This is a genomic window from Pseudoalteromonas sp. S3431 (assembly GCF_000690035.1).
GTDB classification, from domain to species: domain Bacteria; phylum Pseudomonadota; class Gammaproteobacteria; order Enterobacterales; family Alteromonadaceae; genus Pseudoalteromonas; species Pseudoalteromonas fuliginea.
In genome coordinates this window covers 57,672-115,342 of the sequence record NZ_JJNY01000001.1, presented here as the reverse complement: position 1 = coordinate 115,342, position 57,671 = coordinate 57,672, and the positions used below count along the sequence as shown (strand labels likewise).

General features: G+C 38.7%; 51 protein-coding genes (2 of these 51 cut by a window edge). 32 read left to right on the top strand and 19 right to left on the bottom strand.

Annotation, left to right across the window (positions count from 1 at the left end):
• The 5 genes from DO88_RS17655 to DO88_RS17675 all read left to right on the top strand — a co-directional run.
• On the top strand, positions 1–1,443 hold the 3' portion of the coding sequence (locus tag DO88_RS17655) for a fumarate hydratase (RefSeq protein ID WP_033028598.1). It extends 84 nt beyond the left edge of the window; only the last 1,443 of its 1,527 coding nucleotides appear in the window; its start codon lies beyond the left edge, outside the window; it ends in the stop codon at positions 1,441–1,443.
• A 430-nt stretch (positions 1,444–1,873) separates the two neighbouring features.
• The gene (locus DO88_RS17660; protein WP_033037768.1) at positions 1,874–2,914 is read left to right on the top strand and encodes a Leu/Phe/Val dehydrogenase; all 1,041 of its coding nucleotides are present in this window, start codon (positions 1,874–1,876) and stop codon (positions 2,912–2,914) included.
• A gap of 185 nt (positions 2,915–3,099) precedes the next feature.
• Entirely contained in the window at positions 3,100–3,738 is a 639-nt protein-coding gene (locus tag DO88_RS17665; protein WP_084165998.1) for a chloramphenicol acetyltransferase, read from the top strand.
• Between the two features lie 166 nt (positions 3,739–3,904).
• Positions 3,905–4,729 carry a M90 family metallopeptidase gene (locus tag DO88_RS17670; RefSeq protein ID WP_033037766.1) on the top strand — a complete coding sequence of 275 codons (825 nt, stop codon included), beginning with the start codon at positions 3,905–3,907 and terminating at the stop codon, positions 4,727–4,729.
• 104 nt (positions 4,730–4,833) lie between these two features.
• A complete protein-coding gene (locus DO88_RS17675) occupies positions 4,834–8,013 on the top strand; it encodes an amidohydrolase family protein (protein ID WP_033037765.1) in 3,180 nt (1,059 codons plus the stop codon).
• Positions 8,014–8,053: 40 nt separating this feature from the next.
• Here the strand turns inward: DO88_RS17675 and DO88_RS17680 are convergent, their stop codons facing one another.
• Positions 8,054–8,626 carry a TetR/AcrR family transcriptional regulator gene (locus DO88_RS17680; RefSeq protein WP_007375882.1) on the bottom strand — a complete coding sequence of 191 codons (573 nt, stop codon included), beginning with the start codon at positions 8,624–8,626 and terminating at the stop codon, positions 8,054–8,056.
• A gap of 96 nt (positions 8,627–8,722) precedes the next feature.
• On the opposite strand from DO88_RS17680, the gene DO88_RS17685 reads away from it, so the two are divergent.
• Complete coding sequence (locus DO88_RS17685) at positions 8,723–9,199, top strand: HPP family protein (protein ID WP_007375881.1); 477 nt, start codon at positions 8,723–8,725, stop codon at positions 9,197–9,199.
• A 31-nt stretch (positions 9,200–9,230) separates the two neighbouring features.
• Here the strand turns inward: DO88_RS17685 and DO88_RS17690 are convergent, their stop codons facing one another.
• Positions 9,231–9,587 (bottom strand): hypothetical protein, encoded by a 357-nt coding sequence (locus tag DO88_RS17690; RefSeq protein WP_007375880.1) that lies wholly within the window; start codon positions 9,585–9,587, stop codon positions 9,231–9,233.
• A 150-nt stretch (positions 9,588–9,737) separates the two neighbouring features.
• Here DO88_RS17690 and DO88_RS17695 point away from each other — a divergent pair, with 150 nt between their 5' ends.
• On the top strand, positions 9,738–10,490 hold the full coding sequence (locus DO88_RS17695) for a Nif3-like dinuclear metal center hexameric protein (protein WP_007375879.1): 753 nt from the start codon (positions 9,738–9,740) through the stop codon (positions 10,488–10,490).
• A gap of 78 nt (positions 10,491–10,568) precedes the next feature.
• On the opposite strand, the gene DO88_RS17700 is transcribed toward DO88_RS17695, so the two are convergent.
• The 3 genes from DO88_RS17700 to DO88_RS17710 all read right to left on the bottom strand — a co-directional run bounded on the left by DO88_RS17700 (position 10,569) and on the right by DO88_RS17710 (position 15,067).
• On the bottom strand, positions 10,569–11,333 hold the full coding sequence (locus DO88_RS17700) for a YdcF family protein (protein ID WP_198022389.1): 765 nt from the start codon (positions 11,331–11,333) through the stop codon (positions 10,569–10,571).
• Between the two features lie 54 nt (positions 11,334–11,387).
• Positions 11,388–12,275: a LysR family transcriptional regulator gene (locus tag DO88_RS17705; RefSeq protein WP_007375877.1), complete on the bottom strand. Its 888-nt coding sequence runs from the start codon at positions 12,273–12,275 to the stop codon at positions 11,388–11,390.
• Positions 12,276–12,697: 422 nt separating this feature from the next.
• Positions 12,698–15,067, bottom strand: coding sequence for an EAL domain-containing protein (locus DO88_RS17710; protein ID WP_007375876.1), 2,370 nt, complete (start codon positions 15,065–15,067; stop codon positions 12,698–12,700).
• A gap of 207 nt (positions 15,068–15,274) precedes the next feature.
• Between DO88_RS17710 and pyrC the strand changes: the two genes are divergently transcribed.
• The 9 genes from pyrC (at position 15,275) to DO88_RS17755 (ending at position 24,675) form a co-directional block, all read left to right on the top strand.
• Complete coding sequence (gene pyrC / locus DO88_RS17715) at positions 15,275–16,327, top strand: dihydroorotase (RefSeq protein ID WP_033037764.1); 1,053 nt, start codon at positions 15,275–15,277, stop codon at positions 16,325–16,327.
• Positions 16,328–16,750: 423 nt separating this feature from the next.
• Positions 16,751–16,954: a cold-shock protein gene (locus tag DO88_RS17720; RefSeq protein WP_002961702.1), complete on the top strand. Its 204-nt coding sequence runs from the start codon at positions 16,751–16,753 to the stop codon at positions 16,952–16,954.
• A gap of 1,643 nt (positions 16,955–18,597) precedes the next feature.
• On the top strand, positions 18,598–19,368 hold the full coding sequence (locus tag DO88_RS17725; protein WP_033016274.1) for a DUF3450 domain-containing protein: 771 nt from the start codon (positions 18,598–18,600) through the stop codon (positions 19,366–19,368).
• Between the two features lie 6 nt (positions 19,369–19,374).
• Positions 19,375–20,739: a MotA/TolQ/ExbB proton channel family protein gene (locus DO88_RS17730; RefSeq protein ID WP_033037762.1), complete on the top strand. Its 1,365-nt coding sequence runs from the start codon at positions 19,375–19,377 to the stop codon at positions 20,737–20,739.
• On the top strand, positions 20,739–21,263 hold the full coding sequence (locus DO88_RS17735) for a MotA/TolQ/ExbB proton channel family protein (RefSeq protein WP_002961709.1): 525 nt from the start codon (positions 20,739–20,741) through the stop codon (positions 21,261–21,263). Before DO88_RS17730 ends, DO88_RS17735 begins: the two co-directional genes overlap by 1 nt.
• 14 nt (positions 21,264–21,277) lie before the next feature.
• Positions 21,278–21,682 carry an ExbD/TolR family protein gene (locus DO88_RS17740; RefSeq protein WP_002961710.1) on the top strand — a complete coding sequence of 135 codons (405 nt, stop codon included), beginning with the start codon at positions 21,278–21,280 and terminating at the stop codon, positions 21,680–21,682.
• The gene (locus DO88_RS17745; RefSeq protein WP_033016273.1) at positions 21,682–22,299 is read left to right on the top strand and encodes an energy transducer TonB; all 618 of its coding nucleotides are present in this window, start codon (positions 21,682–21,684) and stop codon (positions 22,297–22,299) included. The genes DO88_RS17740 and DO88_RS17745 overlap by 1 nt, the downstream gene beginning before the upstream one ends.
• Before the next feature lie 11 nt (positions 22,300–22,310).
• On the top strand, positions 22,311–23,570 hold the full coding sequence (locus tag DO88_RS17750; protein ID WP_033037760.1) for a tetratricopeptide repeat protein: 1,260 nt from the start codon (positions 22,311–22,313) through the stop codon (positions 23,568–23,570).
• A 61-nt stretch (positions 23,571–23,631) separates the two neighbouring features.
• Positions 23,632–24,675 carry a hypothetical protein gene (locus DO88_RS17755; RefSeq protein WP_033037758.1) on the top strand — a complete coding sequence of 348 codons (1,044 nt, stop codon included), beginning with the start codon at positions 23,632–23,634 and terminating at the stop codon, positions 24,673–24,675.
• Between the two features lie 16 nt (positions 24,676–24,691).
• Here DO88_RS17755 and DO88_RS17760 read toward each other — a convergent pair whose 3' ends face one another.
• Together DO88_RS17760 and DO88_RS17765 are read right to left on the bottom strand one after the other, a co-directional pair.
• Complete coding sequence (locus tag DO88_RS17760; RefSeq protein ID WP_033037756.1) at positions 24,692–25,018, bottom strand: TraR/DksA family transcriptional regulator; 327 nt, start codon at positions 25,016–25,018, stop codon at positions 24,692–24,694.
• 61 nt (positions 25,019–25,079) lie between these two features.
• The gene (locus tag DO88_RS17765) at positions 25,080–26,060 is read right to left on the bottom strand and encodes a tRNA-dihydrouridine synthase (RefSeq protein ID WP_008138430.1); all 981 of its coding nucleotides are present in this window, start codon (positions 26,058–26,060) and stop codon (positions 25,080–25,082) included.
• Between the two features lie 225 nt (positions 26,061–26,285).
• On the opposite strand from DO88_RS17765, the gene DO88_RS17770 reads away from it, so the two are divergent.
• The 12 genes from DO88_RS17770 to adk all read left to right on the top strand — a co-directional run bounded on the left by DO88_RS17770 (position 26,286) and on the right by adk (position 38,735).
• Positions 26,286–26,720, top strand: a complete 435-nt coding sequence (locus tag DO88_RS17770; RefSeq protein WP_007375865.1) for an HvfA family oxazolone/thioamide-modified RiPP metallophore — start codon at positions 26,286–26,288, stop codon at positions 26,718–26,720.
• Between the two features lie 67 nt (positions 26,721–26,787).
• Entirely contained in the window at positions 26,788–27,645 is an 858-nt protein-coding gene (locus DO88_RS17775) for an HvfB family MNIO-type RiPP peptide maturase (RefSeq protein WP_033016272.1), read from the top strand.
• 36 nt (positions 27,646–27,681) lie between these two features.
• Positions 27,682–28,434: an HvfC family RiPP maturation protein gene (locus tag DO88_RS17780; protein ID WP_033037755.1), complete on the top strand. Its 753-nt coding sequence runs from the start codon at positions 27,682–27,684 to the stop codon at positions 28,432–28,434.
• Between the two features lie 72 nt (positions 28,435–28,506).
• Complete coding sequence (locus DO88_RS19185) at positions 28,507–28,629, top strand: hypothetical protein (RefSeq protein ID WP_007375862.1); 123 nt, start codon at positions 28,507–28,509, stop codon at positions 28,627–28,629.
• A gap of 159 nt (positions 28,630–28,788) precedes the next feature.
• Positions 28,789–29,334: an adenine phosphoribosyltransferase gene (gene apt, locus DO88_RS17785; protein ID WP_033037753.1), complete on the top strand. Its 546-nt coding sequence runs from the start codon at positions 28,789–28,791 to the stop codon at positions 29,332–29,334.
• Positions 29,335–29,337: 3 nt separating this feature from the next.
• Positions 29,338–31,926, top strand: coding sequence for a DNA polymerase III subunit gamma/tau (dnaX, locus tag DO88_RS17790; protein ID WP_033037750.1), 2,589 nt, complete (start codon positions 29,338–29,340; stop codon positions 31,924–31,926).
• Between the two features lie 60 nt (positions 31,927–31,986).
• A complete protein-coding gene (locus DO88_RS17795; RefSeq protein WP_002962306.1) occupies positions 31,987–32,313 on the top strand; it encodes a YbaB/EbfC family nucleoid-associated protein in 327 nt (108 codons plus the stop codon).
• Between the two features lie 7 nt (positions 32,314–32,320).
• On the top strand, positions 32,321–32,929 hold the full coding sequence (recR, locus tag DO88_RS17800) for a recombination mediator RecR (RefSeq protein WP_007375859.1): 609 nt from the start codon (positions 32,321–32,323) through the stop codon (positions 32,927–32,929).
• Positions 32,930–33,223: 294 nt separating this feature from the next.
• Complete coding sequence (locus tag DO88_RS17805; protein ID WP_033037748.1) at positions 33,224–35,125, top strand: MFS transporter; 1,902 nt, start codon at positions 33,224–33,226, stop codon at positions 35,123–35,125.
• A 4-nt stretch (positions 35,126–35,129) separates the two neighbouring features.
• Positions 35,130–35,867: an RluA family pseudouridine synthase gene (locus DO88_RS17810; protein WP_007375857.1), complete on the top strand. Its 738-nt coding sequence runs from the start codon at positions 35,130–35,132 to the stop codon at positions 35,865–35,867.
• 118 nt (positions 35,868–35,985) lie between these two features.
• A complete protein-coding gene (htpG, locus tag DO88_RS17815; RefSeq protein WP_007375856.1) occupies positions 35,986–37,899 on the top strand; it encodes a molecular chaperone HtpG in 1,914 nt (637 codons plus the stop codon).
• Between the two features lie 191 nt (positions 37,900–38,090).
• The gene (gene adk / locus DO88_RS17820; protein WP_007375855.1) at positions 38,091–38,735 is read left to right on the top strand and encodes an adenylate kinase; all 645 of its coding nucleotides are present in this window, start codon (positions 38,091–38,093) and stop codon (positions 38,733–38,735) included.
• A gap of 254 nt (positions 38,736–38,989) precedes the next feature.
• Here the strand turns inward: adk and tpx are convergent, their stop codons facing one another.
• On the bottom strand, positions 38,990–39,571 hold the full coding sequence (tpx, locus tag DO88_RS17825) for a thiol peroxidase (protein WP_008138412.1): 582 nt from the start codon (positions 39,569–39,571) through the stop codon (positions 38,990–38,992).
• Positions 39,572–39,797: 226 nt separating this feature from the next.
• On the opposite strand from tpx, the gene DO88_RS17830 reads away from it, so the two are divergent.
• Both DO88_RS17830 and DO88_RS17835 read left to right on the top strand, forming a co-directional pair.
• Positions 39,798–40,802 carry a response regulator gene (locus tag DO88_RS17830; protein ID WP_033037746.1) on the top strand — a complete coding sequence of 335 codons (1,005 nt, stop codon included), beginning with the start codon at positions 39,798–39,800 and terminating at the stop codon, positions 40,800–40,802.
• A gap of 3 nt (positions 40,803–40,805) precedes the next feature.
• Positions 40,806–41,777: a sensor domain-containing diguanylate cyclase gene (locus DO88_RS17835; protein WP_033028617.1), complete on the top strand. Its 972-nt coding sequence runs from the start codon at positions 40,806–40,808 to the stop codon at positions 41,775–41,777.
• Positions 41,778–42,009: 232 nt separating this feature from the next.
• On the opposite strand, the gene DO88_RS17840 is transcribed toward DO88_RS17835, so the two are convergent.
• From DO88_RS17840 to DO88_RS17860, 5 genes are all read right to left on the bottom strand, one after another.
• Positions 42,010–42,897: a universal stress protein gene (locus DO88_RS17840; RefSeq protein WP_033037744.1), complete on the bottom strand. Its 888-nt coding sequence runs from the start codon at positions 42,895–42,897 to the stop codon at positions 42,010–42,012.
• Between the two features lie 5 nt (positions 42,898–42,902).
• Complete coding sequence (locus DO88_RS17845; protein WP_033037742.1) at positions 42,903–44,417, bottom strand: SpoVR family protein; 1,515 nt, start codon at positions 44,415–44,417, stop codon at positions 42,903–42,905.
• Positions 44,418–44,436: 19 nt separating this feature from the next.
• Positions 44,437–45,720 carry a YeaH/YhbH family protein gene (locus DO88_RS17850; RefSeq protein WP_033037740.1) on the bottom strand — a complete coding sequence of 428 codons (1,284 nt, stop codon included), beginning with the start codon at positions 45,718–45,720 and terminating at the stop codon, positions 44,437–44,439.
• Positions 45,721–45,751: 31 nt separating this feature from the next.
• The gene (locus DO88_RS17855; RefSeq protein WP_008138405.1) at positions 45,752–47,674 is read right to left on the bottom strand and encodes a PrkA family serine protein kinase; all 1,923 of its coding nucleotides are present in this window, start codon (positions 47,672–47,674) and stop codon (positions 45,752–45,754) included.
• A 210-nt stretch (positions 47,675–47,884) separates the two neighbouring features.
• A complete protein-coding gene (locus DO88_RS17860) occupies positions 47,885–48,466 on the bottom strand; it encodes a superoxide dismutase (RefSeq protein WP_007375847.1) in 582 nt (193 codons plus the stop codon).
• Between the two features lie 266 nt (positions 48,467–48,732).
• Between DO88_RS17860 and DO88_RS17865 the strand changes: the two genes are divergently transcribed.
• Complete coding sequence (locus DO88_RS17865; RefSeq protein WP_004335359.1) at positions 48,733–49,071, top strand: Grx4 family monothiol glutaredoxin; 339 nt, start codon at positions 48,733–48,735, stop codon at positions 49,069–49,071.
• An 89-nt stretch (positions 49,072–49,160) separates the two neighbouring features.
• On the opposite strand, the gene DO88_RS17870 is transcribed toward DO88_RS17865, so the two are convergent.
• The 6 genes from DO88_RS17870 to DO88_RS17895 all read right to left on the bottom strand — a co-directional run bounded on the left by DO88_RS17870 (position 49,161) and on the right by DO88_RS17895 (position 56,414).
• A complete protein-coding gene (locus DO88_RS17870; protein ID WP_033037739.1) occupies positions 49,161–50,474 on the bottom strand; it encodes a sensor histidine kinase in 1,314 nt (437 codons plus the stop codon).
• Entirely contained in the window at positions 50,474–51,799 is a 1,326-nt protein-coding gene (locus DO88_RS17875) for a sigma-54-dependent transcriptional regulator (protein WP_033037738.1), read from the bottom strand. Before DO88_RS17875 ends, DO88_RS17870 begins: the two co-directional genes overlap by 1 nt.
• Before the next feature lie 71 nt (positions 51,800–51,870).
• Positions 51,871–53,079, bottom strand: coding sequence for an ABC transporter permease (locus DO88_RS17880; protein WP_033037737.1), 1,209 nt, complete (start codon positions 53,077–53,079; stop codon positions 51,871–51,873).
• An 11-nt stretch (positions 53,080–53,090) separates the two neighbouring features.
• On the bottom strand, positions 53,091–54,404 hold the full coding sequence (locus DO88_RS17885; protein WP_033037736.1) for an ABC transporter permease: 1,314 nt from the start codon (positions 54,402–54,404) through the stop codon (positions 53,091–53,093).
• A 3-nt stretch (positions 54,405–54,407) separates the two neighbouring features.
• On the bottom strand, positions 54,408–55,118 hold the full coding sequence (locus DO88_RS17890) for an ABC transporter ATP-binding protein (protein WP_033037735.1): 711 nt from the start codon (positions 55,116–55,118) through the stop codon (positions 54,408–54,410).
• Positions 55,119–55,160: 42 nt separating this feature from the next.
• The gene (locus tag DO88_RS17895) at positions 55,161–56,414 is read right to left on the bottom strand and encodes an efflux RND transporter periplasmic adaptor subunit (RefSeq protein WP_033037734.1); all 1,254 of its coding nucleotides are present in this window, start codon (positions 56,412–56,414) and stop codon (positions 55,161–55,163) included.
• Positions 56,415–57,110: 696 nt separating this feature from the next.
• On the opposite strand from DO88_RS17895, the gene gltB reads away from it, so the two are divergent.
• Positions 57,111–57,671, top strand: partial view of a glutamate synthase large subunit gene (gene gltB / locus DO88_RS17900; RefSeq protein WP_033037733.1) — the 5' end (the start) only. The gene runs 3,897 nt beyond the window's last position; the window shows 561 of its 4,458 coding nt (coding positions 1–561); the start codon lies at positions 57,111–57,113; its stop codon lies off the right edge, out of view.

Sequence of the window (57,671 nt, the reverse complement as noted above, 5' to 3'; positions counted from 1 at the left end):
GTTCAAGCACTCGAAAAAGCGTACAACAAAGAACAAAGTAAAGCGGCTAAAGACGCCATTGCACAAATTTTAATTAACTCACGCATGTCGGCTGAAGGCAAGCGTCCACTTTGCCAAGACACCGGTATTATTACCTGTTTTGTTAAAGTAGGTATGGATGTTAAGTGGGATAAAACAGATTTAACCGTTCAACAAATGGTTGATGAAGGTACTCGTCGTGCATATTTAAATCCAGATAACCCTTTACGTGCATCTATTGTTGCAGACCCTGCTGGTACGCGTAAAAATACTAAAGATAATACGCCTTCGGTTGTGCATATTGATTTAGTAGCGGGTGGAAAAGTAGAAGTAATGGTTGCGGCAAAAGGCGGCGGCTCTGAAAACAAAAGTAAAATGGTTATGTTAAACCCGTCAGATGATGTTGCTGCATGGGTAGAAAAAACACTACCAACAATGGGTGCTGGTTGGTGTCCGCCAGGCATGCTAGGTATAGGTATTGGTGGTACGGCTGAAAAAGCAGCAGTAATGGCTAAAGAGTCGTTAATGGATCCGGTTGATATCCATGAACTAATGGAACGCGGCGCAGAGACAACTGAAGAAAAACTGCGTTTAGAAATTTTTGATCGTGCTAATAAATTAGGTATTGGCGCACAAGGGTTAGGCGGTTTAACAACGGTTGTTGATGTTAAAATTAAAACAGCACCAACGCATGCAGCTTCAAAACCTGTAGTAATGATCCCAAATTGTGCGGCAACTCGCCATGTACATTTTACGCTTGACGGTTCTGGCCCTGCTAATTTAAAAGCACCTAAACTAGAAGATTGGCCACAAGTAACATTTGAAGTAGGCGAAGGCACACGTCGTGTTGATTTAAATACACTGACTAAAAAAGATGTTCAAGAATGGAAAATGGGTGAAACCGTTTTACTTTCGGGCACTATTTTAACAGGTCGTGATGCAGCGCATAAACGTTTGCAAGATATGATCAACTCAGGTGAAGGTTTACCTGAGGGCGTAGACTTTGATAATAAATTTATTTATTACGTAGGCCCTGTGGATGCGGTACGCGATGAAGCAGTAGGTCCTGCTGGCCCTACAACAGCCACGCGCATGGATAAATTTACCGATATGATGCTAGAAAAAACAGGCATTGTAGGCATGATTGGTAAAGCTGAACGTGGGCATGCAACGGTTGAGTCTATTAAAGAGCATAAATCTGTTTATTTGATGGCTGTAGGCGGCGCAGCTTACTTAGTATCTAAAGCGATTAAAAAAGCGCGTGTAGTTGCTTTTGAAGATTTAGGTATGGAAGCTATTTACGAATTTGAAGTAGAAGATATGCCAGTGACTGTTGCAGTAGACAGTGAAGGCGCCAATGCGCATACACAAGGCCCTGCTATCTGGAAAGCTAAAATTGAAGAGCTTGATAGCAAGCTAAAATAACGTACGTTTTGTATTTTTAAAAAGCGAGCCTAGTGCTCGCTTTTTTGTTTTTTTAAATAGAGTTATTAGTAAGTTTACAGCTCTGACCAGTTTGCGAAAAAGCTCACTTTTTACTGAAAACCTATAGGCAGCAGTACGTGTCGGGCAAGTAGCACTTGTATATTAAACTTTACATGCAATAACTGTGTTATGTTCACGTAAACGTAAGTAGGTGTGGTTGTTCTATTTATAGTTTTTAAAACTTACAAACGACGCTTTTGTGAATTTTTTATCTATATAAAAGTTTTAATTTGGTTATTTAATTTAAGCTTGATGTTTTCATTGGTTTTATCATCTGTGAGTATAGCGAACACGTATATGAAGTGATAAAGTCTCGGCAATTTCCAGCGCGCATACCCTTTCACGGGTTAACTATTTCGGAGTATTTTAAGTGGCTGTGTTTAATCGAGTTGAATTTGATAACCATGAACAAGTGGTTTTTTGTTCTGATGAAGAGTCGGGTTTAAAAGCAATTATTGCTGTACATAATACTAACCTAGGTCCTGCTGTTGGCGGATGTAGAATGTGGGATTATGCGAACGACGAAGATGCTGTTTATGACGTGCTACGTTTATCAAAGGGCATGACTTATAAAAATGCAGTTGCGCGCTTACCGTTTGGTGGCGGTAAATCTGTAATTATAGGTAATGCGAAAGAAATTAAATCTGAGCAATTATTTCGTGCATTTGGCCGTCAGTTAGAGCGATTAAATGGCAGCTATTACTCAGCAGAAGATGTAAACATCACATGTGCTGATGTAGCTATCATGAATAAAGAAACTAATTACGTACTGGGTCTTGAAGGTAAAAGCGGTAACCCATCGCCATTTACAGCATACGGTACGTTTTTAGGAATTAAAGCAGCGCTACAGCATCAACGCGGTCATCAAGATTTTGCAGGCGTAAAAGTGGCTGTTCAAGGTTTAGGTGCTGTTGCTTATGGTTTATGTAAACATTTACATGATGCGGGCGCTGAGTTGTTTGTAACTGATATTAACCAAGCTGCCATTGACCGTGTAGTAAGTGATTTTGGCGCAACTGCGGTTGGTATTGATGACATTTACGACTTAGATGTTGATGTTTATGCACCTTGTGCATTAGGTGCAACCGTTAACGATTTAACGATACCGCGTTTAAAAGCGACTATTATTGCAGGCTGTGCTAACAATCAGCTGGCAGAATCTCGCCACGGTGAAGTTATTCGTGAAAAAGGCATTTTATATGCACCAGATTACGTAATTAACGCCGGTGGTATTATTAATGTTTATTATGAAACAGCGCCAGATGGTTACAGTGCAGCAGCGTCTAATAAACATGTTGAAGGTATTTTTAATACGTTAACTGAAATTTTTGCTCGCAGCGAAAAAGAGCAAAAATCAACGCATTTAATTGCTGACGAATTAGCCCAAGAAATCATTAAAAACGGTCTATAAATTTACGCTAAAATGCAATAAAGGTGTGCAATTGCACACCTTTTGTTTATCTGTAAGTTAAGGGGTGTTGATCTTTGCGGATTTAACCTTGAAAGATCAACAGACCCTAATGCAATTATTACTGAACAGCGGTACACTTTATTTTTAATTTTGTGCGGCAAATTATGACTCCCTCAACTTCTCTCATGCAGCCCATCGATTTAGATAATTGGCCTAGAAAGCAACACTTTGAATTATTTAAACACTTTTCTCAGCCTTATTTTAATGTGTGTGTGCGTTTAGATGCTCAAGCGCTGTATGACTATTGCAAAACCAATCAATTTTCTTTTTTTCAAGCATATGTATATTGCACCTTAAAAGCGTGCCATGAGTACGATTCAATAATGCTACGTATAATAGATAATCAACCATGGTTACTTAATAGTGTTCGCGCAAGTGTGGTTGAGTTGTCTGAAAACGATACGTTTGTTTTTAGTTATTTTAATAGCGCAAGCGATTTTAAAGAGTTTGCAAATCATGCAAGTGACGTAAGCAAAAAAGCGAAATTACAGCCGTTATTTTCTGATGCATTTGCTCAAACAGAAGGGCAGGCAGATTTAATTCATATATCTGTTTTGCCGTGGCTGAATTTTAGTGCGTTTTCGCATGCATTTAGTGAAGGGCAGAGTTTAGGCATTCCTAAATTTGTATTTGGTCAGTTTGATAAACACACCGGCACAATGCCTTTAGCTATCGATGTACACCACTCATTAATGGATGGTTTGCACGTAGCGAAATTTATAAACACATTGCAGGGTACATTTGACTCCTTTTGCAAAGGTTAACTTTAAACACGTCATTTAACGGCAGTGCAAAGCAGTAAACAATTTATAAGTAATCTATAAGCAATGCGATGTGAATTACTTTATATTCAAATACATAACCTTATATGCTTGAAAAGCACGTGCGCTGGACATATTTATATACCATACCTTAGCTCAGGAAATCCCCATGATAAATGGACTGTTAATTGTTGTTTTAATTCTTTTTGTGGTGATTTTCTGGCGTTGGCCATCAATTCAAAACCGATTATGGCGCAGTAAATATAAAGACTTTGCTTTAAATTCGCAGCAAAAAGATATTTTACTGCGTTGCATGCCCATCTATAAAAAAATGACCGATGCCGACAGAGAAAAGTTAGAGCGACACATAACGTGGTTTTTAAATGAAAAACGCTTCGTCGGTTGTGATGGCTTAAAGTTAACGTCTGCAATGAAGTTAATTGTTGCCGCCGATGCGTGTGTATTAGTACTTAATAAACCGTGGCCGTTATATAAAAATGTAAAAGAAATTTTATTATACCCAAGTGCTTATTATGCTCCGCAATCAACTCGCGATAGTGCAGGACTTGTGAGTTACCACAATACGGTAAGATTAGGTGAGTCTTGGCCTGGCGGCACACTCGTTTTAAGTTGGCATGATGTGCTTGAAGGTAATCGCTTGCCAAGTGATGGACATAATTTAGTTTTTCATGAATTTGCGCATCAACTCGATCAAGAAACAGGAAAAACAACAGGCACGCCACTTTTAAAAAGCTCAGCAGATTACAAAGAGTGGGGCCAAGTATTTAGCCGCGCGTTTACGCAGTTGAAAAGTCATGTTGCTTATAGCATGCCACACGTTATTCACAGCTATGGTGCAACTAATGAAGCCGAATTTTTTGCTGTTATCACCGAAACCTTCCTCGAAAAACCCGCAGAGCTGCGCCGATACGATCCTGAAATTTATAGTATGCTCGTTAATTACTATCAATTTGACCCTATAGTTTGGCATTAAACTTATATAAACCGCGCTTTATCATATAACACTGGCAAGTTGTGCTTGTTTTTGTTGCAATTGTGTAAAATAGTTTTACAGCAACAAAAACAAGCGAGAAACGCATGAAAAAAATGCTTCATACAGTATTGGCATTGTCGGTGTCATTAGCGATAGGGCAAGTGAATGCCGCCGAAAAAGACGAACAAAAATGGCAAGTAGATTCACCTAAGGGGCAATTTGTTGACGCTGCAATTAGCGTTGAGCAAGGCACATGGATGAATATAGATATTAGCCCTGATGGTAAAACCGTGGTGTTTGACTTACTTGGCGATATTTACACTATGCCAATGAGTGGTGGTACAGCTACAAAGCTCACCTCTGATATTGCATGGCAAATGCAACCACGCTTTAGTCCTAACGGCAAAAGTATTGCGTTTACCTCCGACCAAGGTGGTGGCGATAACATTTGGATAATGGACTTAAATGGCGAAAATCAACACGCTGTTACCGATGAAACCTTTAGATTACTAAATAGCCCTGCATGGAGTCCTGATGGCGACTACTTAGTTGCGCGTAAACACTTTACAGCTAGCCGCTCATTAGGTGCCGGTGAAGTGTGGTTGTATCATAAAGCGGGTGGCAAGGGTGTGCAGCTTACAAAACGCGAGAACGATCAAAAAGATTTAGGTGAGCCAATGTTTTCACCTGATGGTCGTTATGTATACTTCTCGCATGATGCAACACCCGGTAAAACCTTTCATTATTCAAAGGATTCTGTAGCGGGCATTTATAAAATTAAGCGCTACGACCGTGAAACGGGTGAAATTGATACCATAATCGATACGATGGGCGGTGCTATTAGGCCTACACCGTCACCTGATGGTAAAAAACTGGCGTATATAAAGCGTGATGATTTTCAAACTAGTCTTTATTTATATGACTTAACCAGCGGTGAGCACACTAAGCTTTACGATAAGCTTGAGCGAGATATGCAAGAAACCTGGGCTATTCATGGTGTATACCCAACCATTGCATGGACACCCGATAATGAAGAACTGGTATTTTGGGCTGGTGGCACAATTCACAAGCTAGATGTTGCAGACAAATCTGTTAAAACCATACCTTTTAAAGTGCAAACAAGTAAAAAAATTCAAAAAGCAGTGCGATTTACACAAAACTTAGATACCGACGAGTTTGATGTAAAAATGCTGCGTAATGTGCAAGTAAGCCCAGATGGCGAAACAGCAATTTTTGAAGCGCTTGGACATATTTATAAACGTGATTTAGAGTCAGGTAAAATTAAGCGTTTAACAAAGCAAACTGATCATTACGAATTATTTCCACAGTACTCTCGCGATGGTAAAAAAATAGTTTACACCACATGGGATGATAACAAACAAGGGTCTGTAAGAGTGGTTTCTGCGCGTAGTGGTCGTGGCGATACAATTACTAAAGAGCCCGGGAAATATGTAGAGCCTACGTTTAGCCCAGATGGTAAAACGGTTCTTTATCGTAAAGCCACTGGCGGCAGTATTTTAAACCCTAAGTGGTCACTTAATCCGGGGGTTTATAGCGTAAGCGCTAAAGGCGGTAAAAGTGAGCTTATTTCAAAAAGTGGTTATCAACCACAATTTGGAGATGCAAACGATCGTGTTTTCATTATGAGTCCTTGGCCAAAACCAACGTTAAGTGTAGTAGAGCTTGAAAGTAAAAAAGTTAGCAAACTATACGAGTCAGAGCATGCGACAGAATTTAGAGTATCACCAGATGGCAAATATTTAGCGTTTGCAGAGCGATTTAAAGTATTTGTAACCCCGTTTGTACAAAGTGGTAAAACAATTAATATTGGGCCTAAAGACAGTCAATTTCCAATAGAGCAGTTATCGGTACGTGCTGGTGAAAACATTAGCTGGAGTGCTAAGAGCAACAAACTTTATTGGACATTAGGGCCTGAGCTTTATCATGCAAGCCTTGAGGGGATGTTTGCCATTAACAAAGCCGAAGATGCCGACTTTAAAGTGAAAAGTGGCGATAATATCGGTTTCAGTAAAAAAATGGCAGAGCCTAAAGGCATGATTGCGCTCACTGGTGCAAAAATTATAACGATGGACGGCGAAAAGGTTATTGAAAATGGTGTAATTATCACTGATGGCAAGCATATTAAAGCAATTGGTACAGCCAGCGAGATAAGCATCCCTAAAGGTGCTGAGGTTATTGATGTAACAGGTAAAACTATTATGCCTGGTATTGTTGATGCTCATGCACATGGCTCGCAAGCAAGTGACGAAATTATACCTGAGCAAAACTGGAAAAACTTTGCTGGTTTAGCGCTGGGTGTAACTACAATTCACGATCCATCAAACGATACCTCAGAAATATTTACCGCAAGCGAAATGCAAAAGGCAGGCATGATTGTTGGCCCGCGTATTTTCTCAACCGGTACTATTTTATATGGCGCAAATATGCCAGGTTATACGTCGCATATTGACTCGTTAGACGATGCAAAGTTTCATTTAGAGCGCCTTAAAAAAGTAGGGGCGTTTAGTGTTAAATCGTATAACCAGCCTCGCCGTGAGCAGCGCCAACAAGTTATTGAAGCAGGCCGGATGCTTGAAATGATGGTTGTCCCTGAAGGCGGCTCATTATTACAACATAACTTAAGTATGATTGTAGATGGACACACAGGTATTGAGCATTCAATCCCTGTAGAGCACATATACGACGATATAAAGCAGTTATGGTCGCAAAGTGATGTTGGTTATACACCAACACTTGTAGTGGCTTATGGTGGCATTTGGGGTGAAAATTACTGGTATGATAAAACTGATGTGTGGAATCATCCGCGTTTAAGTAAATTTGTGCCAAAAAATCAATTATTACCACGCTCTATGCGCCGCATTAAAGCGCCCGATCATCACTATAATCACTTTAATAACGCACGCGTTGCTGCTGAGCTGCAAGACCTAGGTGTATTAGTTAACTTAGGTGCTCACGGTCAGCGTGAAGGCTTAGGTGCACACTGGGAGATGTGGATGTTTGCACAAGGCGGAATGACACCGCTTGAGGCAATACGTGCATCGACACTCGATCCGGCTAAGTATTTAGGGCTTGATAAAAACGTAGGCTCGCTTGAAGTGGGTAAACTGGCTGATTTAATGGTTATAGATGGCGATCCGCTTAAAAATATTCGAGATTCGGATAAAGTAGATTACACCATGATCAATGGTCGATTATTCAATGCAGAGACAATGAATGAAGTGGGTAAAAAAGAGCGCGAACCACTTTATTTTGAAAAACTGTAATTTATTTTGATCTTTTGGAAGCGGCTATTAGCCGCTTTTTTTAGCTTTGTGTTATGTGTTTTAGCAAAGTAATACTTGGCATAACGAGAGATTGGTTATGCATTACACGTGCTTGGCATATTAATCCCTCTTTGAGAGTAAGTAAGGTATGTGCAATTTCTAGCGCTTTAACTTTATTATTTTTGAGTTCGGGTGTAGCAAGTAATGCAGTTAAAATGATGTCTAATATGGTTTGTTTATGTTGCATACATTGCTTTGCTATAGGGTGTTGAGCATTAGGATACTCTGCTGCAGCATTTATAAAAAAACAGCCATTGAAATGCCCAAGCTTTGGTACTTGGTTGGCAAACCATAGTTTTAACCCAGCAAATAACGAAATAGCGACTTCAATAGCTAGTGGTTTATTGCAGATCTCTTCAAACCAGCTATTAAACTGTGTATCTCTTTTGGTTAAGCACGCGCAAATTAACTCATCTTTACTGGCAAAATGATTATAAAGTGTTTTTTTTGCCACGTTAGATTCTGCTAAAATTTCATTAATGCCAACAGCATGTAAGCCTTTGGTGTAAAACAAAGTAAGTGCCGTATTTACAATATGTTCTTGTTTAGTCATTTAGTCTCCTCAAAAACAAAGGTTGACACAAGTAGACTGACTTGTCTACTCTGTGCATGTAGACAAGTCGGTCTACTTTTGATGTAAGAGATTAAAATGAATTTAAGTGATATCAAATTAGCCTGTGTTGCCGGTGTTTTTTCAGCGCTTGTGCTTGGATTTCTAGCGTGGTTGAACAACATGGGTGATTATGGGATATGGTTAATGGCACCCTTTGGTGCAACAGCAGTACTTGTATTTGGTATTCCAAATAGCCCATTAGCACAGCCAAAAAATGTGATTTTTGGTCATCTTTTAACTGCATTTGTGGGTATCGTTTTTGTAACTTATGTTGGCGATGGCAGTGCATCAATTGCATTGGCTGTTGGTATTGCAATTACACTAATGATGCTCACTAAAACAGTACATCCGGCGGCAGGTGCTAATCCTATTCTGATTATTGCATCAGGGCAGAGTTGGGACTTTTTGATTATGCCTGTATTAGCCGGGACTATGTTTATTGTTATTTGTGGCTTTGCTGCAAAATGGTTACTGGCTTTCTCGGTAAATAGTAGGCATAAAAAAACCGCTTAACGCGGTTTCTTTTAAAAATCATAAATGTTGATTAAACAACACCGCGCGGTAAGCGACAATCATGATCTTTACGAGCTAAAATTACAATCCAAAGCTCTTCCGCTGTGTAGCCTTCTTCATTTTCGGTAACAACAGTGAATGGGGCTTTTTTCTGTGCTTTTACAGGCGCAGCCGCTTTGGTTTTAGTTTTTTTAGCAGGCGCTTTGGGTGTCGTTTTACCAGAGCTTAATTCTTCAGTTAGCTCTACTAAATCAGCTAGGCGTAAGTTTTTACCGCCATCGATGCTGTACCAGCCAGGTTTAGTTGTGATTTCAGGTTTTTTACCATTGGCAGCTTCGTACGCTGATTCAAAGGCAGATAACACTTCTGTTTTGTCTAGTTTGCTCATCAGAGACCCTATACGTTGTGAACACAGATAAAGAAGACGTATTTATACCTATTTTAAAACAGTTTTTCAATTTTTTGCGATTTTCCTTCCATTTTAAACCTATAAACGCCAAAATTTGCACAAAATTCAGTGCAAAGTAAGGTAAGTTATATGCAACGTAGAGAATTTAACCAACTCCTAAATGACATTTTAAAGCCTCATTTAATTAAAGACTTTTGCCCAAATGGCTTACAAGTTGAAGGTAAAAATGAAATTAAAAAAATTGTGACGGGTGTAACCGCGAGTCAAGCATTAATAGATGCTGCTATAGAGCAACAAGCAGATGCTATTTTGGTTCACCATGGTTTTTTTTGGAAGGGGGAATCCCAACCTATAACGGGAATGAAAAAGCGTCGTATAGGCGCGCTACTAGCTAATGATATTAATTTATTTGGCTATCACTTACCACTCGATATTCACCCGGCAATAGGCAATAACGCGCAACTGGCAAAGTTATTAGATATTGAAATAGAGGCTGGGCTTGAGCCAGTTACAAATAGCGTAGCAATGAAAGGACGTTTAAAAACTCCTCTAAATGGTGAAGATTTTGCAAATAAAATAGCAAAAGTACTTAATCGGGCCCCACTCACAAGCTTAGTACGCTCAGCTAAAATTGAAACTATTGCACTGTGCACCGGTGGAGGGCAAGGGTATATTGATTTAGCTGCAGAGCAAGGTATTGACGCGTATTTAACCGGTGAGGCATCAGAGCAAACAATTCATAGCTCTCGTGAGCAAAATATTGATTTTTTTGCAGCAGGGCATCATGCAACAGAGCGCTATGGTGTAAAAGCTTTGGGTGAGTTATTAGTGCAAGAGCATGGTTTTGAGGTGATATTTATAGATATAGATAACCCAGTTTAACTAGGCTATCTATTAGCTAACCTGAACTTTGGTTGAAATAGATTTTATTGTCCAGAGTTCAGGTTAGGATTATATAAGTTACAGCGCCTCTGGATCTATCCAGCGGCGCAAACTTATCCATGTATTTCCTACTACTTCGTGACTATATTGCGTAACCACAAGTAAGGCTTGAGCATTTGGAATAAACTGCTTGCTCCACGGCAGCGCTGCAAAATTATGGTAATCAGTGGCTGCGGTTATGACTTTAATGCCTTGAGCATTAAATAAGTCTTTGGCACGGGGCATGTGCAGTACAGATGTTACTAGTGCAACTTTAAAGTCGACTAATTTTGATGCGAGTAACTTAGCTTCTTCACCGGTATCCATTGCTTTTGGGTTTTGGAATATACGGCTTTTATTAATTCCTAAACTCACCGCTGTTTGATACATAAGCCCGCTATTAGTGGTATTTTGATAGCCCCCGCCTGAAACTATAAGCTCTGCATTAGGGTAGTACTTGGCAAGTTTTACACCTTCGACTAAGCGCGTTAGCGCACAATTACCTAATTGATTATTTGAACTTAAAGCCGAATTTGGGTTTATGTCGCAACCTAGCACGACTATTTTGTCTATTTTAGGGTGCTTTAGGGCATTAAATGCAAGCGACGCAGGTTCATTATTTTGGATAATTAAATTGGCGATAAAGGGTGTACTCAATACAAGTAATACAATTAAGCTTAAAGTAGATAAGAAGAGAGCTGATTTACGGCCTTTAAATGCGAGTAGGAGCATTAGACACGCAAATAAACCAAATAGAGGTAGTGGCATAAGTAAACCACCAATCATTTTTTTAATAACAAACATAATAAGCAACATAAAAACAAGAGTATTGCTTTATGTTACTCATTAGATTGAGATTTATCGACCGTTATTTAGCTTACAGGTATTTAAAAAATGGCGATAAACAGGGTTATCTTTCATATCTTTTTTCATTGCTAAGTACATCGGCCGAGTAAGCCCAAGCGCACCTAGCGGGATGGACTTTATTAAACCTTGGCTTTCATAAGGGGTAACTAGCCAATCAGGTAATGCAGCAACACCCATACCAGCACTCACTAATTGAAAAATAAGGAGTCCTTGATCAACTGTTTTTAAGGTGCCATCGAAACGTGCATTTTGAATAAAGTATTTAAAAATATCTTGGCGTTCGCGCGGGATAGGGTATGAAATAATGGTTTCGTTTTTCAAATCAAGCGCTGTTACATATGCTTTTTTAGCAAGTTCATGATCAGGCGCCACAATAAGCTTCAGTTTAAAATCAAACAAGTGCGCGTATTCTAATGTGTCGGGTTCACGTATATCAGACGTCAAAACTAAGTCGAGTTCATCGTTCAGTAGGTCAGGAATAGCGTCATAACTAAAACCACGCTCGTAATCAATTTTTATATCAGGCCAAAAGTTATTAAATTCTTTGATCGTAGGCAATAACCAATGAAAACATGCATGGCATTCCACACTTAAACGCAGTTGAGAAATAGGCTGGTTTAAGCTTTCTTTTAAACGGCATTTAGTCGCTTCCATTTTTGGTAATATTTCGTGAGCTAACTCAAGTAATAACATTCCTTGGGGCGTGAAGCGGACTGGCTGAGTTTTACGTTCGAATAATTGGCAATCTAATTTATTCTCTAAATCTTTGATTTGATGAGATAAAGCAGACTGTGTTAAAAATAATTCTCGTGCTGTATTAACCAAAGATCCTGTTTCTTTTAGGGTTGCTATGGTTTTTAAATGTTTAATACCAATCATCTTTAAAAATTCTCATGGAAAAAGTGAGTTTAGCTCAGATTAATTACATACTACGCCTATATAAAAAACGTTTCAACGTCTAGATGGCTAAAGTTTTGCTGTTTATTGTCATAAATTTATTAAAAATTTAAATTTCTAATGATAGAAGTCATTTAATACTGACTTTACAAGTTTTATATGAGTTTGCTTCATGTTGAATCAAAGGAAGGAAAAATATTATATATTTTAACTGGACGTAATTTTTAGCGTCGAAAATAACTGCTCGAGATAGATTTATTATCCATAGTTCAGGTTATCTAAGGATGATTTAATCGTGGTGTGAAGTGTATAGTGAGCTCGATAACTACTTCTGCGTTACTTTAGAGGCTTACATCCATGTAAGAATAAGTAAAACCGATTAACAAAGAGTAAAATCGGCTATATTATAGGGGGTTATTTATTAATAATATGGCTTCGTTTGCGCTGACAGGTTTTGATTTCAAAAATCCTTGCCCAAAATCGCATTGCGTCGATTGTAATATAGTTAGTTGTTCTACAGTCTCTATCCCTTCAGCTACGACAGCAAATTTTAATGATTGCGCCAGAGATAAAATAGCCTCAACCAACGGGTTAGTTGAATCTTGAAGGTGGTCAATAAAACTCTTATCAATTTTTAAAACATGAATCGGAAGTTGATGTAAATAGCCTAATGCAGAGTATCCAGTGCCAAAATCATCTAAACAGAGCTTAACTTTTAGAGGGGATAGGCCTTCTATAATTTGCGTTGCTAGATCTAAATTCTCTATTAAACCTGATTCTGTAATTTCTAGGCATAAAGAACCCAAAGGCAATTGATATTTGTTGTAAATAGCATGAATTTGCGCAACAAAATCAAGACTAGCAAAATGCCGAGATGATACATTAACTGTAATTTTTAAGAATCGATGACCTTGCTGGTGCCAGTCTGAAATTTGTTGGGCAGCTAAATCGAGCAAGTGCAAATCAAGGTTTATAATCTGCCCAGTGGTTTCAGCAATAGGAATAAAGTCATTCGGTGAAACAAAGCCTTTTTTAGGGTGATGCCAACGAACTAAGGCTTCAAAACCAATGACTTCACTTTCAGCGATGGTAAAAATTGGTTGAAAATAGAGTTCAAATTCGTTGTGCTCAATACCGTGTTGCAAATCGTTTTCGATATCAGCATGAGTCTTGAGCTTTTTACGCATGGTATTATTAAAAAACTTAACTTGCCCACGACCTGTCGATTTAGCCTCGTACATAGCAGCGTCAGCTTGTTGAAGTAATATATAAGCTTTATCATTTATATTATCACTATATGCAATACCGATACTGGTTGAAGCTTGTAATAAATGACCATCAACATCGATTGGTTTTGAAAGTACAGTTTGAATCCGTTTAAGCGCTTCGTTGACTTGGTTCCGATGCGTAATATTTTCCATGAAAATAGCAAACTCATCGCCACCTAAACGGGCAAAGGTATCGGTATTACGAACGGTGGCTTTAATTAATTCACATATTCGAATTAAGAAGTGGTCACCAACTTCATGGCCTAGAGAATCATTAATACTCTTAAATCGGTCAAAATCTAAATATAACAACGCATGGCTGGTGCCTTTTTTGGCACGTGTTAGTCTTAATATAGCGTGCTTCGCACGTTCTATTAATAGTGAACGATTAGCTAGTCCAGTTAATTCATCGTGTAAAGCACGGTGCTCAAGCTCCTGGCGAGCAAGTTGCCTATCTATTGCCATGCTAATTTGACGGCTCACGTACGTTAATAATGAGCTGTCATGCTCACTGTAATGTAAAGACTTATCATAACTTTGAACAACAATAACACCACTGATACGTTCATTTGCTTTAAATGGTACGCCCAACCAAGACTCGGATTGTCGGCCTATCATTTTGAAGTGGCCATCTGCTATTTGTTGTTTGTAATCTTTTTTTGTAAAAAGTAATGGCTGATCTTTTTGTAGTAAATAATATGAGGCAGTGTCTTTAAGTTGCTCTTTTGAAAATTTTTGATGGGTGCTTGTTTGAATACCCTCTTCAACAATGTAGACAATGTCGAGTATATCTACTTGTTTATCGTAAAGTGCAATAAAAAAATTATCTGCACGTAACAAGCTATTAATTATAGCGTGAAGAGATTCAAAAAAAGTATCTAGGTCACTGGCTTTATAAGTTAAGTTAGCTATTTGCAAAAGACTATTTTCAAGCTTTTGCGCATTATTTAATTGCTCAACAGTTTGTTGTAAATTATTGACTGTATTAACTTGGTTTATTTTGGCACTAAGTAAATGTGCGACAGTGGTGAGTATTTCAAGATGCGCATTAGTAAAATAGTTCTTAATGGGATGTTCACAATCAATTACCCCTAAAATTTGCTCTTTATATATAAGAGGAACACATAATTCTGACTGAGCAGGGCGTTCATCTGCTATATAGCGGCTATCAGTACTTACATCACCAAGCATCACTGCTTCACCGGTGCGTGCAACAAAGCCCGAAATTCCCTCACTAAACTGTATTACCTTTCGTTGCGCTCTATATTTGTAGCGTTGATGGGGGATCCCCATAGATGCAACTTGGTTTAATATAGAAGCTGAGTCATCGGCAAGGTAAATAACACAATCAACAAAGCCAAGTCTATTAACGACTTGAGTTGTTACGTATTCTAGTAACTCTTCTAGAGTATCAAGCTGTAATAAACTAGATGAAAACTGATTAATGATACTAAGCTGTTCAGTTTTTATTTCCAGAGCTTCATTGGTATCGACTTTGTTCGACATAGGCAGCTAATTTTATTCTTTATATTTATAAACACAGCAACTAAGTTAACGTAAACTTTATCTTTCTACAAAATAAAACGATGAATGCTTTTTATGAGCTGTAAAGTTTTATTTAATAGTAGAGCTGACTCCATTATTTTTAATAAGGTCTTTACTCGAAAACCTCCTATGCCTATGATCGGATAAATTCAGCCGTGGAATAAAAAAATGATTAGTAAAACTAAAGATGCAATCACAACACTCACTATAACTCGACCAGATGACTGGCATGTACACTTACGTGATGGCGATCAGCTAAAAGATACCGTTCGCGATATTAGTCGTTATATGGGTCGTGCGATTATTATGCCTAACTTGGTTCCTCCGGCAACATGTACTGATACAGCACTTGAATACCGTGCACGTATTATGGCGGCAGGTCCTCAAGGTGATTTTGAGCCATTAATGGTTTTGTATCTTACTGATAAAACAACACCTGAAGAAATTAAAAAAGCTAAAGAAACAGGTAAAATAGTTGCGGCTAAACTTTACCCAGCAGGCGCTACAACAAATTCTGACTCTGGTGTGACTTCCGTTAAAAATATTTACTCAGTACTAAAAGCAATGCAAGAAGTGGGGATGCTTTTATTGGTTCACGGTGAAGTTACTGATTCGTCGATAGATATTTTTGATCGAGAAAAGGTATTTTTAGATACAATTTTAGGTGATGTTGTTAGCGATTTCCCTGAACTTAAAATTGTACTAGAGCATATTACAACGAAAGATGCGGTAGAGTTCGTAGTAAATGCACCGGATAATGTAGCGGCTACTATTACAGCTCATCATTTACTTTATAATCGTAATCATATGTTAGCAGGGGGGATACGTCCCCATTATTACTGTTTACCAATATTAAAACGTAATACACACCAACAAGCATTAATGGCTGCAGCAATAAGTGGCAATAAAAAATTCTTTTTAGGAACTGATTCGGCTCCGCATTATAAAGACAAAAAAGAAGCTGCTTGCGGTTGTGCTGGGGCATACACAGCTCACGCTGCGATTGAATTATACGCCGAGGCATTTGAAGAAGCTGGTGCACTGGATAAATTAGAAGGTTTTGCTAGTCACTTTGGTCCTGATTTTTATGGTGTTATGCGTAATCAAGATACAATATCACTACAAAGAAATCCTTGGAGAGTTCCCGCTAGCTATTCGCTAGGTGATTCGCAAGTTGTTCCCATTAAAGCCGAAGACATGATTGAATGGGAAGTGAGTTAATCATTCAGTAAATCAGCTTAAACTTTATAAATTATTATGTGATTTTTACTTGCGCTGATCATTGTACAATTTTTGTTTTGATCAAATATTTCGCATTTAAAATACGCGACTGATTCTAAAAAGAGTAACCGAATAGTATTTTTTTGTATTAAAATTAGCCGTTTAGACATTATTTAATAAAAAAATATATTTTTAATAAATAATGTCTAATTAATAGAGCGAAATAAAAAATAATGTGTTAATCTTAACTTGCTTTGAGTTTTTGCGTATTGAATTTACGGATATTGTGCTGCGTTTAAGGTTACCGGTTAGGTTATTACTTCTTCCTGTACTATACCTCCATTTTGTGGGCATTGACTCGGGGAGGATATTGCCATAATAATATGGCTGAATTTTAATTATTGACTTACAGGAAAATTTAGTATGTCGGTTACTGGTAAAGTAAAGTTTTTCAACGAAGCTAAAGGCTTTGGTTTCATTGAACAAGAAAATGGTCCTGACGTGTTTGTACATTTCAGCGCAATCACTGGTTCTGGTTTTCGCACTCTTAGCGAAGGTCAAGCAGTGACATTCAGCATCAAGCAAGGTCAAAAAGGCCCTGAAGCTGAGAACGTAGAAGCAGCATAATTTATTATGTGAACCTTCGTTCAACGTGGTGAAACAGTTATCTGTTTCACCATAATTCCTTTGTTAATACTATTAAATCTTCCTCACTATCTCCTATAAAGCTATCAATTATTACACTGCATACTTAAATTAATTAATTTTAAAGCGCTGACATTTGCTAAATGCATCTTTATTGTTCAATTAGCAATATTCTTTGAGCATTTGGTTGATCAAGTCGTCAAGCGAAATACCACGTGTATTAAATACCACGTGTATTAAATGACAGGATTATCTTTTTGCTATTAAAGTTTATTATTTTTCTGAGTTAAATTTTATTCTTAGAGATTTTTTTGCGACACGATTTTTTATCTAATGCTCTCGTTAGTGGCTAAAGCCTTACATTCCTTATAGTCATATCGATCTACATAAGCACTTTATCAATTCAACGAATAAAATAACCATTTAACCTATTTGAAGTTTATTCTTTTTGTCGACACGATTTTCTTATATCAAAATAGAACACTTAATTAAGCGAATTGCTATTATGCAATTTTCTTGGCGTTAAATTGACCCCATTTCTAAGCAGACTTTTATCATAAATCGAACAAGTAAAGCTTCATGTCCTACTTTCAGCCCTTATCTATTTATACAACAAAGAGTCAATTACCTCTAGCAAGACCCTTTGAATAGAATGTATTTGGCATTTATGCATTGTTATCGCCTTTATGAGCATAACGGCACTACAGTAAGCATTGCTGTGTGTGATTGGGCTACGATATTAAAATTAAAAAATTAAACTTCAACAGCTTTTAGTTATTATAAGACTACCTTAAAGCATAGTAGCGAGCTATGTAACGAGGTGAAATGATATAGTTTTCACAGAGCCTACCATAAAAATTGTAATTGAATTAAATAGATCATATTCAAGATAGGTGACTAACGTTGATTGTAGTAACAACTTCAAGCTGCTCAGATTGGAGTATAGTATTTCATTGAAAGCTTGTTCCTAAAATTAGCCATCCCTGATACATGCCCAGCAAAAGATAAATTCAAATATTTGGACAACTTCTGAGAGTAATAAATTAATAACTAATTGCACACTGTGCATCATTTGGTTTGTAACCAACCACTTTACTCTCCATTAATATTGGGTAATGGAAATATTAATATGCGATATTCGAAGTGAATATTAATTCAATATAAAGGCATTTTGTGATGTTTTCTTGTGCGATAAACGGTTTGTTTTTTCAGATGAAGCGTTTAAAACCAGTTAAAAAGGCATAAAGTTGGCCAAAAAAAAACTTATATGAGAAATAAGTATATTTTTTTTTGTTTTTTTTCAGGGCGAATTCATTTTCAATTGAATGTTGCATTTTTGTTGTTTTTATAAGGGCGACACCCAATAAACATACCCCTTAAAAGGCTTTGATAGAAATATTAAGAATAAGACTGGTTACAATATTGTTAACATTTGGTATGCAGTCCTTTAGTGTAAGCTTTGAACCGGCTATTTATTTACTGAGATAAGCAAACATCAAGTTGACAGCGCTTATTGCATTTAGCATTATTGGAAGGTTGATATCTATTAAAAGATATCAGGGTTGTCTTCCTTATGGGTTGATAATTAAATTATAAAAGTAACATTACTTAATTGGTTGGGAACTATGTCTGTTAAAATCAGAAAGAGTCTTGTAGCAACTGCGTTGGTTGGCGCATTTGCATTTGCAAGCAGCAATGTGATTGCAGATCCTTTGAATGACGTGCAAAAAGCAGGTCAACAAATTCAAAAGGCTGCTGTTAAGTCTCAAACTAAAATTGACAATGTATATGGTCAAACTCAAGAGCTAATCGCTGAGTACCGTAGCATCGTTGATGAGACTGAACTTATGAAAGTGTATAACGATCATGTATCACGCTTGGTTGATAGCCAAAATGCGTCTATTGAATCGTTTGATCGTCAAATCGCTACTATTGATAACACTAAACAAAACGTTGTGCCTTTGATGTATCGCATGATCGATACGCTTGAGCAATTCATCAAAGCGGACGTTCCATTTAATCTTGAAACGCGTTTAGGACGTGTTGAAAGACTACGTGAAATCATGGTTTCTGCGTCTGTAACGACGTCTGAAAAATTCCGTCAAGTACTTGAAGCTTACACTATTGAAACAGCATACAGTTCACTTGTATCTGCTTCACAAGGTACATTAGAAGTTGATGGTAAGAGCATTAACGTTGATATCGGTCAATTAGGTCGTATCACGTACGTTGCTCAATCTTTTGACTTGAAACATGCTTGGGTGTGGGATAACAACACTAAACAGTGGAAAGAATTAGGTGAAGAATACCTAAAACCTGTTAAAGAAGTTATTCGTATGGCGCGTAAGCAAGCGACATTAGAACTTGTTAAACTACCTATCTTTGGCGCGGAGTAATCAATAATGAAGAAACTATTTAAAGGTTTTGCTGTTGCAGCAGTACTAACTGTTTCTGCAGGTACCGCGCTTAATGCACATGCAAATACTGGAGCTCTAGATAAAATCCTTGAGCAAGTAAAGCAAGAGCGTATCTCTGAAGGTAAAATTAATAAGCAACGTGAGCAAGAGTTCTTATCTGAACGTGCTGACAAGCAATCATTACTTAACAAAGCTAAAAGCCAACTTGCTTCTGAAAAAGCACGTGGCGTTAGTTTAGCTAAGCAATATGCACAAAATGAAAATACTTTAGCAGAGAAAGAGCAAGCTCTTCAAAGTGCACAAGGTACTTTAGGTGAAATGTTTGGTGTTGTACGTCGTGCAGCTCAAGACGCTATCGGTTCGATCGAAGCATCACTTGTTAGTGCTGAAAAGCCAGGTCGTGCTGAAATATTACGTTCATTAGCTGCTGCTAAAGAACTTCCAACTGTTCGTGAATTAGAAGAACTTTGGATTTCACTACAAACAGAAATGACTGAATCAGCTAAAGTTTCAACATTCGAAACTGAAGTTGCTGGCCTTGATGGTAACCCGTCAATGAAGAAAGTAACGCGTATCGGTAACTTTAACTTAGTTACAGACGATGGTTACTTAATTTATTCACCAGAGACTAAGTCTATCCAGCCTCTAGGTAAACAACCAGATGGTTACATTCTAGACGGTATCACAGCGCTTGAAAATACATCTCCAGATAACTACGCTGGTGTTTATATTGACCCGACTCGTGGTGCTATCTTACGTATCAATACTCAAAAAGCGACCCTTATGGAATACTTCCATCAAGGTGGCGTAGTTGGTTATATCATCACAGCCTTACTAGGCCTAGGTATGCTAATTACTCTAATTCGCTTTGTTGACCTTACGCTTACTACTAGTAAGATTAAGAGCCAACTTAAAAATGTTGCTACACCGAATACAAATAACCCACTGGGTCGTATTCTTAAAGTGTACCATGACAACAAGAACCAAGATGTTGAAAACCTTGAGCTTAAACTTGATGAAGCGATTCTACGTGAAACGCCACGCATCGAAGCTGGTATCAATATAATCAAGATTCTTGCTGCAATCGCACCATTACTAGGTCTACTAGGTACTGTAATCGGTATGATCTTAACGTTCCAAACAATCACATTGTTCGGTACGGGTGATCCGAAGATCATGGCAGGTAACATCTCTCTAGCACTTGTAACTACAGCGCTAGGTCTAATTGCTGCATTACCACTAATTCTACTTCATGCTCTAGTAGCTGGTCGTAGTAAGTCGGTATTACACATCCTTGATGAGCAAAGCGCGGGTATCGTTGCTACTCACGCGGAGAAGGAGAAAGCCTAATGCTAGTCCTGATGGAGATATGGGAATCTATCAGGGATTTTGTTGGCACAGGCGGCCAGGTTTTATACGTGGTCGCGATAGCACTCTTTCTGATGTGGGTTTTAATGATTGAGCGCTATTGGTTCTTACTTGCAGAGTTTCCTCGCACAGCGAAAGAAATTGTAGCAAAGTGGGATGCCCGCCAAGACACTACGTCTTGGTACGCACACAGAATCCGTGAAGCATGGATTTCTGAAGCGTCTGAAAAATTAGATCAGCGTATGTTGTTGATTAAGACATTAGTAGCTGTTTGTCCTTTAATAGGCTTACTTGGTACTGTTACTGGTATGATCTCGGTTTTCGAAACCATGGCCAACCAGGGTACAGGTAACGCACGATTAATGGCATCAGGTATTTCAATGGCAACAATCCCGACAATGGCTGGAATGGTTGCGGCACTATCTGGAGTATTTTTTAGCTCACGTCTTGAGACAAAAGCTAAAATGGTGAAAGCCAAACTTATTGATAGTATGCCTCATCACTAGAGAGAGAATTAAATATGGCACGTAAACAACGTTTTCGTGAAGAAGAAGAAGCAGCGGTTGATATGACGCCAATGCTTGACATCGTATTTATCATGCTTATTTTCTTTATCGTAACTACATCGTTCGTTAAAGAGGCTGGTATCGAGGTCAATAAACCTAAAGCGGCCCAAGCTACTAAGCAAAAAAATGCTAACATTTTTATTGCTATCCGTAGTAACGGCGAAATCTGGATTGATAAACAGCAGGTTGATGTTGAACGTATTTCAGCAAAAATCGAAAGTTTATTAGCAGAACAACCTACTGAAGTTGTAATTTTGCAAGCTGATAAAGAAGCAAAACATGGCGTAGTGGTTAAAGTTATGGACCAGATTAAAGCGACGGGTGATAACCTGAGAATTTCAATAGCTGGAGATCAGTAATGATTCGTTTTCTGTTTTCACTGATTGCAGGTGGGGCAGTTACTTTCGGCTTGTTCTACTTCATGGCTTTCCTCATCTCTGGTGGGGCTGACCGTAATACGGAACAAAAAGAGCAGATCATAGTCGAAATAATGACGAATCCGCCTGAATCTAAGGTGCAGGAGAGGAAGCGTGTACCGCCTCCGCCTCCTCCGCCACCAAAGCAGCCGCCTAAACCGCAGCCGCCGCAGCCGGAAAATAACAGTCCAACACCTGGTGCTATGTCATTTAATATGGGAAGCATTGATGTTGGTAGTTCGGCAGGTGGACTAAGTGGTCCTGGTGCATTTGGACGTGATGGTGATGCGACACCTATCGTTCGTATAGAACCAAAATATCCAACGCAAGCAGCGCGTGATGGTAAAGAAGGTTGGGTTCAACTTTCGTTCACAATTGATGAGTTAGGTGGAGTGACTGACGTTGAAGTAATTGACGCCGATCCAAAACGTATCTTTGACCGTGAAGCTAAGCGCGCATTGCGTAAGTGGAAGTACCGTCCTAAGATCATTGACGGAAAACCTCAAATACAACCGGGTTTACAAGTTCAATTAGACTTTAAACTTAACCAAGGCAATTAAGGAGGCGAGTAATGAGAAATTTTTCTAAAGTAACTGCTCTTGCGATTCTTATGTCTGTGTCGGGTGCTACTTTAAGTGCATCTGTTTTAGCAGCGCCGGATTACGCAAAAATTGAAGAGCGTAAAAAAGCAAAAACTAAAATCATGGGCGAGCGTACTGGTAAAAAAGTAATTAAAGCATTTGATTTGTACAACGAAGAAAAAGTTGATGAAGCAATTGTTTTGCTTAGAGAAATTGAGCCTTCGAATGACTTTGATAAAGCGACCGTAAATCGTTACCTAGGTAGCATGTACGCTCAAAAAGAAAAGTATGACGAAGCGATCAAGTACTCTAAGCAAGCTGTTGCACCTGATGTTTTAAACTTTGCTGATCAAGAACAAACTCTTAAGTTGTTAGGTGACTTATACGCTGGTACAGAAAAGTTCCAAGAAGCTAAGAAAGCATATGTAGCTTGGATGGACTTTACCGGTGAAGAGGACCCTACGGTTTATACACGTATTGCTCAAGCTAACTATCAGTTAGAGCAATACCGTGATGTTTTTGAACCAGCAGATAAGGCAATAAAACTTCAAAAAGAGCCTAACAAAGGCCCTTACCAATTAAAACTTGGCGCATACTTTGAGCTTAAAGATTATGCAAACATGGTTAAAATTGGCGAAGAAATTGTTCGTGTATGGCCTGATGATAAAAAAGCTTGGGTTAGCTTAGGTAAGTATTACCTACAAACTGAAGATTATTCTAAAGGTTTAGCAACTATGGAAGTTGCATACAAGAATGGTTACTTTGAAAATGAAGTTGAGTATAAAGTCTTATCTAACTTTTACTCTCTAAATGAAATCCCTTATAAAGCAGCTGTAACGCTAGAAAAGGCCATTAAGAGTGAAAAAGTAGAACGTACAAAGCAGAATGTTAGCGCGATTGCGAGTAATTACCATCGTTCTAAAGATCTCGTTAAAGCTGCTAAGTATTATGAAGAAGCTGCTAAATTTGATGAGGACGCTGAGCTTTACCGCAAAGCAGGCTCATTACTTTTACAGTCTGAAAAATTTAGTGCTGCTGTTGTTCGTTTGAACAAAGCATTAGAGCTAGGCTCTGATAAAAAGGGTACTATTTACTCAGATTTAGCTGAAGCATATTATTACCAAGGCAAGTACAAGCAAGCTCATGCTGCTATTACTAAAGCCATGGATGACCCACGCACTCGCAAGTTTGCAAAGGGTTGGGCTACATACATTAAAGATAAAGCCGCTCGCAACGGTGTTAAAATTTAATTTTTATTAGCTAAAGCAACTTTTTAAAAGCCCCTCTGGGGCTTTTTTTATTGGAATTACTATGTATAAAAAGCTCTCTTTTTCATTACTACTGTGCCTATTTTTAGCCGCATGTTCAAAGCAGCCTCAACCTTACGAGTCATTTGAAGATGCACAAGTCGGTTTAAAAACTTTAAACATGGCGCTTGTACTATCAGGCACTAATAAAACAGATAAAATTACTAAAGAGCAATTGGTCTTTTCTGATGCATATTTAGCTAAACGCCATAGTATTTATCAGAACTTAATGGGCATGGAGCTTAATCTCAATCAAATAGCGCAAGTAAATTACTTGGTTATTGCAGAGCGTTTTCCTGAGCGCTATTTTAATTGGCCGGCTCAAGTAGATGTATTAAAGAACATGCTTGCTTTTGAAGGCACAAAAAACACACCGGATAATGTTATTACCTGGCTTAAGTTAACCCAAGAAACGCTAGACAGTGCTAAACAAAGCAATTTAAAACTGAATAAAGTTGAACTTGCATTGTTACAAAGTTATGTATTGAGTGCGATAGGCACTAACGACGTTCAACCAACGCTTAAGAGCCATATAAGGGCTTTTAGCGATTATTTAGCTAGTTACATTCCCAGGGGGAGTGTTGGTCTAAGAGGCCTGCCAAATGGAACCCAGTGGTATCAGAGCAAACTTAATTACTTTAGTGGCGAAGTACATTCACCGTTAGAATGGGTTACTCTTTTAAACGAAAAAATAAAAGTATTAGATCGTGTTGCATTCGACAGTAAGCTGCCAACTTCTCACCAAAAATCGTTTTTAGTTCAGTATTTATCTGATGAAAAATTAATAGAAGGCTTGGATTGGCAGGCTAACTATCAAGACTTACCTGCAATGGCGAGCAATATGGACATGTCTGATAAAGATAAAACATTGATGCTTGCGATGATGGAATCAGATATAGGTATTCACTATCATGCGTGGACTTTGCCTCAAGCAAAGGTGAACCTTGTAAAGCGCCTACAAATGAGTCCAGAAGAGGCTCAGTACTTGGTTGAAGATATAATTCTCTACCCAGGGCAATCATTTAGCTTTATACAACACATTATATAATGATTTGAAAGTGCACTTATTGTGCGCACTTTGTACATCGTTGAGTTGCAGGGTCTTGCTCAAGTGACTTCGCTGATATTTTTTCTTCACAATCACAGCAGTAGCCATACTGGCCAATTTCAATTTGACTTAGTGCGGCTTCTAGTTTGGTCATGCGACTGATTAAAAGTGCATACTCAGGGCCTAACTTCTCTGCTGCGCAGTCTAACCATTCATTATTTGCTGTATCAGCTAAAATTTGTATTAAATGGTGATGTGCAGGGTAGGCTGATTTAGAAAGCATGGTTAATATATTTAATTTAACTTGTGCTATTTCATCGTTAAGTCTTTGTTGATGATGCATTATCAGTACAACCTTATTAAATGGGCTTTACGTTATACTGATATTATCTATAGGCTTTAAGTTAGCTGTTATGATTTGAATCAAGTTGCGGTGCTTTGGCGTATTTATTTAATACGCTTGCCACATCTTCTTTACTTTTTAAACGTCTGATTTCATCAAATAAATCGATAGCTTGTGGGTATTGGCGTTTTAGGTAACCAAGCCATTGTTTAGTACGTGACGCAAAATATTTTTCATCCTTTGCAGGGTCTTGATGGATAGCAGAGTGGATTAAGTGATAAATAATATGCTCCCACTCAAGTCCATCGTATTGTTCATTATTTACATGAGCTTTAATTTTTTTTGCTAAATCAGGGTGCGAAAGGGCGCCACGACCGAGCATTAAATCAGTACATCCACTTCGTTTTTGGCAAAGCATTGCGTCTTCCACTTGCCAAATTTCACCATTGGCAACAACGGCAATATTTTTATCTTTTGTTATTGGTGGAATTTTTTCCCAATAAGCAGGCGGATTATAGCCATCACGTTTGGTGCGAGCATGTATTGCAATGCTATTTGCTCCAGCACTGACAACCGCATCTACAATTTCTTGGCTGTTACTATCATCATCAAATCCTAAGCGGATTTTTGCACTAACTTCATGCTGATCATCTACAGCGTCTCGGACTGCTTTAATAATCGTATACATGTGGTCAGGATCTTTAAGCAGCACAGCCCCGCCTCGACTACGGTTAACCGTTTTTGCTGGACAGCCAAAATTAAGATCAACACCGTGAGAACCTAATGCTATAGCTCTAATCGCATTTTCTGCTAAAGGGTTCGCTTCTTGTCCGAGTAGTTGGATACGCACAGGGGTTCCTGCTCGCGTAAAACCATTATTATGTAATTCAGGGCAATAGCGGTGAAAAACTTTATCGGGTAAACATGTTTCAACCACTCTTACAAACTCGGTAACGCATAAATCGAACCCACCGATGTCGGTGAGTAATTGACGCATTTTAAAATCGACAACACCTTCCATAGGCGCTAAAACAAGTTTCATAAGGTGATTATTTCTGAGAAAAACAGGACGCATAGTTTACCTGTAAATCTTACATTGATAAATCTGTAATTACCGACCATATTTAATGAAGTAAGTGCAAAAGCAAATATTATGAAAATAATTGAAAGTTTTTATTTTTGTGCGGGTCTACTTAAGCATACAAGCAATTTAAAAATACATTTATATTGCTGAGATTTACAATCCTTGATTAAAGAGAGTCATAAAATGAATACAGTTAGAAAAAATACAATCGCGTTAACTTTAGGTGCAGTAGTTGTTGGCTCTGCAAGTTTTGTATCTGCTGATGTACAAGCTAACCCATTTGAGTTTCAACAGTTAGTGACAGGTTATCAACTAGATGCTGCTGAAGGTAAATGTGGTGAAGGTAAATGTGGCGGCGATGCAAAAGGTAAAAAAGAAGGCAAGTGCGGCGAAGGCAAATGTGGCGGCGATGCTAAAGGCAAAAAAGAAGGCAAGTGCGGCGAAGGCAAATGTGGCGGCGATGCCAAAGGTAAAAAAGAAGGCAAGTGCGGCGAAGGTAAATGTGGCGGCGATGCAAAAGGTAAAAAAGAAGGCAAGTGCGGCGAAGGTAAATGTGGCGGCGACGCAAAAGGTAAAAAAGAAGGTAAGTGCGGCGAAGGTAAATGTGGTGGCCGTTAATATCTTATTTTAAATAAGGTATGCTAAAAGGGCCTTAAGGCCCTTTTTTGTTAAGTTAGAGGTAGTTATGACACAAACTAAAAGTATAGATTTCGGAATGGTGGGCCTTGGCCTCCGACGAGAAATGCTTAATGAGCTGCTTGAACACGTACCTAATCAAGTAGATTTTTTAGAAGTTGCACCAGAGAATTGGCTAAAATTAGGTGGGCGCTTTAAGAAACAGTTTAAAACATTAACAGATGCAAATAATTTTGTGTGCCATGGATTGTCACTTTCTATCGGCTCGCCCGAGCCACTGGATGTTGAATTTGTTAAATCTTTAAAAGTTTTTTTTAAAGAGCACAATATAAAATTTTTTAGTGAGCACTTAAGTTACTGCTCTGGCGCGGGCCATATGTATGACTTAATGCCTATTCCGTTTACTCAAGATGCGATAGCACACGTTGTACCACGTATTAAGCAAGTTCAAGATATACTTGAGCAACAAATTGCGATAGAAAATGTTTCTTATTATGGTGCTCCTGGGCAGCAATTATCAGAGCTTGAATTTACGAATACTATTTTAGAGCAAGCTGACTGTAAGCTTTTACTCGATGTGAATAACATTTACGTTAATTCGATAAATCATGGCTATAACGCGCAAGCATTTTTAACAGGGTTACCTTCTGAGCGTATTGCTTATGGACACGTTGCAGGGCACTACAATGAGGCTGATGACTTAATAGTTGATACACATGGCGCAGATGTCATTGATCCTGTGTGGAAGCTACTTGATAAGGCGTACGAAGTACATGGTGTGTTTCCAACTTTGCTTGAGCGTGACTTTAATATCCCTACTATGAATGTGTTAACCAAAGAGTTGGATATAATTCATGGGCTGCAAGCTAAATACCTTAATTCAAGTGTTTCAAAACAACGAGCTTAATATAAGCCTTTATAAACATTAAAAGAGTGCCTAGTGATGAGCTTTATTGAAATACAAAACGAATTTATGGCGCATATTCGCGAGCCTAAAAAAAATAAACGGCCCAGCGGTATTGAAGATAGACGTATGGCCATTTATCGCGATCTATTTTTTAATAATATTGAAGGTTTTGTATCATCAGGTTTTCCGGTGTTAAAAACCTTATACACAGACAAACAATGGCATTCCCTCGTACGTCAGTTCTTTAGCGAATATGATTGTCATTCGCCGTACTTTTTAGATATAGCAGGGGAGTTTATTAATTACTTATCAAGTGATTATAAAATGAAAAAACACGACCCCGTGTTTATGCTAGAGCTTGCTCATTACGAATGGGTAGAGCTAGATGTATCGATTGCACATGAAGATGAGCAAGCGCAAAAATTACAAACAACAGCACTCACTAGTTCTGCTTTGTATTTATCTAACGCTGCAAGAAATTTAAGTTATCAATTTCCGGTTCAAAATATCAGCACAGAGTTTATACCTAAAGAGCCATCAACTCAGCCTAATTACTTTGTTGTATATAGAGACGAAAATGATGATGTGCAGTTTTTAGCAACAAATGCGATGACAGCTTTGCTATTGTCAATCATAGAGGTAAGTGAAGGTGCGACATTTGACAACGTTTGCCAACAGGTATTAGCTCACGCTCCACAATTTAATGCAGAGCAAATTGCTCAAGGTGCGTTGGTTACCCTTAATGCAATGGTTGAACGCGGTGCCATTGTGACAAAAAATCAAGATTAAGGTCTTTATTGATAATTTTACATCGTCTATTATGACAGCCTTATTTGCCGTGCTTAATAAAAGGTTGTACCAATGTCAGATGATAAAGACTTTAAAGATCCGTTCAACGCTACTTACTTTCTTGCATTTTTAGCTATATTTGCAGGAATTGGTTGTTTAAATGCAATTTTAGGTTGGATCACTAGCTTAACCTAAAATGCATAGCGTTTATTAAGGCTGTTGTTTACTTCAGCCTTGAACCTCTTTATTTTTAATTACCCCGCTTAAACTATAATAACGTCAAACTCGCATTTAAAGGTCAGTTAAGGTTATAATCACCTGCTTTGTAATATAAATAATTGAGCAGTTAAAATTATGACTCAAGTAACACCAGCAATTATCAAAAACAGCATCACTACAATTGCTGATTATCCAAAAGCGGGCATTATGTTTCGCGATGTAACTACTTTAATGGCAAATCCAGAAGCCTTTAAAGCCACAATTGACGCTTTTATCGCTGAATATAAAGATCAAGGTTTTACTAAAATAATTGGCACAGAATCGCGTGGTTTTATTTTTGGTGCGCCGTTATCTTACGCGTTAGGCATTCCCTTTATTCCAGTACGTAAACCAGGTAAGTTGCCGCGCGAAGTTATTCGTCAAGATTACTTGCTAGAATACGGTGAAGATACATTAGAGCTGCATGTAGATGCAATTGTACCTGGCGATAAAGTATTGTTAGTGGATGATTTATTAGCTACTGGCGGTACAATTGAAGCCACCGCTAAATTAGTTCATAAACTAGGTGGCGAAGCTACAGATGCAGCATTTGTTGTGTCATTACCAGAACTAGGTGGCGAGCAGCGCATCAAGGAAATGGGTATTAAAATCCTAAAATTGGTTGAATTCGAAGGCGAGTAATCGATGAGTTATCAGGTTCTAGCGAGAAAATGGCGTCCTCAAACCTTTCATGAATTGGTTGGGCAGTCTCATGTTAAGCAAGCGCTTGTAAATGCGCTTACACAAAATAGACTGCATCACGCTTATTTATTCACTGGAACCCGCGGTGTGGGTAAAACGACCATTGCGCGTATTTTTGCTAAAAGCTTAAATTGCGACGAAGGTATATCTGCAAATCCGTGTGGTCAATGTAGCAGCTGTTTAGATATAGAAGCAGGACGCTATATTGACTTACTCGAAATAGATGCGGCTTCTCGAACTAAAGTAGAGGACACCCGCGAAATACTCGATAACGTTCAATATGCGCCAACGCGTGGACGTTATAAAGTATATCTAATCGATGAAGTTCACATGCTCTCAAAGCACAGTTTTAATGCACTTTTAAAAACGCTTGAAGAACCACCAGAGCATGTGAAATTTTTATTAGCGACGACCGATCCACAAAAGTTACCAGTTACTATTTTATCTCGTTGTTTACAATTTAACTTAAATGCCTTGTCGCAAAGTGAAATTAAAGCACAGCTTGAGCACGTACTTACTCAAGAACAGCTCAGCTATGACAATGATGCACTTAGTATTATTGCAAAAGCCGCTGACGGCAGTATGCGTGACGCACTGAGCTTAACCGATCAAGCTATAGCACAAACAAATGGTGATATTAATAATCAAGCAGTACAAACAATGCTTGGTTTGATGGATACACATTATAGCCAAAGCCTATTAGCTGCACTACTTGCCCAAGATGGCACAGCTTTAATGAGCGAAATAGCACACGTTGCGAGCAGAAACCCAAACTATATTGCCTTACTTGATGATTTAATTGCGTTAACACATTTAACTCAACTAACTCAATTAGTACCACAGGCAGCAGGGCTTGATGAAACGAACGCTGATTACATAACGCACGTTGCACAGCATACGAGTCCGCAACAAATACAAATTTATTACCAGTTACTTTTAAACGGTAAAAAAGATTTACAATGGGCACCAGAGCCTAGATTAGGTTTTGAAATGCTTATGCTAAGATTATTAGCATTTAAGCCTACGGATGCCCAACAAGTTGTACACACAGCCAACGAAGAGCCCGTCCAAAATAAACAAGGCCGAGCAAATGCACTGCGAGATATATTAAATAAAAACAAAACATCGCAAGACACCGTAGCTAGCCAAAGCAGTGCTCCAGTAAATAATACTAAGCCAGTTAGCAATACAGAACAGCCTAGAACCGTTGAGATAGAGCCTTTACCTAATGCTGCCGCTCAGACATCAAATAATGACGTCGTGCAAAGTAATAATGAGCCAGCCCAAGTTGCAGTAGTTCAACCAGTTCAACAAAGTGAAAACGCTTCAAAGCAACAGGCTTCAGCTAATGAGCTACCGCAAACCAATGTTGTTTCGGATGCTCAAACACAGCGTCAAAGTGAAGATGAAGCTTACATGCAACACAGTGATGTAGAGCAAACATTGGCCGCGCAGTTTGATGATGTGATGAGTAGCGCTGTTGATCAGGGGTTTAATCCACAAAAAGATATAAGTGCTAATCAGCAAAATCATTTGCCGGAACACTCAACAAGTATTGAAAAAAATAGTTTTGACCCGCAATCAGACTTGCAAAACCAGCAACAACACGATGAAAATGCTTCGATAGTTGAACGCGAGGCAAAAGCGCAATCCGCTATTGCGCGCATATTGCGTGATCGTAATATATCAGGCTCAGGAAAGCTTTCTGGGACAAACTTAAATACGGCAAAGGCTAGTTCATCAAACGTATCTAACAGTACTGTTACTAGCCGTACTCATAATGTCGGTGAAGTGCCAAAAAATGAAAATACAGTGGCTCAGTCAGCTGAGCGGCCAAATAGCGCTGTATCACAAAACCATAAGTCAGTACCTACACAGTCAGACAACCCGCCTTGGGCTACTGATACAGTAGGTGAAAGTGAAAAAAAGCCACCGCTCCCAGTAACGGGGAGCCAAACACCGGCTAATAATCAAGGTTTTGACAAACCTGAAAAAATAGATTTTAAAGCAAAGCACCAAACAATTACTGAAAATCTTGCGCCAGAATTACTTGAGCAAATAAACCCTCAAAAAGCGCCTGAAATAGTGCCAGAGGAAGTAAGTATTCCTGCCCCTGATGATTTTCAAAGCCCAATTAGTGAAATTAGATTTGCACATCAACAAGATGAATGGGCTTATTTAATTAAACGTATGGGACTGGGTGGTCGTATGCGCCAATTTGCATTGCATTCAATATTTACCAAGCAAGGCAACAGTTTACATATAGACGTTGATGAATCACAAAAGCATTTAGATACACCGATGCTTCGCCAAAGATTAGATGCCGCATTGTCGAGTATTTATGAGCATAACGTGTCGTTAAGTATTAATTTTGCTAAGGGAGTTATTGACTCTCCTTATCTTATTCAGCAAAAAATTGATGCAGGTCGTCATCAACAAGCAATCGATGTGATCACATCGGATGAAAACATAGTACAATTTCAGCAAGTATTTAGCGCCGAAATTGACGAAAACAGTATTCAGGCATTGTAATTACTTACAATCGCCCTTATGTTCATGTTAATTAATGTATTAAAAGAAAGAGAGAAAGTTATGTTTAAAGGTGGAATGGGTAACATGATGAAGCAAGCGCAGCAAATGCAAGATCGCATGCAAAAAGCCCAAGACGAAATCGCAACATTAGAAGTTGTTGGTGAAGCCGGTGCCGGTTTAGTTAAAGTAACCATGCTTGGTAACCACAATGTACGTCGTGTTCAGCTTGATGAAAGCCTTATGGAAGACGACAAAGACATGATTGAAGACTTACTTGCAGCAGCATGTAACGATGCTGTTCGCCGTGTTGCAGAAGAAACACAAGAGCGTATGGGTAAAGTAACTGGCGGTATGCAATTACCACCAGGTATGAAAATGCCGTTTTAAGTAAATAATGCAACTTTCAGATAGTTTAAATCAGCTTATAGAAGCACTGCGCTGTCAACCGGGTATTGGTCCAAAGTCAGCGCAACGTATTGCCTTTCATTTATTAGAGCGCGACCGAAAGGGAGGCACTCAATTGGGCAATGCATTGACTAAAGCAATGACCGCCATAGGGCATTGTCAGTCTTGTCGCACCTTTTGCGAACAAACGCAATGTGATATTTGTTTAAGTACAAAGCGCCAAGACAGCGGCATATTATGTGTTGTTGAATCGCCTACTGACGTGCTTGCTATTGAGCAAACGGGTCAGTACTTAGGGCTATATTTTGTTTTAATGGGTCATTTATCGCCAATTGACGGTATCGGCCCTAAAGAAATTGGCTTAGACGTTTTAGAGCAAAAACTTGCTCAAGGCGGTATTAATGAGGTCATTTTAGCGACTAACCCTACCGTTGAAGGTGAAACTACTGCTCATTATATTGCGCAGCTTTGTCATAAATATAAAGTAGATGCCTCGCGTATTGCTCACGGTATTCCTGTGGGGGGCGAGCTTGATTTGGTTGATGGTAGAACGCTGATGCATGCCTTTAGTGGCAGACGCGCTGTTACTCAAGACTAACTTAAAGTCACTATTTGAAAACATATTGTAAAAGCCTACATGATTAACTTATGTAGGCTTTTTGTTTTTAAGGTAAGCTTAGAAGCAGTCTAATACCAATCCGCAATAATACTTAATCATTTTGCGGGGCTAAACGTGTCGCTACCTGCGTTAACAAGTTCTCATTTAGAACAACTAAATAGCGAATTTTTGCCTAGCTATCAACACGTTTTTCAGCCCTAAAAATAGATCATTTAATTAAACGAATTGGTATAATATATTTTGGGGCTATGTCTCTAATTAGTAAGGAATACAATGAAAGATAATCAACCCTACCAAGGTACATTACTGGGTAGTAAGCGTTTTTTACCGCTTTTTATTACGCAGTTTTTCTCAGCAATAAACGATAACGTGTATAAGCAATCAGTGCTTATTCTATTGATATTTCAGGCTGCAACGCTTGCAGATGGCGCACTTTATTCTAATATTGCTGCGGGATTATTTATTCTTCCGTTCTTTTTATTTTCAGGGATGGCGGGGCAGCTTGCAGAGAAAACAGAAAAATCAAAATTGATTAGAATCGTAAAACTATGTGAAATCCCTATTATGGTTGTAGGGGCAGTCTCTATTTTAACGCAGTATGTGTGGTTAATGTTAGCTACAGTATTTTTAATGGGCGTACAAAGTACGTTTTTTGGGCCATTAAAATACTCTATTTTACCCCAGCACGTAGCACCTAGCGAATTAACAAAAGCGAATGCCTTGGTTGAATCGGGCACGTTTGTAGCAATACTGATTGGTACAATTTTTGGCACTTACTATATTACTCAATCGGTAGGTCCTACGCTTATAAGTATAGCAGTATTAGTACTGGCTGTTATGGGTTACGTAAGCAGTCGCTTTATACCCGTTAGTGAGGCGAACGAGCCAAACTTAAAATTTACCTATAATATATTTTCATCCACAAAAAACGTATTTACAGCACTTAATTCGCAAACAGAATCGGTTGGTAAGTCAGTGCTCGGGATCAGCTGGTTTTGGTTAATTGGCGCCATCGTTTTAACGTCCCTACCAAATTATGTAAAACATGTAATGGGCGGCGATGAATTGGTGGTAACCAGTGCACTGGTTGTGTTTTCATTGAGTATTGCTATTGGTTCATTACTGTGTGAAAAGTTATCTCGCTTTCGTATTGAGCTAGGCATTGTGCCCTTTGGCGCTATTTTAATTACCTTGTTTTTATATTTACTGAGCCAAGAGCCCGCTATTAGTACCTATAAACCTCAAAACACTGAATTATTAACACTCGAACAGGTATTGAAAACAGGCGATATGATGTGGCATTTCATATGGATGGCAGGCATAGGCATTGGCGCCGGTTTTTACACTGTACCGCTATATGCGCTTATTCAACAACGGACTGAAGAAGCGAGTCGATCACGAGTAATAGCGGCTAACAATGTATTAAATGCCTTGTTTATGGTCGGTAGTGCTGTTTTAAGTATTGTCACGTTGTCTATTTTTCAGTGGAGTATTTCAGAGCTATTATTGCTACTTGCGGGGCTAAATTTACTTATTTCTGCTTATATTTATACTAAAGTACCTGAATTCTTTTTACGCTTTGTTATTTATATTTTGGCCATTTGTATGTACAGAGTGCGTACAAAAGGTGAAAGTAATATACCTGATGAAGGCGCTGCTGTTATTGTGTGCAACCACGTGAGTTTTGTTGATTGGATGTTTATTTTAGCCGCCTCACCAAGGCCTATTCGATTTATGGTATTTGCCCCTATTTATTATTCGCCAGCTCTGCATTGGTTATTTAAAATGGCTAAAGCTATTCCCATTGATAGTGAAAAAACCAATCCTGAAGCGTTTAAAAAAGCGTTTGATGAAGTGGCTGCTGCGCTTGAAAAAGGCGAGCTTGTTGGTATTTTCCCTGAAGGGAAACTAACCAGTGATGGCTCTATCGATATTTTTCGCCGAGGAATAGAGCGTATTATTGAGCGCTCACCTGTGCCCGTTATTCCTGTGCATTTAGGGGGCTTGTGGGGAAGTATGTTTAGCCGAAAAGCTAAGTGGCAACTACCACGATTAAAATGGTCTTTGGTGTCGGTTGCAGTCGGTGCCCCGATTGCTGCTGATAAAGTAGTAGCAGATGATTTACGTGAAAAAGTATTGGCTTTAAAAGCGCTTCATTCAAAAGATAGTGACTAATTTAATGATTAACTTAATGGCTAACTCAACATCGCAAACACCTTCAGAACAACCCATTATAGTTGATGATTTTGTAGCGCCTAAGTGCGACGGGTTTATTGAAATATTATATCAAGATGACGATATTTTATTGATCAATAAACCCAGTGGGTTATTGAGTTTGTCGGGCAAAAATACGCTTAACTGGGATTCAGTGCATTACCGTTTAGTACATGGTCAAAAAGGGTTAACAGCCGCTTTTGCTGAGGCTAAGTTACCGCATCGGTTAGATTTGGGTACATCGGGCATTATGATTGTTGGATTAAACGCGATTGCGTCAAAGCATCTTAATAAACAGTTTCAGGCGCGCACTATTCAAAAGCGTTATGTAGCCATGTTAGAAGGGTGCTTAGCTGTTGATGAGGGGTCAATTACTGCGCCAATAGCAAAAGATAAACTGCTTTTTCCGCGAGTTAAAATTTGCCAATCGACTGGCAAAACCGCAGTCAGTGAATATAAAGTACTGGAACGGCTAAAACAACCATACAGAACCTTAGTGCAATTTACGCCCGTTACTGGGCGTACTCATCAATTGAGAATACACAGCCAGTTTATAGGCCACCCTATTTTAGGTTGCGATTTATATAAAAGTGCGCAAAGTGAAAATATGGCTGGGCGCTTACAATTACATGCAAGCGATTTATATTTTGAGCACCCCGTCAGCGGCGAGAAAATTCATATTAATTGCCCGCACTCGTTTTAAATAATTTTACTGTTCTTTGTTTTCATTTCACCTTTTTTAAATTTTTCCCTTGAAGTTCTAACACCTCACCCCATATTAAGTGCATAACGCAGACACTTTGCAAATTGGAGATATATAAATGACTGCAGCTCAAAAAGAAACATTAGGCTTTCAAACAGAAGTAAAACAATTATTAAACTTAATGATTCATTCTCTTTATTCTAATAAAGAAATATTTTTACGTGAACTTGTGTCAAACGCATCAGATGCGGCAGACAAGTTACGCTTTTTGGCACTATCTCAAGGCGATCTATACCAAGGCGACGCTGATTTACGTGTGCGTATTAGCGCAGATAAAGAAGCAAATACAATTACCATTTCAGATAATGGTATTGGTATGACGCGCGATGAAATCATTAGCTCATTAGGGACTATTGCAAAGTCAGGCACTGCTGAGTTTTTCAAAAACTTAACAGGGGATCAAAGTAAAGATTCACAATTAATTGGTCAATTTGGTGTTGGTTTTTACTCAGCATTTATTGTTGCCGATTTAGTAACTGTTCGTACACGTAAAGCGGGTGAAACAACAGCTTACGAGTGGGAATCTCAAGGTGAAGGCGAATACACACTTCAAGAAATTGAAAAAGAAGGCCGTGGTACCGATATTATTTTACATCTTCGTGATGAAGAAAAAGAATTTGCTGACGATTACCGCCTACGTGGCATCGTAACTAAATACTCAGACCATATTTCAACGCCGGTACAAATGTTTAAAGCAGAAGTACCAGAGTCTGAAGGCGAAGACGGCGAAAAAATTCCAGCAGTACCAGGTGAATGGGAAAGCATTAACCGCGCAACTGCATTGTGGACACGTGATAAGTCAGAGCTTTCTGATGAAGAATACAAAGAATTTTACAAGCACGTAAGCCACGACTGGGAAGATCCACTTAGCTGGGCGCACAATAAAGTTGAAGGTAAAACTGAATACACCAGCCTTTTATACATCCCTAAAAAAGCACCTTTCGATTTATGGAACCGTGAACGTCAAAGTGGTTTAAAACTTTATGTACAACGTGTATTTGTAATGGATGATGCTGAGCAGTTTATGCCAAGCTACCTACGCTTTGTAAAAGGTTTACTAGATTCAAACGATTTACCGCTAAACGTATCTCGTGAAATTCTACAAGATAACAAAGTAACGCAAGCTATTCGTAAAGGGTGTACATCGCGCATTATTAAAATGCTTGAGCGTATGGCTAAAAACAAAGCTGACGATTACCAAGTATTTTGGAATGAGTTTGGCCAAGTAATGAAAGAAGGCCCAGCTGAAGATGCGGCAAATAAAGAAGCCGTATGTAAGCTACTACGTTTTTCGTCTACTCATACTGATTCAGAAACACAAGATGTGTCGCTTGAGCAATATGTTGAGCGCATGAACGAAGGCCAAGACAAAATTTACTACGTTGTTGCTGATACATTTACTTCTGCGAAAAATTCTCCGCATTTAGAGATTTTCCGCAAAAAAGGCATTGAAGTATTACTACTAAGTGACCGTGTTGACGAGTGGATGATGAGCCACTTAACTGAATTTGCTGATAAGCAACTACAGTCAATCACACGTGGTGATTTAGATTTAGGTAAGCTGGACGACGAAGAGACTAAAAAAGCACAAGAAGAGTCTGAAAAAGAGATGGCTGGCCTTGTTGAGCGTATTAAAACAGCACTAGGTGATGACGTTAAAGAAGTGCGCTTTACGCACCGTCTAACAGATTCTCCAGCATGTGTTGTAAGCGATGACAACGACATGAGCTCACAAATGCAAAAGCTAATGGAGTCTGTGGGCCAAGCAGCGCCAGAAGCAAAACCTGTGTTTGAGCTAAACCCAGAGCATCAACTTGTTAAGCACTTAAATGACGAACAAGATGAAGATAAGTTTGCACAGTGGTCACATGTTTTACTAGACCAAGCATTACTTGCAGAGCGCGGTACACTTAAAGATCCAACAGGGTTTGTTACTCGCTTAAATAAACTAATGCTTGAACTAAGCAAATAAGCAAATAGCTATTTACTCAGTTAATAAAGTATAAATTATGTACTTTAAATAAAAGGGAACGTGTGTTCCCTTTTTTAATGCCCTGTAAACACCCCAACAACTCATCAATTAGTATAAGTTGCTTGAGTATCGGCGGCGCTTGTGGAAGAATTCAGGCTTTAAAATAAATATCCATACTAGGGGACAATAATATGCGCATTATTCTTTTGGGCGCGCCGGGTGCAGGTAAAGGTACTCAAGCTCAGTTTTTAATGGACAAATACGGTATTCCACAAATTTCTACTGGCGATATGTTACGTGCAGCAATTAAAGAAGGTACGCCATTAGGCCTAGAAGCAAAAAAAGTAATGGATGCTGGTCAACTAATTTCTGACGATATTATTATTGGTTTAGTAAAAGAGCGTATTACTAAAGCGGATTGTGAGAAAGGCTTTTTACTTGATGGCTTCCCGCGCACAATTCCTCAAGCCGATGCAATGAAAGAAAATGGCGTAGTGGTTGATCACGTTATTGAATTTGACGTGGCTGACGAAGTGATTGTTGAACGTATGGGCGGACGTCGTGTTCATCCTGGTTCTGGTCGTGTTTACCATGTTGTTTATAATCCACCAAAAGTGGAAGGTAAAGACAATGAAACTGGGGATGACTTAATTGTTCGCGCAGACGATACTGAAGAAACAGTACGTAAACGTTTAGGTATTTACCACGAGCAAACTATGCCGTTAGTTGATTACTACCAAGCAGAAGCGGCGGCTGGTAACACTCAATACCACAAACTAGATGGTACGCAAGCTGTTGAGGCTGTAAGTTCACAACTTGGTGAGCTTTTAGGTTAAATTTAAAAGCCTATTAAAAAACCGCCAATTGGCGGTTTTTTGTTTTAAGTCTAGAATACTTAATCAATTTGAGAGATTAAATATGACGTTAACAGCGTTAAAAATTCTGATATACGACGGCATGGATGCCGAAAGTAGAGCAATGCAGGAGCAATTAGTGATAACAACTCAATAACGAATTTTTTGCCTTGTCATGGATACGATTTTCTTATCTAAAAATAGATCACTTAATTAAGCGAATGGGTATATTAACTTTACAGCGTTTTAAGCTTCTTAATTACGCTGTTGTATTCTGGTTCAGTTGAAAGGCTACTAACGAGTTGTTTATAAATAATGCTGTGGTTTTCGTCTAATATTATTACTGAGCGAGTTAGTAACCCCATATCTTTAATAATTAACCCATATTTTTGGCCAAAATCGCGCCAAACAGAATCAGATAATGTAGTTATTTTGTCTATGTTCTCAGCTTTGCAAAATCTTTTTTGAGCGAATGGCAAATCGGCACTAATAGTAAGCATTACAACTGCAGGAAATTGCGTCGCAACTTTTTCGTTAAAGTGTTTTGTTTGTAGACTACAAATACCTGTGTCTAAACTTGGTACTACACTAATTAAAATAGCTCGGCCCTTATAATTATCCAGTGTGACAGGTGTAAAGTTTCCATCGACAACTTTAAAATTAGGTGCGTTATCACCAACTGATACACCTTTACCGAGTAAAGTAACCGTCTTACCCTGTGCAGAGACTTTACCTATATCGAGAGTGTTTTCTGGGATATCAGAAGCGAAAGCCATAGAACAAAAAATACTTAAGGCAAAAGTTAATGAGCGGAGCATAGGAGTTTCCTTTTTAAATTAACGCAATAGGCGTCAGTGTATTATACTGCGTTGGAGTAACCAAGGTATTATCTGTGCCTCTATAAAATTGGTAATGATTCAATCATATAAAAAAACTGTAAATAGGCTATACTTTGGTTAACATGCAGTTACAAAAATATCTTCTATAATAAAAATGCGTGTATCACTTTTGGTATGTATAACTGGTTAAAAATAGAGAGATAGTATGTCAACATCTGTATTAATATGTGATGATTCAAAATTAGCGAGGCGTCAATTAGCCCGTTCTCTACCTGATGATTGGGATATTAAAGTTGAATTTGCGATAGATGGTGTTGATTGCATCAAACAAATAAAGTCAACTGAACCTGAAATCCTTTTCCTTGATTTAAACATGCCAGAAATGGATGGCTATGAAGTTTTAATGGCCATGAAAGAGCTTGGGCTCAATATACTTACAGTTGTAGTTTCAGGTGACATACAGCCTAATGCTCATCAAAGAGTGCTTGAACTAGGGGCGATCGATTTCATCCAAAAGCCATGTTCCCCTCAAAAATTAGCCGATATTATTGAACACCATGGCATTAAAGATAAAGCCATGCGTGAACGTCTTTCTCATTCTTTAGGTGAGCAAGTAGACCCAGATGTGCGAGATATATACCAAGAGCTAACTAATGTTGCTATGGGTCAAGCCGGTGATTTACTTGCGCGATTACTTAATGTGTTTGTTGAGCTGCCAATCCCAAATGTGAATATCTTAGAGGTTAGTGAACTCGATATGGCGCTACGCTCTATTGATAATAATGCAACCACTTCTGGAGTTTGCCAGGGATTTATTGGAGGAGGTGTATCTGGAGAAGCATTATTATTACTTAATGACTCTAGCTTTAAAGAGATAGCCTCACTGATGAATTACGATGGTGAGCTTAATGACAGAGTGGAACTTGAGTTACTTATGGATATAAGTAATATTTTAATCGGGGCTATTTTGACTGGTCTTTCAAAACAACTCGATATGTCGTTTAGCCAAGGTCATCCTATCGTACTTGGCCAGCACAGAGATGTATCTGAATTAGTGAAAGCGAATAAGTCGCGCTGGCAGCGTACGCTTGCTATAGAAATTAGCTATGGTATTGAAAATCACGATATTAACTGTGACCTTATGCTGTTATTTACTGAAGATTCACTTAAAACTTTGAAATACAAAGTTGCTTACCTATTAGAAGACTAAGTTATGGCTGCTGATTTAGATATGAATGAAATCCATTGGTTAATGGATATGTTTAACACCGTTGATGTAGGTTTAGTTGTACTCGACAGGGAGTATAAGGTGTGTGTGTGGAATGGTTTTATGGAAAACCATTCGGGGTTATTACCAAGTGCTGTAAAAAATAAAGATTTATTTGATTTATTTCCTGCTATAGATGAAAAGTGGTTTAGAAGTAAATCAGAGCCAGTCTTTGTACTAAAAAACCGCTCGTTTACCATTTGGGAACAACAACCCTATATATTTCGCTTTAAAAACTATCGCCCAATTACTGGCAAAGCTGAGTATATGTATCAAAATGCGACATTTATTCCGCTTACTAATATACGAGCAGAAGTTAGCCATATTTGTATCATTCTTTATGATGTAACTGATATTGCAGTTAACAAAAAAGAGTTAGAAGAGCTAAATAAAAGACTTGAGCAAGTAAGCCAAACCGATGGCTTAACGACGTTATACAATCGTGGTTATTGGGAAAGTATGCTTAAACAAGAGTATTTGCGAACAAAACGTAATGCAGGGTGTAGCTCTCTGTTAATGTTTGATATTGATCACTTTAAAAAGGTGAATGATAAGCATGGTCATAGTTGTGGTGATGAGGCGTTACGCCATATTGCAAAGTTATTACGTACCACATTACGTGAAACAGATATTGCTGGACGTTACGGTGGTGAAGAGTTTGTATTAACTCTACTTGATACCGATAAGCAAGGGGCTGAAATATTTGCTGAGCGCTTAAGGGTGTTGATTGAATCAAGCCCTGCCTTTTATAAAAATGTTGAAATCAAGATGACAATAAGTATCGGAGTTGCGTGCTTTAGTAATGAATTTAAAGATCATGAACGTTGGATTGAAGCCGCTGACAGGGCTCTTTACTTTTCTAAAAATAATGGACGCAATAAAGTCACTGTTTTTGATGATATAAAAAATGACGCTTAAGCATCATTTTTATTAATCACTCTTTATACCAATGCGCAATAATATTTAATTAATTTGAGTGATTAAATCTGACGTTAACTGCGTTAAAAACTTCTGATATACGACTGCATGGATGCAGAAGGTAGAGCAATGTAGGAGTAATTAGCGATAACAACTAAATAACGAATTTTTGCCTTGTTATTGATACGATTTTATTACCTCAAAATAAAGCACTTAATTAAGAAAATTGGTATTAAATTGAGTGGGGGGGTAAAATAAGTAAATCGGTTTTAAGTAAGCGCATTATTTTTTCCGCTGTGTTGCCAATAAGCTTTCCCTTAATACCCACGTTGCCTACTGAGCCAATAATCACTAACTCAGCATCAAGTTTTGCTGCCAAGCTTGGTATGACTTGCTCCGCTAAGCCCGCTTTAATGTGTAATTTATCACGCAAGTTGTATTCATTAATCAGATCACGTTGTAGTTCCGGTAATTTTTCGAATGCATTGAGTACTTGTTCATCTGAAAATACAATGCCTAAGTCTCTCAAAATAGGTGAGACGTGCACGGTATAACATGCATAAAATTCGCAGCCCTCTGAATTAGCATAATCTAAGCCACAGTTAATAATAGCTTTATTTAACTGATGCTTAGATGCCTTTTCGCTGCCTAAATCAAGAGCAGCTAACACATTACAGTTATTTCTCCATTTATTATCTGCGGCCAAATAAAGTGGTATTGGTGAAAATCGAATAAGCTGCCAGTCAAGTTCGCTAAATTGAGTTTGAGCATCAATATGCCTAGTTTTTATTGCCATATCATAATTAGTTGCGTTTATTTCGTTATTTAACCATTGCTCTGGTGATTCATGCCAAACCGTTTGAAATGTATACTCACAATCAGTTAGCTCTTTTTTTAATAGAGGTTCTAATGTTGCTCTGAGTAATGAAAGTTGTTTGTCTTGAATCGCAAGTACTTGCTCTGGTGATAATGAAAATAATATATTACCAGTGTCTTCATAGCTAAACGCAACAATATCAATATGTTTACTGTCTTGTAGTGCTTTTTGTTTTGCGTGTAATAATGCTGTTTTTGCACAATTTACTGAGTCGATCAGTACGAGAAGCTTTTTCTTATCCATTATATTCACTCTGTTGTATGACGAGAGTCATCTGTTGGACATTGACCAATAGTTGAAATCTCACCAGAATTAGACTCTTCTTCCAGTTTTACCTTAAAGCCCCATAGCCTGTAAAGATGTTTTAGCACTTCTTCATGTGAGTTTGCCAATGGAATGCAATTATGAGGTACATAGCGAAGTGTAAGTGCTCTATCACCTCTAATATCAACATCATATACTTGAATGTTAGGTTCATGATTACTTAAATTATATTGCGCGGAGAGCACTTCTCTAACTGTTTTATAGCCGCTATCATCGTGTATCGCACCAATCTCTAAATGGGGATTATTAGTATGGTCAATAATAGTAAATAATTTGAAATCACGAATTAACTTCGGCGATAAAAACTGGCTAATAAAGCTTTCATCTTTAAAGTTTTCCATGGCAAAGTGCAATGTATCTAGCCAATTACTGCCTGCATACTCAGGAAACCATTTTTTATCTTCTTCAGTTGGATATTCACATATTCTGCGAATATCAACCATCATATTAAAGCCTAAAGCATATGGGTTAATGCCTGAATAATACTTACTGTTATAAGGTGGCTGATAAACTACGTTGGTATGACTTTGTAAAAACTCTAACATGAATGAGTCGGTGAGCTTCCCTTCATCATATAAGTGATTAAGGATGGTGTAGTGCCAAAATGTTGCCCAACCTTCGTTCATTACTTGAGTTTGTTTTTGCGGGTAAAAGTATTGCGATATTTTACGGACAATACGAATCACTTCACGTTGCCAAGAGTCGAGTAATGGGGCATTTTTTTCAATAAAATATAAAATATTTTCTTGAGGCTCAGTAGGAAAATGGCGTTCTTTCTTTTTAGTTTCCTGTTGCTGTTCGGGAATCGTACGCCACAATTCGTTTACTTGTGATTGTAAGTATTCTTCACGTTCTTGTTGGCGTTTTTGCTCTTCAAATAGTGATATTTGCTGTGGACGTTTATAGCGATCGACCCCGTAATTCATTAACGCATGACAAGAGTCGAGTAAGCTCTCTACCTGAGTAATACCATATTTTTCTTCACAGCGGCTTATGTAGTTTTTAGCAAATACCAAGTAATCAATAATTGAGCCAGCATCGGTCCAGGCTTTAAATAAGTAATTACCTTTAAAAAATGAGTTATGTCCGTAACATGCATGCGCCATTACAAGTGCTTGCATAGGTAGGGTATTTTCTTCCATTAAGTACGCAATACAAGGGTCTGAATTTATCACTATTTCGTAAGCGAGGCCCATTTGCCCGCGCTTATAATTTTGCTCTGTTTGGATAAACTTCTTACCGTAAGACCAATGACTGTAGCCAATAGGCATGCCAACGCTTGAATAAGCATCCATCATTTGCTCAGCCGTTATCACTTCAATTTGATTAGGGTAGGTGACTAATCTGTAATGAGCAGCAACGCGAGCAATTTCACCTTGGTACTCATCTAATAAATCAAAGGTCCAATCTGGGCCATCACTCAATCGTTTATCATTCATAATGCTACCTCGCTTTTGGCTATGCAGAGTTTTGCTGTTGACGACCTTTTTTAAATAGCTCCCTAAAAATTGGGTAAATATCTTCAACGCTTTGAATATGCTGTATGGCGAAATTATTATGGCTGTGTGTTATAGATTCATATTCGCGCCATAGGCTTTGATGAGCACGAGTGGTTATTTCAATATAAGCAAAATAACGTACTGCGCTTAAGAGCTTGTTGCGCAAAATTTCACCACATTGCGGTGTGTCGTCCGCCCAGTTATCGCCATCGGAGGCTTGTGCAGCGTACACATTCCATTCATCTGCGTGATAACGCTCTTTTATTATTTCATTCATTAATTTAAGAGCACTCGAAACAATAGTGCCGCCAGTTTCTTGGGAATAAAAAAACTCTTGTTCATCTACTTCTTTAGCTTGTGTGTGGTGGCGAATATAAACAACTTCTATGTCTTTATAGCTGCGCGTTAAAAATTGATAGAGCAAAATATAAAAACGCTTTGCCATGTCTTTTGTTGGCTGATCCATTGAGCCTGACACATCCATAATACAAAACATCACTGCTTTGCTGGTGGGATGAGGGCGCTTTTCGTAATTACGAAAACGTAAATCGTAGTTATCAATAAACGGGACCGATTTAATTTGTACTTTTAATGCTGCAATTTCTTTTTGTAATAAAGCAATTGCCGCTTTATCGCTATGAGGTTCATTAAGCAACGCATCAAGTTGCTTTTCAAGCTCAACTAAGCGACGTTTTTTACCAGCACTCATTGCCACGCGGCGTGCAAGCGAGCCTTGAAGAGAGCGGACAATATCAATATTACTTGGCATGCCGTCGCTACAAAATCCTGCGCGGTGGGTTTTCATTTGCACTAACTTATCAAGTTGGTTTTCTTGTAAGTTAGGGAGTTCTAAATCTTCAAACAGTAAATCAAGGTATTCGTCTTTTGATATTGAAAATACAAACTCATCTTGTCCCTCGCCCGAATCGCTGGCGTCACCTTCACCGGCACCACCACCTGGTCCGCCTTTAGGGCGCTCAATTTTATCACCTGTAGAAAACTGATCGTTACCAGGGTGAATTTGTTCTCTATTCCCGCCTTTTCCCTGATGAAATGTAGGTTCGCTGATATCGCGTTGTGGAATAGAAATACTCTCACCAGAGCTAGAATCAGTTACGCTGCGTTTGTTAATCGCATCTGAAACCGCTTCTTTAATTTGTTTTTTATAGCGCCTAATAAAGCGCTGGCGATTAAGCGTACTTTTATTTTTTCCGTTTAAACGCCTATCTATAAAATGCGCCATATTGACCTCCTATATACTACGACTATGAAGGTTATTGCGATTTTCTAACCCGTAAATACCACTCAGAAAGCAAGCGAACTTGTTTTTGTGTATAGCCTTTTTCGACCATACGGTTCACAAAGTCTTCGTGCTTTTGCTGATCCTCTGCAGACGTTTTAGTATTAAACGAAATAACGGGGAGTAAATCTTCGGTATTAGAGAACATTTTTTTCTCAATTACCGTGCGTAGTTTTTCGTAGCTTGTCCATAGTGGATTTTTACCGTTGTTATGTGCACGGGCACGCAGTACAAAGTTCACTATTTCATTACGAAAATCTTTAGGATTAGAAATACCCGCTGGCTTTTCTATTTTTTCAAGTTCAGCGTTTAGCGCTGCGCGGTCAAATAGCTGTCCTGTATCGGGGTCGCGATATTCTTGGTCTTGTATCCAAAAATCTGCATAAATAACATAACGGTCAAAAATATTTTGTCCATATTCCGAATACGATTCTAAATAAGCGGTTTGCAGTTCTTTACCTATAAAATCTACATATTGAGGAATTAAATAGCCTTTTAAAAAGCTTAAATAACGCTCTTCTATTTCACTTGAAAATTGCTCGCGCTCTATCTGTTGCTCAAGCACATAGAACAAATGCACCGGATTTGCAGCAACCTCGGTGGTATCAAAGTTAAATACACGAGATAAAATTTTAAACGCAAAGCGAGTAGATAGCCCCGTCATGCCTTCATCAACACCTGCGTAATCACGATACTCTTGATACGATTTAGCTTTAGGGTCTGTGTCTTTAAGGGTTTCGCCATCGTATACCCGCATCTTTGAATAAATACTGGAATTTTCTGGCTCTTTTAAACGTGATAATGTTGTAAATTGCGCTAATGTTTTAAGTGTCCCAGGCGCACATGGCGCATTGTATAGCTCGCTGTGCTCAAGTAATTTGTCGTAAATTTTAACTTCTTCAGTTACACGTAAACAGTAAGGCACTTTAACAATATAAACACGGTCTAAAAATGCTTCATTGTTTTTATTGTTTTTAAAAGTTTGCCACTCAGATTCATTAGAATGTGCGAGGATCATGCCATTAAATGGAAGAGCACTAATACCTTCTGTGCCGTTATAGTTACCTTCTTGGGTGGCGGTAAGTAAAGGATGCAGCACTTTAATCGGTGCTTTAAACATTTCTACAAACTCCATCAGCCCTTGGTTAGCTAAACATAAAGAGCCAGAGTAGGCGTATGCATCAGGATCATTTTGGGCAAAGTGCTCAAGCTGGCGAATATCGACTTTACCTACTAGCGCTGAAATATCTTGGTTGTTTTCATCCCCAGGCTCAGTTTTAGCAATGCCTATTTGGTTTAAAATAGAAGGGTAGCGTTTGACCACTCTAAACTGGCTAATATCACCATTGAACTCTTTTAAGCGTTTTCCAGCCCAAGGCGACATAATGGTTTTTAAGTAGCGCGGTTTAATACCATATTCTTTGCTGAGTACGTCTGCATCTTCGATAGGATCAAACAAGGAGAGAGGATGGTCGTTTACAGGAGAGCCTTTAATTGAATAAATAGGCACTTGTTGCATTAAATACTTTAGTTTTTCAGCAATGGATGATTTACCCCCACCTACAGGCCCGAGTAAATAGAGTACTTGTTTGCATTCTTCAAGCCCTTGGGCTGCGTGTTTTAAATAAGAGACTATTTGCTCAATGGCGTCTTCCATACCATAAAAGTCAGCAAAGGCAGGGTAGCGCGCAACCACTCTATTAGAAAATAACCGGCTTAGTCTTGCATCGGTTGCGGTGTCTACCATGTTTGGTTCGCCAATTGCCATAAGTAGACGTTCTGGTGCGCTGGCATAGGCAGACTTATCTGTTTTACAAATTTCAAGAAATTCAGCGATACTGTATTCTTCTTCCTGTGCCGCTTCGTATCGTGCTTGGTAATGCTCAAAAATCGTCATAATAACCTCCGAAACCCGCTGTAAAAAGGTGCTTACCTTTTAAAGTCTAGTCACGAATTGGTATTTTTGTGCAATAAAATTAAAAATTTAAGTGAAAAAAGATCATGTTGAACTAATGAACACAACAACACGTATAAACGAAAAAGTAAAAGAATAACATACAAAAAAAGACGCCTAAGCGTCTTTTTAAAATTAGCGTTTAAAGGCTAATTAAGCGAAGTTAGCGTTCGCGAATTCCCAGTTAACAAGCGACCAAAAACCTTTAAGGTAATCTGGACGAACGTTACGGTAATCAATGTAGTAAGCGTGTTCCCATAAATCCACAGTAAGGATTGCAGTAACGCCATCATCAGTTAATGGTGTAGCAGCGTTAGATGTATTAACGATGTCTAGTGAACCATCAGCAAGCTTAACTAACCACGTCCAGCTTGAACCAAAGTTATTTACTGCTTTATCGTTTAATGCCGCTTTAAACGCATCAAAAGAACCCCATTTTGCGTTGATTGCATCAGCAACTGCGCCAGTAGGCTCGCCGCCGCCGTTTGGAGATAAGCTGTTCCAGTAAAAAGTATGGTTCCAGATTTGTGCTGCGTTGTTAAATACGCCGCCTTCTGATGAACATACGATCTCTTCTAGAGATTTGTTTTCAAACTCAGTACCAGGGATTAAACCATTAAGCTTAACCACGTAAGTGTTGTGGTGTTTGCCATGGTGAAACTCTAGTGTTTCTTTTGAAATATGTGGCTCAAGTGCGTCGATTGCATATGGTAGTGACGGTAGTTCAAATGCCATTTTTTTATCTCCATCTTCTTTGGTTGATAGTCCATTTGGTAATACGTAATGCCTGTTGAAACAGACCAGTTACCTATACCAAGCGGTAATATAGTGTTACTATAATTGTTGAGTATTTTACTCAAGTTTAAGCAAACAGCAATGCTATTGCGAAAGACTATTTCAATTGCGGCTTTATTTGCCCATTTTAAGTTATATATTTGTGGTCACGATGAGTTATTTTCAAGACCAAAATATATTTAGCTATCGTTACTTTGAGGTTGTAGATGGAAACCATTGATAAAATTAAACAGCAAATTTCAGAAAACCCAATAATCCTTTTCATGAAAGGGTCACCAAAATTACCAAATTGTGGTTTTTCTTCACAAGCATCGCAAGCGTTAATGTCATGTGGTGAACCATTTGCATACGTTGATATTTTACTTAATCCAGACATTCGTGCTGAGCTTCCAGCATATGCTAATTGGCCAACATTCCCACAACTTTGGGTAGATGGCGAATTAGTTGGTGGTTGTGACATTATTATCGAAATGTTCCAACGCGGTGAATTACAGCCGTTAATTACAGAAACTGCTGCTAAATACAAAGAAGCTGACGCAGAGTAATTTATTACTCAACCTGAACTCAGGTTATTAAGCTCTTTAAACACAAAGCTACTTTAAAAGTGGCTTTGTTGTTTTTAATTTGTGTGAATTTATAAATAAGGAAGGCTCACTTGCACGTTTAAGCCGCCCTCTATTTTGTTATGTAAACTTATATGCCCTTGGTGCGCTTCTGCTATTTCTCTGCATAAGGCTAACCCTAAACCACTCCCCGTACTTTTTGTAGAATAGAAGGGCACTAAAGCATTTGCCATTACTTGCTCGCTCATTCCTTTGCCGCAGTCGCTCACATTTATAACACATGCTTGGGGTACAAACTCGACCTGAATATGTATTTCATTGGCGTTGGAGCCTGACTCGTGTGAATTTTTTAATAAGTTTATCAGCAGCTGCTCGAGTTGTGTTTGATCAGCTTGTAATTCATTGTGTGAATTTTTTATTTCGTAGCTAAATTGCCAGTGGTTTTTTAAATTATTGAGTGTGTTTTGCCAGTTAACCCGCGTTTTTTGTGGCTGAGGTAGCTTAGCAAACTTGCCATAGCCTTGTACAAATTCAGTTAAATGACTAATTCGCTCATCAATAGTTGCAAATACACGGGCAAGGCGAGGCTCATCAACTTTATTTGCGAGCAATTGTGCGCTGTGTAGCATGGATGACATGGGGCCGAGTGAATTATTTAATTCGTGGCTAATAATGCGTATTACTTTTTTCCACACGGCAACTTCTTGGCGACTAAGTTCACGGGTTAACTGTTTAAATATATATAAATGATGCTTTTGATTATTGAGTAAAAACTCCCCAGTGGCTAAATGCCAGGTTTGTGAGTCTTGATTCTCTATTTCTATATTAAAGAGGCCATCAATACCGTGCTCTATAGCTGCTACTAATTGCAGAGGCGAATTTTCGAGTAACTTACTTAGCTGCATACCTTCAAGGCGAGTTGCGCTATTAAATAAACTACGGCTAATTAAATTACTAAATACCACCGTATTATTATCATTGACCAGCAGTAGCGCTTGCGGCGAGCTTTGCAATACTTTATCAAGCATTAACTCGCGCTGGTAAATCCATTGTTTTTCTTGGCGAAGCTGTTTTGCGGTTTGATTATAAAGTTGGCATAGCTTTCCAAGTTCATCATTATTTTTATACGCAAGCAGACTGGAGAGCTCACCATCTTTAAAATTAAGTAATCCGGTTTCGAGCGATTGCATGCCAAGCTTTATTGGCTTGGTGATGGCTCTTGAAAGCAAGGTGCTAAATGTAAGCGTTAGTAATATTAAAAGCAGGGTGTAGTAAATATCAAAGCCACTTAGCGCGGCAATAATAACAACAGGCAGCGCGCTACAAAGCCCGCAAATTAATACAATCTTTTGGCTTAGGGTAAAGTTGCTAATAATGTTTGGCATTAATAATCAATACCCATTTTTTGTAACCGCCTGTAAAGTGCTTGTCGGCTTAAACCAAATTCACGGGCCACTTTGGCTATAACACCTTGATGAGCGCGCATTGCGTGTTCTATTTCCTGTTTGGTCGGCTCTGCTTTTTGTTGTGAAGAGACCGGTGACGAAAGAGCAAAGTCATCGACTGTAAGCACACCTGCAGGTTTTAGTACCGCTACACGCTTACAAGCGTTTTCTAGCTCTCGAACGTTACCTGGCCATTTGTAGTGTTGAAGTGCTTGCTCTGTGTTTATAGTCAGCTCTCGGTGAGGTAAAAAGTGGCTAATAAGCGCTAAGACATCATCTTGTCTTTCGCACAGGGCAGGCACATTGAGCTCAATTACGTTAAGGCGATAATATAAGTCTTCCCTAAATCGACCTTGTTCAATTGCTTGTAGTAAGTTTTCGTTAGTGGCCGATATAACGCGCACATTTACTTTTCGTGTTTGTGTTGAGCCTAAACGCTCAAACTCGCCGGTTTGTAGTACGCGTAGTAATTTTATTTGTCCTGAAAGTGGTAAATTACCAATTTCATCTAAAAATAACGTACCGCCATCAGCTGCTTCAAATCGACCAATACGTTGTTTAGTTATCCCCGTGTATGCGCCAGCTTCAGCGCCAAAAAGTTCGGCCTCTATAAGTTCTTGCGGTAATGCACCTGCGTTTACCTTAATAAAAGGTTGCGATACAAGTGGGGAGTTTTTTTGAATAATATGCGCAATACACTCTTTGCCACTCCCATTAGGGCCTGTAATTAATGCAGATATATCAGATTTAGCCACTTGTAGCGCCATAGTAACCAGTCGTTCCATCGCAGTACTTTTAAATATTAGCCCAGCAAGGTCTGCATTTTTAAATGTACCTTCACGTTCTTGTTGATGGCGATTATGTGTCGCCACTATTTTTTTAGCACTGCCTAGCTCTATTAAGTTACCGATACAAACTAGTAGTTTTGCATCATCCCAGGGTTTTGGTAAGTAATCAGCAGCACCTGCTTTTACAAGCTCAATGGCGGTGGCAAGTTCGGTCCAAGCTGTAATAAGTATAATAGGTAGGTGTGGGTTTATTTCTCGTAGTTCATAAAACAACGCTTTACCTTCTTCGCCAGAGGTGGTGTCGCTGGTAAAGTTCATGTCTTGAATTACAAGCTCAATTCGTTGATAGCGAACTATTTGCAGAGCATCAAACGGATTTGTTGCAGTGACTACCGAAAAGTCGTGGATCTCGAGCAACAATGAAAGTGCGTCGAGTACTGCTTGGTTATCATCAACAATGAGTATTTTATGAGTCATAGGTTATTTTTATAATTTTTTGATGGCTACACTGCCTTACTAAGCAGTGTAGCATAGTGATTTACATATAATTAAATAGTGCGAGTTGCGATACTGGGCGAAATATTGGCAGCGCGTTTAGCTGGCGCTAATACTGCAAGTAAACTCATTAAAAATACGGCAATGGCGGTAACGGCTATATAACTTGGCGGTAGTGCGGCTACAGAAAAAGACTGCATTAACATTTTCCCAAGTAGTATTGCTGTTACTACACCTAAGGCTAAACCTAGGCTACAAATTAATGCATTTTCTACTAAAAAGTAGCTAACAATAGCTGACTTTCTTGCGCCAAGTGCTCTGCGTGTACCAATTTGCTTAGTACGTTTGCTAATATTAAATAAGGTTAAGCCAAAAATACCGAGAGCGGTTATAAGCACTAAAATAGTGATTAATACTATGAGCATGCGCATCATAAGGCGATCTTGAGCGGTGTACTCATTTTTTAGTTCATCAAGCCCTTTAATGTTATTAATAACGCGCTTACTGTAATTTGCAAGCATGGCATTTTCTATTTCTTTCATTACAGTTGCTCGCTGACCTGGCTCTGTACGAACGGCAACTTGTGTATAACTTTCTGCTTTAATATAAGGAATAAACGCAAAATTATCGGGTTTACTGTCTTTGAGCCACGGGCCTTTCATTTTTCCGATCACGCCAATAACTTTAAGTGGTTGGTCACCAAAATAAACTATTTTCCCTAAACCATCTCCATCAGGATAGAGCTCATCAAGTAGGACTTTAGTGACTATAGTGACGTTGGTGCGCTTTTGTGTAATTTCGTTTGTAACGAGCACTTCATTTTCGGTAAAGTTTCGCCCTGCAATTAAGTTAACGCCGTAGGTATTAATAGCATGATCGTCTATAAAAATATAAGCGGCCCTGACACTTAGGCCTTCTTGTGGAGCAGGTTTTAAATTAAAGCTCGAAGCGCTGCCACCCCCTGATAGCGGAATACTACTGCTTAATGCGGCATCAACTACGCCTGGCATTTTCCTAAGCATGCTTTCATCAAGCTCAAACTGCTGGCTCAAGTTAATATCAGTACCAAAGGTCATTACATTAAACTTAAATATATCTTGCTCAGGGTAGCCCGTTTCTTGGTTTAAATAACTAATTCTATCTTGAATGATAAATGCAGCATTACTGACTATTGCCGTTGTGATTGCAATTTGAATTAGCAGTAATACAGCGCCCACCTTTGAGCGGCATAAGGCGTTAAATATAGGTTTTATTTCTAACATTGTTAAATTCCTTATTGGCTCTTAAGATAAATAGCAGGATTGGTTTTACACACTAACCAAGCTGGGTACAAACCAGCCAAAATGCAGGTTGTAATTGCAATCAATGGGGCGCTCAATAGCATGGTTAAATCCATTGTCGCTAAATTTTCATAGTAGTCGTAGCTTTGCCCTACGCCCATTAAGCCAAGTTGTGCTAGTACAATTCCTAGCATGCCACCTATAAAGCCAAGCATGGCGACCTCAACTAAGTGCTGTAAAAATATTTGCCTTTTACTCGCACCTAATGCGCGTCTTACACCTACTTCTGGCGCTCTGCGTAAAAACTTGGCTAAAAGTAAACCTAAAATATTGGCTAAGCAGACACCTAAAAACATAAAGCTCAGGCCCACTAAAATTTTATTGTCTTCGGTGACGACGTTATTGTATTGCATCCATTGGTTTACATCGCGAAGTTTATACTCAAGTTCTTTACGATTAAATCGCCCACGTTTTTGTTGTTCCTGCATATAGGCTAATAAGTAATTTTGATAGGCTTGTTTTTGTTCAAGCGTATTTAGCTCTGCCCAAAACTGGATCCATACTTGCTCAGATTGCAGTTTATCTGCAAAGGTTGGTGTGTTTTCGTGCTTCCATCCATTGCTATTGCCCCAACTTACGAGCTCTTTTGCCTTTATTAAGCTAAAGGGCATAAATAACTCTTCTACTTGATTAAATGCACCGTTATTTAAATCATAATATTTAATATTGAGAGGCCAATGGTTAATAACACCAGCTACTTGGTAGCTTGCATCATCTAAGTAAATCAGTTCTCCGACAGAGTTTTTTCCTGCAAATAGTTTATCGTTTATCTCTTGGGTAATAACAACCACAGGTGCAGCTGAGTTTTCTTGCTCTTTGCTCCAAGCCCCACCGTACAAAAATGACAAATCAAACATGTTAAAAAAGTCAGGCGTTGTCATCCGTGCACTGCCAATAAAGGGTTTTATTTTATCTGAATCTAAATAAACTGAAAAGCCGGTACGCATCATAGCCACTTTTTTCTCTGACGTGGGCGCGTTTAATAAGTTCTCAGCATCTTGATAGGTCAGTTGCAGTGGCATGTTATCTTCTGTCCACCACGTACTACCATCGTCCATTGTTTGTAATTGCACACTGTAAAGTTGGCTGCTTTTTTCTGGGATAGGATCGGCCGACATCATATGATAAACACTAAGGCTGGTCATTGTTATGCCTATACCTATCGCAATGGCAAGTACCATTAAAAAGCTAACCAGTGGGGTGCGCTTGAAGCTGCGCCAACTTAAATCTAAATAATGAATAAACATTAGTTAAACCCCCGATGCTGTTTTTATAGTTTGCGCGCCCTGATAAAGCGTAAAGTCGGCAAGCTGCCCATCAACTACTTGAATATTACGCGGAGCACGGCGGGCTAATTCGCTATCATGCGTTACCATTACAATAGTGGCACCGTCGCGATTGATTTGTTCAAGTAACTCCATAACTTGGCGAGCCATTAAGCTGTCAAGGTTACCTGTTGGCTCATCGGCTAGTAAAAAACGAGGTTCACCAGCAAGCGCACGGGCTATTGCAACACGTTGTTGCTGGCCACCAGAGAGTTGTTGAGGTAAGTGTTTAGCGCGAGATGCTAAACCAACTTGTTCAAGGCATTGCTCAATTCGACGTTTTCGCTCATTTGCTTTAATCCCTCTATAGCGAAGAGGAACTTCTATGTTCTCATATAAATTTAAATCAGGGATTAAATTAAAGCCTTGGAATATAAAGCCAATTTTTTGATTACGTAAATCAGCACGTTGGTTGTCGTTTAAGCTGCCAACATTAACACCATCCAACAGGTACTCACCTTCGCTAAAAGGCTCGAGCATACCTGCAATATTTAAAAAGGTTGTTTTTCCTGAGCCGCTAGGACCGGTAACAGCAATAAATTCGCCTTCGTTTACTTGCAGGTTAAAGTCTCGAAGTGCATGGGTTTGTACCATTTCTGTTTGGTATACTTTACTTACATTGTTCATTTGTAACATGGGTGTTCCTAATTATTTTTAGCGTTGGTTGAGAACGTCTGTTTAATTTAATAAAATCGTGTCGGCTTGTTTAAAGTCGCTGTAGCTTGAAATAATAATTTCATCGTTTTCTTTAACACCGCTTAAAAGTTCAACCGCGTTAATGCTTGTGGCGCCTATAGTAATAGGTATGCGTTTTGCAATATTGCCTTCTACCTTATAAGCAACAATTCCGCCTTGCTGCATAAATGCACCGCGCTTTACTTGCATTACACCTTCTCGGTTGTCGAGTAAAATACGTGCAGTTAAGCGTTGGTTCTGACGAATGTTGTTAGTAACGCCTTTAAATCGGACGCGTGCTGTTACTTCACGGTTATTAACTTCTGGTGATATGGCGGATAAATTCCCTATCACTGTTTCATTGCCTAACTTAAGCTCTACTTCCATACCGAGTCCTAATTCGTTTGCGTAACTTTCAGGTACTTGGAGCTCTGCTTCGAAATTACTTAAGTCGACGAGTGTCATAAGAGGTTGGCTTTGCGTCACTGCGGCTTTTTGTTGCACTAATAGGTTACCCACGATCCCAGTAACGGTAGCTTTAATAGATAGGTTGCTTACTTTTCTGATTAAATCATCAACAATAAGTTGCTGGCGGGTCACATCACTTTTAGCTGCTTGTAGCTCAAAGGCGAGCGTGTCTTTGGCTAGCAATACCTCTTGTTGTGCATGCTTATAGGTGAGTCTTGCACGTGATAAATCATCAACTGCTTTTTCAAGATCAATTTGGCTAATTAAGTGCTTTTGAATTGATAACTGCGCCCGGCGATTTTCGCGCTCAGCGGCGTTAAGCTCAACTTGTGCCATATCAAGTGTTTTATTTAAAGTGAGTGTTTGGCGTCTTGCTTGCAAATGCTGCCTTTGCTGCTCGCCTTGTAGTCGTTTAAGTACAGACTCCTGTTGCTTTAATTCGTTAGTTAACTCAGGGCTTTGCAGCAGAGCAAGTGTGTCCCCTTGCTTTACTGTATCGCCAGCCTTTACTTTTAAATCTATAAAACCACGTTCTGGGCTGTAGATTTTAGGAGCATTAGCAGCAACAATTTTACCACTGGCGGCAATGTCTCGAATGAGCGCTTTAACGTGTACTTTGGCAACCTGTACTTTTGAGCGGCTAATAGAGCTTTTAGCGCTATGACTCGTTAAAAAAATATAAGCAATTGTCGAGGCTACAATGAAAATAACCGCAGTGATGACCGCGTATTTTTTATAGTTCATAGGTGCCTTTACTTGTACGTCTTGTGCGCTGGTATCTTTAATCATTAGGCTCTCCTACACGGCTTTTATATATTTTTCACACAGTAGAAAAAAAACTGCGGTGCAAATAGCGACAATAGGAGATATCAAAAATAAACTAAGCATAAACATAATTATTCCACTTAACGAATGTGTATAGCTCTATACTATTAGCATGCCAAAGCGTAACTCACTGTAATTAGGTAATTAAATTTTATTTTATGTGTTTTTATATGTCCGCGGACATAAAAGTGTCCGCAGTGGACGCATTAGTAAATAAAAATTCACTATTAAGAGATTAAAAATGCCACAAATATTAATAACTATACTAATGACCAGTAAAAAGAAGAGAGGTTAAGCCTCAAAATTACGGAAATAGCACAAAACTATCTAAATGTTAACTAACTTTATCGGTGTATGTTGAATATTTATTCACTGAATGAGGGCTTTACGTTTACGTAAGCTGTAGCTTTTTACTTGGTTGTTTTTACAAAATGTTAAACTTGACACCAGTGTCATGAAAAAATAACGCCTAATATACGACTAAATGTTAAAAATAATGATGAAAAAGAAATCTTGCTATGAAGTGAGAAATATTCAAGAATGTGAATATGTATTCAAAATGCTATTGACTCTATTTACGATAGAGGCTAGTTTTGTCCGTCTGTTAGCAAATCGTCGAGCAGTTCATCCACGCTAACAGTGCAGCAAGGGGAGGGGTCTATGTTATACGACTCAAAATTAGAAAAAGAAAATTGTGGCTTTGGCTTAATAGCCCAAGTTAATGGTCAAGCTAGTCATAGGCTTATTCGTACTGCTATTACGGGGCTTGATCGCATGCAGCATCGTGGCGGTATATCTGCCGATGGTAAAACAGGTGATGGCTGTGGTTTATTATTACAAAAACCAGATAGCTTTTTTCGTGCTATTGCGGCTGAGAACAATTGGCACTTAGGTAAAAATTATGCCGTAGGTATGATTTTTTTAAATTCAGATCCTGTTTTAGCACAAGCTGCAAAACAAATACTTAGCGAAGAATTAGAAAAAGAAACGCTAAATATTTTAGGTTGGCGCGTAGTGCCAACCGACCCATCAATGTTAGGTCCTATAGCAGTACAACAATTACCTGGGTTTGAACAAATTTTTGTTAGTGCGCCAGAAGGTTGGCGTTCTAAAGATTTAGAGCGACGCTTATATGTAGCGCGTCGTCGTGCTGAAAAGCGTATTGTTGATGATGAAGCTTTTTATATTGCAAGCTTATCTGGATTAGTTACTATCTATAAA

Excerpts from the sequence above, each read along its gene's own strand:
- DO88_RS17665 (WP_084165998.1), top strand. The coding sequence starts at position 3,100 with ATGCAGCCCATCGATTTAGATAATTGGCCTAGAAAGCAACACTTTGAA.
- DO88_RS17670 (WP_033037766.1), top strand. The coding sequence starts at position 3,905 with ATGATAAATGGACTGTTAATTGTTGTTTTAATTCTTTTTGTGGTGATT.
- DO88_RS17675 (WP_033037765.1), top strand. The coding sequence starts at position 4,834 with ATGAAAAAAATGCTTCATACAGTATTGGCATTGTCGGTGTCATTAGCG.
- DO88_RS17680 (WP_007375882.1), bottom strand. The coding sequence starts at position 8,626 with ATGACTAAACAAGAACATATTGTAAATACGGCACTTACTTTGTTTTAC.
- DO88_RS17685 (WP_007375881.1), top strand. The coding sequence starts at position 8,723 with ATGAATTTAAGTGATATCAAATTAGCCTGTGTTGCCGGTGTTTTTTCA.
- DO88_RS17690 (WP_007375880.1), bottom strand. The coding sequence starts at position 9,587 with ATGAGCAAACTAGACAAAACAGAAGTGTTATCTGCCTTTGAATCAGCG.
- DO88_RS17695 (WP_007375879.1), top strand. The coding sequence starts at position 9,738 with ATGCAACGTAGAGAATTTAACCAACTCCTAAATGACATTTTAAAGCCT.
- DO88_RS17700 (WP_198022389.1), bottom strand. The coding sequence starts at position 11,333 with ATGTTTGTTATTAAAAAAATGATTGGTGGTTTACTTATGCCACTACCT.
- DO88_RS17705 (WP_007375877.1), bottom strand. The coding sequence starts at position 12,275 with ATGATTGGTATTAAACATTTAAAAACCATAGCAACCCTAAAAGAAACA.
- DO88_RS17710 (WP_007375876.1), bottom strand. The coding sequence starts at position 15,067 with ATGTCGAACAAAGTCGATACCAATGAAGCTCTGGAAATAAAAACTGAA.
- pyrC (WP_033037764.1), top strand. The coding sequence starts at position 15,275 with ATGATTAGTAAAACTAAAGATGCAATCACAACACTCACTATAACTCGA.
- DO88_RS17720 (WP_002961702.1), top strand. The coding sequence starts at position 16,751 with ATGTCGGTTACTGGTAAAGTAAAGTTTTTCAACGAAGCTAAAGGCTTT.
- DO88_RS17725 (WP_033016274.1), top strand. The coding sequence starts at position 18,598 with ATGTCTGTTAAAATCAGAAAGAGTCTTGTAGCAACTGCGTTGGTTGGC.
- DO88_RS17730 (WP_033037762.1), top strand. The coding sequence starts at position 19,375 with ATGAAGAAACTATTTAAAGGTTTTGCTGTTGCAGCAGTACTAACTGTT.
- DO88_RS17735 (WP_002961709.1), top strand. The coding sequence starts at position 20,739 with ATGCTAGTCCTGATGGAGATATGGGAATCTATCAGGGATTTTGTTGGC.
- DO88_RS17740 (WP_002961710.1), top strand. The coding sequence starts at position 21,278 with ATGGCACGTAAACAACGTTTTCGTGAAGAAGAAGAAGCAGCGGTTGAT.
- DO88_RS17745 (WP_033016273.1), top strand. The coding sequence starts at position 21,682 with ATGATTCGTTTTCTGTTTTCACTGATTGCAGGTGGGGCAGTTACTTTC.
- DO88_RS17750 (WP_033037760.1), top strand. The coding sequence starts at position 22,311 with ATGAGAAATTTTTCTAAAGTAACTGCTCTTGCGATTCTTATGTCTGTG.
- DO88_RS17755 (WP_033037758.1), top strand. The coding sequence starts at position 23,632 with ATGTATAAAAAGCTCTCTTTTTCATTACTACTGTGCCTATTTTTAGCC.
- DO88_RS17760 (WP_033037756.1), bottom strand. The coding sequence starts at position 25,018 with ATGCATCATCAACAAAGACTTAACGATGAAATAGCACAAGTTAAATTA.
- DO88_RS17765 (WP_008138430.1), bottom strand. The coding sequence starts at position 26,060 with ATGAAACTTGTTTTAGCGCCTATGGAAGGTGTTGTCGATTTTAAAATG.
- DO88_RS17770 (WP_007375865.1), top strand. The coding sequence starts at position 26,286 with ATGAATACAGTTAGAAAAAATACAATCGCGTTAACTTTAGGTGCAGTA.
- DO88_RS17775 (WP_033016272.1), top strand. The coding sequence starts at position 26,788 with ATGACACAAACTAAAAGTATAGATTTCGGAATGGTGGGCCTTGGCCTC.
- DO88_RS17780 (WP_033037755.1), top strand. The coding sequence starts at position 27,682 with ATGAGCTTTATTGAAATACAAAACGAATTTATGGCGCATATTCGCGAG.
- DO88_RS19185 (WP_007375862.1), top strand. The coding sequence starts at position 28,507 with ATGTCAGATGATAAAGACTTTAAAGATCCGTTCAACGCTACTTACTTT.
- apt (WP_033037753.1), top strand. The coding sequence starts at position 28,789 with ATGACTCAAGTAACACCAGCAATTATCAAAAACAGCATCACTACAATT.
- dnaX (WP_033037750.1), top strand. The coding sequence starts at position 29,338 with ATGAGTTATCAGGTTCTAGCGAGAAAATGGCGTCCTCAAACCTTTCAT.
- DO88_RS17795 (WP_002962306.1), top strand. The coding sequence starts at position 31,987 with ATGTTTAAAGGTGGAATGGGTAACATGATGAAGCAAGCGCAGCAAATG.
- recR (WP_007375859.1), top strand. The coding sequence starts at position 32,321 with ATGCAACTTTCAGATAGTTTAAATCAGCTTATAGAAGCACTGCGCTGT.
- DO88_RS17805 (WP_033037748.1), top strand. The coding sequence starts at position 33,224 with ATGAAAGATAATCAACCCTACCAAGGTACATTACTGGGTAGTAAGCGT.
- DO88_RS17810 (WP_007375857.1), top strand. The coding sequence starts at position 35,130 with ATGATTAACTTAATGGCTAACTCAACATCGCAAACACCTTCAGAACAA.
- htpG (WP_007375856.1), top strand. The coding sequence starts at position 35,986 with ATGACTGCAGCTCAAAAAGAAACATTAGGCTTTCAAACAGAAGTAAAA.
- adk (WP_007375855.1), top strand. The coding sequence starts at position 38,091 with ATGCGCATTATTCTTTTGGGCGCGCCGGGTGCAGGTAAAGGTACTCAA.
- tpx (WP_008138412.1), bottom strand. The coding sequence starts at position 39,571 with ATGCTCCGCTCATTAACTTTTGCCTTAAGTATTTTTTGTTCTATGGCT.
- DO88_RS17830 (WP_033037746.1), top strand. The coding sequence starts at position 39,798 with ATGTCAACATCTGTATTAATATGTGATGATTCAAAATTAGCGAGGCGT.
- DO88_RS17835 (WP_033028617.1), top strand. The coding sequence starts at position 40,806 with ATGGCTGCTGATTTAGATATGAATGAAATCCATTGGTTAATGGATATG.
- DO88_RS17840 (WP_033037744.1), bottom strand. The coding sequence starts at position 42,897 with ATGGATAAGAAAAAGCTTCTCGTACTGATCGACTCAGTAAATTGTGCA.
- DO88_RS17845 (WP_033037742.1), bottom strand. The coding sequence starts at position 44,417 with ATGAATGATAAACGATTGAGTGATGGCCCAGATTGGACCTTTGATTTA.
- DO88_RS17850 (WP_033037740.1), bottom strand. The coding sequence starts at position 45,720 with ATGGCGCATTTTATAGATAGGCGTTTAAACGGAAAAAATAAAAGTACG.
- DO88_RS17855 (WP_008138405.1), bottom strand. The coding sequence starts at position 47,674 with ATGACGATTTTTGAGCATTACCAAGCACGATACGAAGCGGCACAGGAA.
- DO88_RS17860 (WP_007375847.1), bottom strand. The coding sequence starts at position 48,466 with ATGGCATTTGAACTACCGTCACTACCATATGCAATCGACGCACTTGAG.
- DO88_RS17865 (WP_004335359.1), top strand. The coding sequence starts at position 48,733 with ATGGAAACCATTGATAAAATTAAACAGCAAATTTCAGAAAACCCAATA.
- DO88_RS17870 (WP_033037739.1), bottom strand. The coding sequence starts at position 50,474 with ATGCCAAACATTATTAGCAACTTTACCCTAAGCCAAAAGATTGTATTA.
- DO88_RS17875 (WP_033037738.1), bottom strand. The coding sequence starts at position 51,799 with ATGACTCATAAAATACTCATTGTTGATGATAACCAAGCAGTACTCGAC.
- DO88_RS17880 (WP_033037737.1), bottom strand. The coding sequence starts at position 53,079 with ATGTTAGAAATAAAACCTATATTTAACGCCTTATGCCGCTCAAAGGTG.
- DO88_RS17885 (WP_033037736.1), bottom strand. The coding sequence starts at position 54,404 with ATGTTTATTCATTATTTAGATTTAAGTTGGCGCAGCTTCAAGCGCACC.
- DO88_RS17890 (WP_033037735.1), bottom strand. The coding sequence starts at position 55,118 with ATGTTACAAATGAACAATGTAAGTAAAGTATACCAAACAGAAATGGTA.
- DO88_RS17895 (WP_033037734.1), bottom strand. The coding sequence starts at position 56,414 with ATGATTAAAGATACCAGCGCACAAGACGTACAAGTAAAGGCACCTATG.